This is a genomic window from Leuconostoc sp. XM4, assembly GCF_055698815.1.
On sequence record NZ_CP134507.1, the window covers coordinates 1732672 to 1790342 of the forward strand.

Below are 57671 nucleotides of genomic sequence, written 5' to 3' on the forward strand. Positions count from 1 at the left end.
CCAGACAAATCTTGCGTAATGGCACTTCCAGCTTTATAACCAAATTCTTGTGTATACCACAAGAATGCCATACGAATAATGTTCCAAAGAACAAAGAATAAAATTGGTCCCAGAATATTACCACTAATTGCCAATGATGCACCCAGTGCACCCAGAATTGGTCGAATTGTGAACCAAAAGACCGGATCACCAATACCTGCCAAAGGACCCATCATACCAATCTTAACACCCTGAATAGCAGTATCATCAATTGGCGCACCATTGGCACGTTCTTCTTCCAAAGCTAATGTCACACCAAGAATAGGTGAAGCAACATAAGGATGCGTATTGAAGAATTCCAAATGGCGCTGCAAGGCTAGCGCACGATCTTCTTTTGACTTATACAATTTTTTGATCGCAGGAATCATGGAATAAGCCCATCCAACGTTTTGCATACGTTCGTAGTTCCAAGAACCTTGGAGGAATTGTGAACGCCATGCAACTGACATACGATCTCTTTTAGTTAATTCAATTTTTCTTTCAGCCATCATCTTGCCCCTTTCTAGTACTTGTTCAAAATGTCGCCGACTGGATCACTACCACCGCCGCTATTTGAACCGTTACTGTTACCACCCATTTTTGACAAGTTGATGTAGATCAAAGCAAGTGCAACACCAATTGCTCCTAACGCGATCAACGTTAGTTCACTAACAGCTGCTAACGCAAAACCAATAGCGAAGAATGGCCATACTTCACGAGTTGCCATCATGTTAATAACTAATGCATAACCAACGGCGACAACCATACCACCACCTATAGCCATGCCACCAGTTAACCATTCTGGCATAGATGTCAAAGCTGCTCTCACTGCCGCAGCAGGTACAGCAATTAAAATAGCAGCAGGTACAGCTATACGTAGACCTTGTAGTACAAGTGCAAATAGATGCAAGCGTTCAATAGTACCAATTTTTCCTTCTTTAGCAGCAGCATCAGCTCCGTGAGTCAATCCAACCGCAACAGTACGAACAAGCATTGTCAGGAACAAACCAGCAACAGCCAAAGGAATAGCTGAAGCTACGGCTACTGAGATTCCTGTACTAGAGAAATCGCCACCTTTAACCATAATGATTGAGGAAGCTACTGAGGCCAAGGCCACATCAGGGGCAACAGCCGCACCAATATTAGCCCAACCTAAGGCGATCATTTGCAATGTACCACCTAAAATTATACCCGCTGTCAGATGACCAGTTACTAAACCAATTAGCGTGGCTGAAACTAGCGGTTGATGAATTTGAAATTCATCCAGAATACCTTCCATACCTGCAAAGAAGGCAATGATTACGACTAAAACTATCGCAATAACAGACATATTAGACACCTTTCTTAATTAAACATTTTACATGTCAAATTATTTAACATTTGCTTTCTTGATTAAATCAAACAAGTTAGCCTTACTATCATTAGGCACTTTTCGAACATCAAATTCAACGCCTAAGTCGCGTAACTTTTCAAAAGCGGCAACATCATTTTTATCCATAGACAAAACTTTGTTGACCATTGTTTTTCCTTCTGAATGTGCCATTGAACCAACATTCAATGACTTAATCGGTACGCCACCTTCTACAGCAGTTAACACATCTTCAACCGTTTCAAACAGCAGGAATGCGTCAACACCACCAAAGCGATCGTCCTTAGCCACCTCAATCATTTTACTGATTGGTACAATATTTGCGCGCACATTGTTAGGCGCAGCTTGTTGGATCAAGCTCTTACGCAGCTCATCCTTGGCCACCGCATCTGAAACAACAATAATACGATTTGCTTTTGAATCAGGTGTCCAAGCCGTGGCCACTTGCCCATGAAGTAAACGTGTGTCCAAACGGGCTAACTTAATATTGATGTGTCCTTCCTTTAAGCCAACAATTTTTTCGGAGGTTTTAGCTTCCGTTTCTTCTTTGGCTTCTGGAACTGACTTCACACCATCCTTAGCAACAGGAACCAAATACGTAGCCAATCCAGCGGCTGTATCTTGGCTCAAACGGCCAGCATAGGCTTCAATTAACATTGGTAAATTCAACCCTGCAATGATAGCCATTTTTTCTGGATTTTGCTTCTGAATTAAACTAGCGCGGTTAAATGGTGATCCTCCCCACAAATCAACTAAAAATAGGATTTGATCATCATTATTAAACTTCGCCAATGCCTCCTGGTAATGCTTATCTAAATCGTCTGGCCCTTCGTTAGGCAAAAATGTAACAACTTCAACATTTTCTTGTTCACCGAAAATCATTGAACCTGACATCAGTATGCCTTTAGCAAAGTCTCCATGACTGGCAATAATTAGATTAACCATCCGGTTATCTCCTTCTCATTAAAATACTTACTATATGATTATAACGGAACAAAACAGTTTTGTAAACGCTTTCAAGTAAGTTTTTTGTTACCGTTTACATATTTAATTATAATCCTAGTTTACCAAAAAGTACAAGCTTTCACTTTTTCTTACATACCTTGTATTTTCTTTTCATAAAATAGTTTTTCAAAAGGTAAATTGTGATGAAAACTAATGAAATAATAACTTACAATCTAGCGACATTTTCTAAATTCATCTCACAAATACGTCTTTATTTGTTGTTGTAGGTGTGACAAAACTGCGTATGAGTGTCATATCACCATTTAATCGGTAGTTTTTTGCATCACTCAAAACTATAAAACTATCACCTTTTTTGATTTGATCGGCATCAATAAAACCGGACCCTTCGATCACCGTAAACAGTTCATAATGGTGAGTTAGTTCAAACAATGATGGACCGCGAACCAACAACTTATCTATGGTAAATTTTGTTGCTACTACTAAACGTTCAATGACAGTTTGGTCAACAATCGTGGTATCTTGAATTAAGGTAGGATCTACATGAGGTACAGTAGTGACTGCTAAGGCCTCTTCAATTTGAAGCGGACGCTTTTCTTTTGTGGCGGCATCAATTCGATCAAAGTCGTAGAATCGATAAGTTGTATCAGAACTCTGTTGTATCTCAAGAGCAATAATACCAGCCCCTAAAGCGTGAAATGTACCAGAAGCGACATAAAAGAAATCTCCCTTCTGCACTGGAATTGTGCGTAATAACTTGTCCCATTCTTTTTGATCAACCATCTTTTTAAGTTCATCTCGTGTTTTCGCATGATGACCATAATATATTTTAGAACCTGGCTTTGCATCTAAAATATACCAACTTTCTGTTTTGCCAAATTTTTCGTGAGACTGTTTATCATTCGGATGAACCTGAATTGATAGATTTTCATGGGCATCCAAAATTTTCACTAATAGTGGAAATGCTTCATCACGTCCATGACCACCAAACAATTCTGGATGATCTTGCCAAACTCGACTCAATCCTTGACCTGCTAATTTCCCGTTAATTACAGTAGATTGTCCATTGCTATGGGCAGCAATTGTCCAAGCCTCCCCAGTGTGATCACTCGGGATTTTATAATTAAAGTCTTCCAAGGCGTTTCCACCCCACATCTTTTCATGTAACTCTGCTTGTAAATGTAATATTGTCATAATGTAATCGCTTTCATTTTTATTCAAAAAAATTTTATTTTAGGTTAAATCCTTTATCTTTAGCATACTGCGTCAATAATGGTGTTGTTTTTCGTTCACGAGTTAACATTCGGGCATTGTTTTCTGTCCAAGAACGTTCAATACCTCGATTCGCATAGTATTCAACCATCACTTTATTATACGCGGAAACTGCCTCTTCTAGCTGTACTTGATTATAGCGATCTTTCATCAAAAATCCGCTTTCACCAAGTTTTGGCTTAATACCAGGATTATCCGCCGGATGACCAATTGAAAAGCCCATCACTGCTTTCACATAGCGTGGCAAGTTGAGATGCTCTTCGTAAATTTCAAAGGCCCCTAATGCACCAGCCATGGTCACACTACCTAATCCCAGCGATTCAGCAGCGACTTGAGCCCGTCCAAGAGCAATGCCGGCACTCACAATACCACCTTCAAGTAATGCATAGCTCTGTATGTTCTCTTCTGCCTGGCGGCGCTGCTCATTGTTTAAGCCTATTAAATCTTTATTGTAGTCAACTGTTACAACAAAGTATCTTGCCGCAGTTTCAATATATTTCATGCCTACCTTAGTGGTAATATCAGCTTTTATATCTTGTGATGTAATTTCTATAAAAGTTACTGGTTGGTAATTATTCATATTAGGCCCAGCAGTTGCCGCACGAATAATTTCTGAAACCTGTTGATCAGAGACCATTTCATCTGTAAAGGAACGTATGGACATATGTTGATTAAGCACATCTAAGGTTGGGTTAGACATAGTAAAATCCTTTCATGAAACCAAATAATATTCATAACTAGATAGTACCATAAAATTATGATAAAATAATAAAATATTAATTGGAGAAATTTATGCAATTCGGGAAGTTTCGATTAGGATTACGTACATTAAAGACTGCTCTAGCCGTTATGCTAATCATCACGTCATTTTATTTTTTTAATCGTCCGCCTTTTGTTGCGTGTTTAGCGGCAGTTTTTGCACTGCGAGAAAGTTGGGATAAAACGCTCAACTTTGCCAAAGTGCGGTTGATTTCTAACACAGTCGGTGGTGCTTTTGCGCTATTTTATTTCATTGTTCACCAACAAACACATCAAGCTGCCTGGGTTTCCATGATTCTTTTACCTCTACTTGTTATTGTTGTAATTGTTTTATTAGATGGCTTCAACTACAATAGTGGTGTTATTGGGGCAATGGCTGCCCTATTAATGATTTCATTAAACATTCCAGCTGGTGCAACCATAGTTTATGTCATTGATCGTATCATTGATACTTTCATCGGCGTGGTCATAGCAATCGCGATTAACCGATTCTGGTCACCAAAAAAAGCGACGTGAGCCGCTTTTTTAAATACCTAAATATTGCTCAATTGTCTTCAAAACGCCATCGTTTGTGTTCACATCGACGGCTTTTTTAGTTACTCTTTGTTGCATAAACGGCTCCGCATTAGGCATCACGAACCCATTTTCGTATTTAGTCAGCATCTCTAAATCATTGCCATTATCGCCAAACACCATTACTTCACTATCTAAAACATTGTAGTAATCTTGCAAAACTTGTAGTCCGGCTGCCTTATCCACACCTTTTCCTAAAACATCAACAGAGCCAAATCCTGACCCAGTTGCATGCAATTCATTGCCAAAAATATTTCTCAGCGCAGACACATGTTGATGCACTTCATTATTTGGCCACACAAAAGTAATACCCAAAATGTGATCATCAACTTGCATTAATTTTTCAACTTGCTTGACGTTGGGATAAAATTGAAAAACCATTTCCGCGACTTGACCTGTCGCATGGTTAGACACATATGTTCCTTTATCACCTGTCATGATAATAATGTTTTCCGCTGACTCCGGATTTTTAGCATTCCAGTCAATGACCTTTTCTAATTGATTAGCTGACAAATGTACTGAATACAATTGTTGTTCAAATGTTGATACAACTGCACCATTGGAACCAACAAAATCCATTTCAAAGCCATTATTAATTGTTGGGGCAAACAATTGTTGTAGATTTTTAACTTGACGCCCTGAAGCCGCAACAAAACGCATATCGCGTGTCTCCATAACTGATAAAACGCGTTCAAATCTAGCTTGACTATATTCATCATTTGCCGTTAAAAACGTGCCATCCATGTCCGACGCAATTAATTTAATTGACATTACTTGTCTCCTACTCGTAAATACTATCTTTCAATTGTACCAAAAAAGCGCCGTTAAGCGCTAATTTCATTCAAATTGTTTAAGATATTCTTGATAACCAGATTCATCAATTACCCAATCTAGTTCACCAATGTACTCAGCATGGGGATCATGGTAAGCAAATTCATGCTTAAATTTGTATAATCCATCTGAATTATCAAATTCACCAATGCCACCAAAATCGTACTCAACTTTGCCTAATTCAAGTCCCCATTTGAGCATTTCGTATTGGATAGCAGCAGGCGCATTATGCTTTCCAAATTCACGATATGAACCAGCGTACATGTACCAAATCTCATCGCCATAAGAGAATCCAAGGCCACTGGCAATAACTTGATCTTCATAATGCGCTAGATAAACACGGAATAATCCCGTACCAGCCCATAATTTTTGCATTCGTAAGAAATAGTCAATTGGTCGATGGGTAATGCCATGGCTCTTCGCCATCGACACATATGTATCAAACAATGCGCGAATGTCTTCTTCACTATCACCACTTGTAACAGTAACCCCGTCACGAAAAGCACGACGAATATCATTTCTGACTTTCGGCTTAAAATGAAGCATTAACTCATCTTCATTTGTAATGGGCTTAGCCCCTTCACCGCGACCATCATAGTACAAAACAACATTCTTACGTGGTTGAATGTTCCCATGCATATGCTTAACTTGTTTATTTCTTGTTTTAAATCCAGCATCAAGATACTTTTGATTTAATGCATCAGAATATGACACCTCAGGATCCATACGTACCAAAAATACATTATCTGGCAAAGCCGTCAATGCTTCATTAATCATTGACTTAATCAAGTCAATGTCCTCAACATCAGCTACTGGCCCTCGGCCAACATAAGCTAATAGTTTTCCTGGTACTGCTTCGACGGTTAAAATAGACATAGCGGCATCAATTTTTCCGTCAGTTTCGTGGTAAACATAAATGTGTCCCCAGTTAGATTTCAACTCTCCCCACAATGGATCTTGTGTTACTTGTCCACGGGGATTTTCACGAACGAATTGCTGATAATCAGTTACTTTTTTGGAATCATCTAAATTTAAAATAGTCATGTGAAATTATAGTCCTGTCGTAATTGAGCCGTAGTTTTCGATGAAATAAACTAACGTCTGTAATTCATTTGTTAAGTCAACGTTTTGCACACGAACACCAGTTGGAACAGTCACACGTACTGGTGTAAAGTTCAAAATACCTTTGACACCCGTTTCGACTAACTGGTTGGTAATTTCTTGTGCAACACCTTGTGGAACCGTTAGAATGGCAATATTGATACGTTGTGCTGTTATTTGCTCTTGTAACTCTTCCATTGAATAAATTGGTACACCTGACAAAATTGTGCCTGTACGCTTTTCGTCTGCATCAAATGCTGCTGCAATACGCATATTTGATGATTGATGGAAATTAAAGTTTAATAAAGCTTGTCCAAGATTACCAGCACCGATTAAAGCCACATTAATTAAGCTGTCTTGGTCCAATACATTGGCGAAAAAATCTAAAAGCGCTTTGACATCATAACCGTAGCCACGCTTACCTAGCGCACCAAAATATGAAAAATCTCGACGAATTGTTGCCGCATCGAACTTAATAGCTTCACTCAACTCTGAGGAAGAAATTCGTTCCTTGCCAGCATCATGTAAAAATGTTAGATAACGAAAATATATAGGTAGCCGCTTAGCAGTTGCACGCGGTATTTTAGGTTGTTGAGTCATAATTATCTCCATTAATTAAACTTGTGAACTTTTGCATAACTAGTATACCATATATAAAAAAGGTTTTACCAAAAGATAGTGATGTTTTCACAATGATGTCAGGATTGTAACAATTCAAAATCCAATCCCGGATCCGTGTTTAAATCTAAATCAGCAAAAATATTTTTCTTGTAATTCCAATAACCCGCAGCACCAATCATTGCTGCATTATCCCCTGTATACTGCATCGGAACAGGGATAAATTCTGTCTTTGGAAAATCGTTTAATAGCATAGTCAATTCTTCACGTAATTGAGAATTTGCGGCGACACCACCAGCTAATACAAAACTTTTAACAGGAAAATTTTCTAATGCTCGTTTTGTCCGACCAATTAATGCATCAACAACAGCATTTTGAAAGCTAGTCGCCAAATCATTCTGATTGATTGTTTCCTCTTTTTGATTGGCGTGATGTACATAATTAATTACCGCACTCTTCAAACCAGAAAAACTAAAATCATAGTTATCTTCATGTGCCATGGCAGTTGGAAATTTAATGGTTGGTTGGCCTCTATGAGCCATCTCATCAATTGTCTTCCCAGCAGGATACGGCAAATTTAATAGCCGCCCAACTTTATCAAAGCTTTCCCCAGCTGCATCATCACGTGTTTCGCCAATGACTTCAAATTGGTTTTCTTCACGCATCAATACAAGTTCAGTATGTCCACCAGAAACCATTAATGCCATCGCTGGATATTTAATTGGCTTGTTAAAATTTGCCGCCGCAATATGACCTGCTAAGTGATTAACTGGAATAACTGGCAAACCATGCGCCAGAGCAAATGTTTTCGCCCCCATTAAACCAACTAATAAAGAGCCGACTAGTCCCGGCCCATATGTCACAGCAACCGCATCAAGCGCTTTGGGTTCTACATGAGCCGTGTTTAAAGCATCATTTAGTACCCGAGTAATCCATTCAATATGATGTCTACTGGCCACTTCAGGAACAATACCACCAAAGCGTTGATGTGAATTAATTTGGGTAGCCACACTGTTGCTTAGCACAATGTGACCGTCTTCAACAATGGCGACACTTGTTTCATCCGCACTTGATTCAAAGGAAATTATTTTAGTCAATTTTTTTCTCCATCATAATTGCATCATCACCATTTCTATAATATTTTTCACGACGATAATACTCTGTAAATCCCAGCTTTCTATATAATGCTTGGGCGCCACCATTTTGTGCAGATACTTCAAGCAAAAATCGAGTAACTTGCTTCATATTAAAAATATGTTTAAAAATGTTCTGTGCCACACCTTGTTTTTGATAATCAGGATGTACTGCAACACTAACAATTTCAGCTTCATCAAGTATTGTTGTGACACCAACAAAGCCACCATCCCCGATAAAATAAGCTGTCCTGGGACTAGCTAAATCATGTTCAAAAACGCTTTTGGGCCAAGGGGATGATCCAAAAGCAGCATCGGCTATATGCCATATCAAGTCAATATCTTCAGTTGTTGCTCGTCGAATCATCAAAGTGTAATGCCATTGATACCGCATCTTCGCGATTATCGAGGTAATATCCTTTCTTAATACCTGTTTGCTTATAGCCCAGTCGTTCATACAATGCCAGTGCGCCCAGGTTGGACACTCTGGCCTCCAGAGTCATTGATGACACACCTGTTTTTTTAGTAAACAATTTTAACTCTTGCATGAGTATCGTGCCTAAGCCGCTATTTTGCCATACCGGTAGGACAGCTATATTAGTAATGTGCATGTCATGAATGTCAGTGCGCAAAGCAGCACCAGCAAAACCAACAATTTGACCACGCCGTTCAATGACTAAATACAGTCGGACATGCGGACGTGACAGTTCACTCACAAAATCACGTAAAAGCCATGGTGCTGAACCATTATAAACTGCTTCTTCAATTTTTATTAGCATATCGATGTCTGACATCGTAGCTCGCCTTAATAAAAATGTTGTCCCTTGGACATCAACGACTTTTTCGGTATATTTTGGCAAACTATTTAATAAATGCTTTGATTTTCTAAATTTCAAAAACATAGTTTTCTGGTTTATCCTCACCAGGATGAGCAGCAATCCAGTTCAGCTCTGCTTGCGTTTTGCGTAGATAATTTGGATTAAAATCCTGAATATTCTCTGTAGGTGTTTCTTGCAATCCAAGTGTTACAAGACCCACCCCATCCGGTAAACTCTCTTCTGGTGACAAAATTTTTGCGCGCTCACCAAAAAGCGTTTGCATTTCATCGCTAAATTCTGAGGTGTCACCCAGAAAAGTAATTGGTTCGTCCTTTGCTTCCAAAAAAGCAAATAAATTTGTAATTGGCTGATGAGATTCAGTAAATATACTCACACCATTTTGATATACACCAGCAAAAACGTTTCTATTGCGGGCGTTAAATAATGGTACCACTAGCCCGTCAGCTTTAACTTGTTCCGCTAAAATTGCTAAGCTAGATACACCACATAATTCAGCACCCAAGGTATCGGCTAAAACTTTTGCCACTGTGACACCAATTCTTAATCCCGTAAACGATCCTGGCCCTTGAGCCACAACAACACGATCAATATCTTGTAGTGTCCAATTTTCAGCAGCCACAATATCTCGAATGGCTGGTAGCAACTGAATGGAATGGTTACGTGCTACATTGGTAGTGAAAACGTTTTTTACGCTATTATGTTCTGCCAAACTCACTGTTAGTGGTTGGTTACTTGTATCAAATGCTAAAATCTTCATAAGTTTAATTTTATCACAAATAATAAAACTTGAATGAGAATTGTTATATTTATTCGTAATCATAAAAACCGTTATAGAGCACAAAAAAAAACGCCAATGGCGCTTTTTCTAAATATTACTTTGTTGCTTCCTTAACTAACTCAATCACTTCGTCATTCGTTTCAACGTCCAATGCTTTTTCAGCCAACACTTTCATGTCAGCTGTATTGAGCTTTTTCATCAAGGAACGAGTTTGCAAAACAGATGGTGCACTCATTGAAAACTCATCTAATCCCATACCCACTAATAGTGGTACTGCCACAGGATCACCAGCCATCTCACCACACATTGCGACAAACTTGCCCTCTTTGTGTGCAGCTGAAATCACAGTATTAATTAATCGTAAGATAGACGGATTATATGGTTGATACAAATACGCCACACGATCATTTCCACGATCCGCAGCCATTGTATAGGCAATCAAATCATTCGTACCAATGGAGAAGAAATCAACTTCTTTGGCAAATTTATCGGCTAAAATTGCTGCAGCTGGAATTTCTATCATAATGCCCAACTTAACTTCACCCGTAGCCACACCCGCTTTTTCAAGCTTTTCACGTTCTTCAAGGTAAATTTTTTTAGCAGCACGGAATTCGCTTAATGTTGCAATCATTGGGAACATAATCCATAAGTTGCCAAACGCAGATGCCCGTATCAATGCACGTAATTGCGTGCGAAAAATATCAGTCTGATCCAATGAAATACGAATGGCACGATAACCTAAGAACGGATTCTCTTCTTCAGGTAATTTCCAATAATCAAGATGCTTATCGCCACCAATGTCCATCGTACGAACTGTAACGGGCTTGTCACCCATTTGTTCGACAACAGATTTGTAAGCCTCAAACTGTTCATCTTCGGTTGGTAAATGATCAGATTCCATATACAAGAATTCTGTTCGATACAAACCAACGCCTTCAGAACCATTGTCTAAAACAGCTTGCATATCTTTTGGTGCGCCAATGTTAGCACCAACGATAAATTCTTTACCATCAGCAGACACTGATTTCTCATCTTTTAACTTAGCCCATTCCGCACGTTGTGCGAAATAATCGGCTGCCTTTTTTTGATAAGTAGCAAGTGTATCGGCATCAGGATTAACAATTACATCACCTGTCAAGCCATCAACAATGACCAAATCACCACTAGAAACTTCAACTGTTGCTTTTTCAGAACCAACCACCGCTGGAATTTCCAACGTACGTGCCATAATTGATGCATGAGCTGTTCGACCACCAAGGTCAGTTAGAATACCTTTTACGAACTGACGATCTAGTTGCGCTGTATCAGAAGGAGTTAAATCCTTTGATACAAGAACTACTTCTTCATCAATTAGTGCTGGATTAGGCAAAGAAATGTTCAATAAATGTGACAAAATGCGCTTCGTTACGTCGCGAATATCTGCTGCACGTTCTTGCATATATTCATTATCCGTCATCGCATCAAACATACTGATGTACATATCTGTGACTTCTTTGACAGCTTGTTCAGCGTTAACTTTGTCATCTTCTATTTTTTGTTTAATTGCACCAGACATTTCTGGATCAGCCAAAACCATTAGGTGTGCTTCGAATACTTCAGCCTCTGCAGCACCTAAACTTTCGGTTGCCTTTGCCTTTATCAATTTAACATCATCACTAGAAGCCTTCAAAGCATCGTCGACACGTGCTTGTTCAGCCGCCACATTTGTTACTGTTGTCTTCTCAAAAGACAAATCTGGATCAACTAACAAGTAGGCTTTAGCAATTGCTACGCCGTTACTTGCCGCGATTCCTTTGAAGTTTTTCGTCATTTTATTCTGCTAGTCCTTCTGTAGCCATTGCTTCAGCAATTGTTGTCATTGCTGCTTCTTCATCAGCACCCTCAGTCTTAATAGTAACATCGGCTCCTTGACCAACACCCAATGACATTACACCCATGATTGACTTCAAGTTAACATCCTTACCTTGATATGACAAAGTAACATCTGAAGCAAACTTTGAAGCTGCTTGTACTAACAAAGTTGCTGGACGTGCGTGAATACCTGTTTCTGCGATGATATGAAAGTCTTTTGATTGTGCCATGTTTAAAATTCTCCTTTGTGCTGTTAATCAGCTTCTGAATATAGTTTATCAAAGCGCTTACAAAATATCAAGTAGAATATTGCACAAATCATTGTTATATCAAGCACTAAAGCTAGAAATGCCTATTTACCGGCTTTTTCAATGAAAACGTTTACATTGATTTTGCGTCCTCTTTTCTGAAAAATAGATTGTTCATACTTGAAACAACTTATATCCACAATAAAAAAGCGTTAAACATCATCAGTTCAACGCTTTTTTCTCACTTAAAATTTTCATACAGGCCATTAACAAAGTCTAGCCAGTACTGTGGATTTAGAGGTTCTCCCGTAGCATCTTCCAATACTTTATTAGGGTCTACAGCTCCACCATATTGCCAAACATTCTCCTTACGCCATTCAAAAATTGGTGAATAATCTCCCGATTCAAAGATAGCTTTAAAATCTAACGTCTTTGTCATGGTTGCTCTAAATTGAGCTGCATATAAATGACCGAGTGCATAACTTGGAAAGTACCCAAATGATCCGCCCGCCCAGTGAATGTCCTGTAAAATACCAGTCAAATCATCTGGCACTTCTAAACCAAGATATTCTTTATATTTCTTATTCCAGAGTGCTGGCAAATCACTTATATCAACGTTATCGTTAAAAATTGCTTTTTCAATTTCATAACGAATAATGATGTGCAGTGGATAAGTTAGCGGGTCCGCTTCAGTACGAATCAGTGTGGCTTCAGTTTTTAACCACGCTTGATAAAATTGATCAAAATTAATATCATCAAATGTTGGTGCCACAATTGCTTGTAACTTTGGATATTCAACTGCCCAAAATTCTTTTGATCTTCCAACCATAACTTCATTAAACAACGATTGTGATTCATGAATACTCATGCTGATTGGCAAAACTGAACGTACATCATCATACTTAGAATCAACATTTTGTTCAAAGAGTCCATGGCCTGCCTCGTGGAGAATGCCTAGAACTGCCATTTGAAAATTATTTTCGTCCCAGCGTGTGGTGATACGAGCATCATCACGATTCAGAGCTTCCATAAATGGGTGGATCGTATCGTCTAGCCGGCCCTTATTTAGGTTGTAACCCAATCTTTGTGCAGCCGCCATAGCATACTTACTTTGTTGTACCTTAGTGACCTTACGACTTAAAAATTCATCGTTAGGTATCGAATCATTGGCTGACAATTTGTGACGCAATGTTGTGATACCATTCTTAACTTGGTCGAATACTGCATCCAATTTTTCGACAGTTAATCCTGGTTCATATTGATTTAATAAAACATCGTATGGTGTTTTTTCATTTTTTTGCCATAGCGGAATGAATTGCTTCAAATAGCTAATAATTCGTTCCAAATATGGCTGATAAACTTTATAATCATTAGCCTCACGCGCTCTTGCCCAAAAATCTTGTGCTTCCGAAAGTGTTTTCTGAAAAGCAATAAAATCTTGTTCAGGAATATTCTCTGTCATACCAAAATCTTTACGTGCCTTTTGAAGCACAAGATGACCTAGACTATCTAATGATGAATCGTCAGCTTCCAAATCTTCTAATATCTTTTTTCGAGCACTTCCAGTTGAAACTTGAAATAACTTTTCAGCTAAATATGCGTCCATCTCTGCACGAAAATGTCCCGCATCCTTTGGCATCCCCGTCAAAGCATCCCAACCTGAAAGTGCAGCTATTTGTGTCAAAATAGTCTGCTCTTTAACTGAATCAAATAAATCATGTTGTGTCGTCATACATAGCTCCTATTAGAATATTTTTAGTTAATAATCATTTTATCATTTCATTTGAAGAAATGTGTCATCATTGATCATTATTTAGAAAACTGTCTTAATTAAAAATAAAAAAGAAACTAGACCTATTAGCAGATTTAGTTCCTTTTATTTTTAGTTTTGAAATTCCTGATTTCCCGCTGCTTTACCTAAACGATTATTAAAGGCTTTACCAATACCAATCGGCGGCATCTTTTGAACGTAAATCGTGGTTATCTGACTATCATCATCGTAAAAACGTAACCCAGCAAATAACTGTTCAGTAGCCGTTTCTAAGGTATTTCCTAATGACCACGCCTGATGATTCGTTAATGCCATTTTTTCAATCATATCATCTTGGGCCATTACAACATCATTTGGTGCAAGTACTTGCTTTAATTCTAAGGCATCTAATTCGTCAAACATTACGACATTTTTGTCTGGGGCATAGTGGCGATATTTCATGCCCGGTGCCTTAGGTGTTACATTACTCGCAACAGATTCTGTACTAGTTGCATCAATGACCTTCATTTGTAAGACTTCTTCAAGTTGTGGTTGGGTCACTGCGCCTGGTCGTAAAATAATCGGTGTCGATATTGACATATCGACAACCGTTGACTCAACACCTACTTGTGTTGGTCCATCATCAACAATTCCGGCAATTTTATTTTGCATATCATGCCACACATGCTGTGCTGTTGTTGGGGATGGCTTTCCTGATGTATTTGCACTTGGTCCCACAATTGGTACACCAGCAGCACGAATTAACGTACGTGCCGCGTCGTTAGCAGGTAAGCGAAAAGCAACCGTCTGTAATCCACCGGTCACCAACATGGACACCTTTCCTGGTTTGATAGGTAGGATAATAGTTAATGAACCCGGCCAAAAATGGTTCATCAATTTCCTAGCTTGGTCAGAAATAGTTACAAATTCATCCAATTGTGCAGCGTCTGCTACGGTCATAATCAAAGGATTGTCAGCAGGTCGTCCCTTAGCGACAAATACCTTTTTAATTGCTGATTCATTCGTTGCATCGGCTCCCAGTCCGTAAACTGTTTCTGTTGGAAAAGCAACTATTTCGCCGTTTTGGATAAGTCGGCTAGCTTCTTCAATATCATTTTTTGTGGTTTCAAAAATTTTTGTTTTCATTTTTCTACTCGAATCATGCGATCAAGACCTGAAAAATCTTGTCGCAAAGTTATCTTAGCTTTAGGCAATGCCGCTTGTAATAATTGCTGTACTGCCTTTCCTTGCTTATAACCAATTTCAAAATACGCACGGCCATGTTCAGTTAAATGTGCATCTAATCCACGCGCAATTTTTTTGTAAATTGCTAACCCATCGTTTTCAGCAAATAAGGCTGTATGCGGTTCGAATGTTAACACACTGTCATCCATCTCATTCTCATCACTATTAGAAATATATGGTGGATTACTAACAATAAGATCAAATATCAATCCGCTTAATGCGCTAAAAACATCGCTTTCAACGAAATGTAGATGTGATAAATTAAAACGTTGCGCATTCATTTCAGCTACCGTCAAAGCATCTTGAGAAATATCTGCCGCAAACCCTTTTACTCGGTCATTCTCAAGCATTAATGTTTCGATAATAGCCCCACTACCAGTACCAATATCTAACACAGAAACCGGATGTTTAGTATTACCAGCATCTTTCAAAATCCATTCAACCAGTTGCTCGGTTTCTGGCCGTGGAATCAACACACGTTCATCTACCATAAATTCACGTCCATAAAATGGTGCATGACCTAAAATATATTGTGGCGGCTTATTTTTAACTAATTCTGATACCCAACTAGGCCAAAGTGCGGCTAAAGCTGCCGGCATTTGTCGTGACATATTTGCTCGCAGCATACCATAATTAACATTCAGTGCCCCACTGAGAAGAAAATCAATATTATCCTTAGCATCGTCTGCTGGCATACCAACACTGGTTAGCTCTGAGATGGCCCATTTTTTAGCCTCAAGCAATGAAATTTTCACTGTGGCTGGATTAACTGGCTTTTTGATGTCGTCCCATTCAAACCATTTTGGTGTATTTAATTTGCTCGAAAGTACTTTTGGATCTGGTTTGGATTTTTTAAACTGATCTGGCGTTTCAAAATGCTTTTCAGTCATTTGTTTAGTTCCGCCAACTTTGCTGTTTGATCAGCAATAACCAACGCATCAATAACTTCGCCAAGTTCACCGTTCATAATACGATCCAACTTATTAAGTGTTAGACCAATACGGTGATCTGTTACACGATTTTGCGGATAGTTGTAGGTTCTGATTCGTTCCGAACGATCACCAGTTCCAACTGCTGATTTCCGCTGTGCTGCATATTCAGATTCATTTTGTTGTGCATAAAAATCATAAACACGACTGGCTAACAGCTTACGTGCTTTATCACGGTTTTTAATTTGCGTTCGCTCTTCTTGCATCTTAACCATAATACCAGTTGGCTTGTGAATTAAACGAACCGCTGTTGACACCTTATTGACGTTTTGTCCGCCAGCACCACCTGAACGGAAAAATTCCTCTTCCAAATCTGATTCATTTAGTTCAAAATCAATTTCTTCAAACTCTGGCATGACACCCACTGTAGCTGTTGATGTATGGACACGCCCTTGCGTTTCGGTAGCCGGAACGCGTTGCACACGATGAGCACCAGACTCGAATTTGAGTTTAGAATAAACATTGTCCCCAGTAATCATGACAGCTACTTCTTTGTAGCCCCCCACCTCGGTAGTGCTTTCATCAATAATGCTCATTGACCAATTTTGACGTTCAGCATAACGTCGATACATATCCAACAAGTCCGCAGCAAACAGTGATGACTCATCTCCACCAGCTGCCCCACGTATTTCCATAATAATGTTTTTATCATCATTTGGATCCTTAGGTAGCATCAATATTTTTAACTGTTCTTCCAGTTGTTCTTTTTCAGGTTTTAAGGCACTAAGGTCTTCCTTAGCCAAAGGCGCCATTTCAGCATCGACCAGCAGTTCCTCTGCATCCTGAATATCTTGAATAACTTGTTTATAGCGTGTGTAAACTTCAACAGTTTGACGTATTTCGCCCGCTTCCTTTGAAAGCTTCATGTAATGTTGACCATTATTCATGACTTCCGGATCAGCCAGTTGTTCATTGAGCTCATCATAGTGATCTATAACGGTTTGTAGTGATTGAAATATAGGATCCATTTTACTCTCCAATAATTGTTTTTAGTGGTATTCAGCCCAAAACATCTTGTTTCTTATGTACAAGACCAAAGGTCTTTTGATGAATTGAATTATTTAACCGGAAACATCTCAGTTATTTTATCTAAATCAGGCTTAAACCAATGATGACGACATGTAGGAATATAGGCTTCATCCCCGCCAATAAAAACTTGCGCACCTTCCCGTTGTGGCTTCCCATCAACAATACGCAATTGCGTTGTCGCTTTTTTACCGCAAAATGAGCAAATGGTTTTCATTTCCTCTAACTTGTCAGCCAGCTCTATTAAACGTTTTGATCCTTCGAATAAATGATTGAAGGCATCTTGCTTCAACCCAAAAGTCATTACCGGAATGTTCAAGTGGTCAACCACATAAGCTAGCTGATCAACTTGTTTAGCAGCGAGAAACTGTGCTTCATCAATCAAAACTACTGCTAAATGATCATCTTTCATGCCCTTGATCAAATGGTATAGATCATCTTCTGGTTGGACTGCCACAGCCTCTCTAGAAAGACCGATGCGACTAGCAACGACGCCAACACCAGCTCTTGTATCCATAATTGGTGTCATCAGCAACACCTTGCGCCCTTGTGATTCATAATTATGCGCAACCTTAAGAATTTCAATAGACTTTCCGGAACTCATTGCGCCATATTCAAAGAATAATTGTGCCATATTTTTACTGTGCTTACGAGCAATCGAAAACACGATTCTCCTTTTGATTAACTTAAAAAAGTCCGTGTATATCATAAAAATGATAATATTTATAATCAACATTATTTGTCTAAACGAAAATGTAGACAATACTAGTAATATTATAGCAATATTTACGACAACAAAAAAGCCACGATTATGTGACTTGAGCAGACAAATCTATTATTGATAAAAATCATTCGCTTGTTTCACGACGAACCGTCCCTGGCTTCAACAAATCGGCCCATGTCAGTGTTTTAGACGTTTTATAATTGACCAACTCATTTAAACGGCTAATGGCCACACCATTAGTGGGCGATGAATCATGCAGAATAAAACCATTACCAAGGTAAATTGCAGCATGGAGACGGTCTTCAGTATAGGTATTTGGCGTCACCAGCACATCACCACGCTGCATATTAGACCATTCAACTTCTGTACCAGTTTGTGCTAATAAAGTTGTTGACGCTGCTGATTGCACAACTAACGGCAAACCAGCCTTTCGATAAAACCAAGCAATGAAGGAAGAACAATCAAATTCATTTTTAGCTACAGAACTATCAGTACGACCGCCACCATAAGAATAGGGGCTTTTGCCAACTAAAGTCATACCACCTGAAATAACTTTTTCAATGGTTTCATTGTCACTTTTAACAGACGCGGCAATTTTTTTGTATGCTGTGACAGAATTATTCACGCCATTTTTATCAAAATAATAATAATAGCCATCAATTTTTTTCAAACCATATACCATTTCACCAGTTTGAGGTGAAAAGTAGTATTCTTTTTTGCCAATGGTTTGTAGTCCAGTCAATTTCTTTTTAGTTGTATCTGAAATCAAAAATGTTTTCCCTAAGGTAGTCGTCTTTAAAGTAACTTTTTCACCACTAATTGTTGTGAATTTTTGTGATGTGCTCTTCAATGGCGTTGCTTTCAACACTTTTTGTGGTAATGCTTTTATATTATCCGGTAGGTTGATAACGTTTGTTCTGACCGCATACGTTCCGGCTAAACTAATAATGACAATAGGTACTGCCACAGTCCACCAATGCTTACGCCGTGCATGCTTTTTTGATCTTGATACTTTCTTTCTTGATTTCATTTATCTTAGTTTCCTTCATAAATAAGCAGCTTAAACTTCGTCTTCAGTTTAACAAACGGATCTTATAATAAGATTAAATAATTTTTGAATCCTAGAAAGTTACTGATTACTTATGAACCAAACTTGACAATTCACTAGGTTTTAATTGTGCCAATAACTTTTTTGCAGCACGCCCACGATGTGAATAAGATACGCGAACGTCGATTGGCATTTCCGCAAAAGTCTGACCATTTTCAGCTTCAAACAAGGTATCAAATCCTACCGAAAACTGACCTCGTTCTGCCAAAGCTAACTTAGTTCCGCCTCGTCCGATTGCGCGCTTCACTTGATCATCCGGTGTTAATAAGACAAATAAAGCCTCTAAATAAGCACTTCGATCCATCTCTGATGCATACAACCCTAATAAATATTCATCTTCTTCCTGGATAGATTTAAGTCCCAAACTTTTAAATTCGCGAGCAATAGTTAATCCAAATCTGGCTGGGAAAGCAGCAAAATACGCACCTGTATCATCAGCTAAAATCCATTCTTTTGGCAAAAATTGCTTAATAAAACGTGCCTTGGCTAAAGCATTTTCATATTGATCATCAGTAGTTTCTTCTGGAAAAGTTTTTTCACTCATTATCGAGCGATAATTGACCACTTGGACGCCAAACTCAGCAAATACTTGTTGAATCTCCCGTGTTTTAGCTGAATTGTTAGATGCGATTACTATTTTTTTCATTATGACACCTTTCCAAAATAAATCCACGCTACTATATTATTGTAGTCAGCAGATTATGGCTGATTTTCCGTCTGTTATCTCGTTTTCATTTTACCATGACTAGGGAAGAATGTTTTAGTTAGGCTGTTACCCTACTGTAAAACATCCTTCAAAATTAAACTTTACAAGTATCTATGCAAACATTGTATGAAATTCCCCACCGCGCACTTGTTCATGGTAAAATTAGAATCATGAAAGTGGGGATATTATGACAGTTAAAAGTTCAATTGCACGCGTCACAGCAAAAACTTCGTACTGGTTTTTACGAAATATTTTACATCGTGGTGGAACCAGTTTACCCGGTAAACTAGCTGTTTCGATTGATCCTGACATTTTAAAAACAATTCAACAAGATTTTGATTTGATCATTGTCACTGGAACCAACGGAAAAACACTCACGACCGCCTTGATTACTCGTGTCTTACAAGCTGGTGGCTATCAAGTCATCACTAACCCTTCTGGGTCAAACATGATTCAAGGTATTACCGGAACTTTAGTGACAACCAAAGTAAAAAAATCACCTAACGGTAAAAAGCCACTAGCCGTACTCGAAGTTGATGAAGCCAATGTTGAAAAAATCACGGCAGCAATCCAACCAAAAATGTTTGTACTAACCAATATTTTCCGTGATCAGATGGATCGCTATGGTGAAATTTACACAACTTACGAAAAAATTGTTACTGGAATTAAGAATGCACCTGAAGCGCTTGTCCTAGCCAATGGCGATTCACCTATATTTACTCGCGGTAATTTCACCAACACACGTCGCTATTTTGGTTTTGATCACGTTGTGCCAGCAGATTATAATCCTGATGTTGCACCAATTAACACTGATGGTATTTTGTCACCAACCGATAATTCTGTACTCCACTATGATTTTATTACTTATGCTAATTTGGGAAAATATTTTAGTACAACAGACAAGTTTTCGCGCCCCAAGTTAAATTATCGCATCACTGGTGTGGATCATTTAACACCACGATACTCAACTTTTAGCATTGACAACACACCATTGCGCATTGAAATTGGTGGCTTATATAATATCTACAACGCCCTAGCAGCTTTCTCAGTCGGACGAGAATTTGGTGTGACTCCTGAACAAATCAAAAAGGCATTTGAATCAAATGCTCAAATTTTTGGGCGTCAAGAAGCCATTGATGTTGACGGTAAAGATGTGATCATCGTTTTGATTAAGAACCCCGTCGGCACCAATTCAGTAATCGATATGATGCTCACCGAAAAAGATGAATTCTCTCTTTTGGCGCTGTTAAATGCAAATTACGCAGATGGCATTGATACTAGTTGGATTTGGGATGCTGAATTTGAGAAATTGCATGATACAAAAATACAAGCCGTAGCCACTGGTGGCGAACGTTATAAAGATTTACGCGTGCGTTTAAAGATGGCTGGTTTTACAGACCAAGCCGTTTATGAAGATCTCTCAGAAGTCGTGACGGCTATCAAGTCACTGCCAACTAAAAAAGTTTATATTGCTGCTACTTATACGGCAATGCTGCAATTGCGCGAACAATTAAGCGCTAAGGGCTACATCAAAGGAGGTTTCTAATGGCTGATTATGATATTTCTGTGGCTCATTTATATGGCAACCTAATGAACACCTATGGTGATTATGGTAACATAATCGCCTTAACCTATTATGCTAAGCAAATTGGTGTTGCCGTTGATTACCATTTGGTATCTCTTGGGGATGAATTTAATGCTACCGCATATGATTTTGTCTTATTTGGTGGAGGACAAGATTATGAAGAGACTATTGTCGCCCATGATCTGAAATCTAAAGCGCAACCAATCCAAGATTATATTGAAAATGATGGTGCATTGTTAGCCGTCTGTGGTGGTTTTCAATTGTTAGGTAAATATATGCTCATGGCTGATGGAACAAAAGTCGATGGTATCGGTGTAATGGATCACTACACCACCAATATGCATGATGAAAAATTGACAACGCTAAAAGACGAGCGATTAACCGGTAATATTGTGATCAAAAACAACGAAACTGGTGAAACCTACCATGGATTTGAGAATCACCAAGGACGTACTTTCCTAGGTGAAAGCGAACGTGCATTAGGTACTGTTGTTTCCGGTAATGGTAATAATGGTATGGATACCACCGAAGGTGTTATTTACCGCAACGTCTACGGCTCATATTTCCATGGACCGATTTTCACACGCAACGGTAATTTAGCTAAGCGTGTCTTAACAACAGTCTTAAATAAAAAGTATCCGACTATTGATTGGCAAGCAAAGTTAAATGTGATTGAAACAGAGACATTTTAATAACCATAAAAAAGCAACAGCTGTCCGAACAGTTGTTGCTTTTTAAATATTTTTGTCCTGATTATTTAGTTTCTGATGTTCTTCGGCTTGTTGCTTCTTAACCTTAGTAACTTCTCTATGATACCAACGCATAATCATGACCAGACCCACTGTTGAAATCAACATGGCAATGACTACCCAAATAAAAAATAGAATTAATTTTGTATCTTGTGACATTATTATAACTAACACAGATTACCATACAACCTGCATTTTTCCTTTCAAATTGCTATATGTACACAACCCGATGGGTTGTATTTAATTTACTCTGACAAATGATAATAATATGTTGATACAGAAATATCCTCACGGGCTGCAAACGCTGCACGCAGGCGCAGCGAATTTTGGTTATGCAAAATATTTTGCCATGGTTGTTTTGGTACAAATTGTGGAATTAATACTGTCACTGAATGATTGCGCTTTTTTGCTTGTTTAACTACAGCATCCACAAAGCTCAAAGAGGGCTTAACAATCGATCGATAAGAAGAATGGATATCAACATAACGCACATCAGGAAAATCTAATTTAAATTGGGTTGATGTTTTCAACTCTTTTTTGGGGTTAACATCAAAACTAACATGCATAGCCACTACGTAATCACCAATAGATTGCGCGTAATCAACGGCCTCCATAGTTACCTTCGTAATATTTGAAACTAAAACAATAACTGTTGCGCCGTCGTAATGGTGACGCTCAGCATTATCATTTTTAAGATATTGTAAACGTAATTGTTTACCAATACTCATATAATGATGTTTAATTTTCAAGAACATAAACAAAATCATTGGCATAATGAAAAGGTATGGCCAAACATGTTCAATTCTCGTTGCAAAAAGTGTGATAACTAAAACGGCAGAAATAAAGGCACCAATAAAATTGATAATCGCCTTAACCACCCAATTTTGTGGTTTATTACGCCACCAGTGAATAATCATACCAGATTGCGATAATGTAAACGGTACGAAGACACCAACAGCATATAGTGGAATCAAAGCATCTGTTGACCCATGAAAAATCATGATAAGCACAATTGCACCAAAGGCCAACGATAGAATACCATTAGAATATCCCAACCGATCACCCCTATCCATATAAAGATGTGGGAGATATTTATCACGAGCTAAATTTAATGCAAGCATTGGAAAGGCAGAAAAGCCGGTGTTGGCAGCAACAGCTAAAATCATTGCTGTTGCAAATTGTACAATATAAAAACCAACGTGATAACCACCAAATGTTATCGCAGCAATCTGTGATAATACGGTCGACTTACTATTTGGCGTAATACCTAACCAGTAACTCAAAAATGTGATACCACCAAAGAAAGTCGCCAAAATAACAGCCATTGTTGCTAATGTTGCGGCCGCATGCTTTTCTTTTGGTTTCTTAAAATTAGGTACAGCGTTAGAAATTGCCTCAACACCTGTCAAAGATGATGATCCGCTTGAAAATGCACGCATGAACAAAACCAACGATAAACCACTAAAACTTGTGCCAATTTTTGCGGCTGCATGATATGGCAATTGCCCAGTCAACGCCTGGAACACACCCCAAGCAATCATACTTACCATCACTACAATGAAGAAATAAACCGGTACCATCAAAAAATTAGCGCTTTCACGTAACCCACGTAAATTCATACCTGTTAGCAATAAAACAATAATAATTGACAATGGCACCGTAAAAGGTAGCGTAGCCGGAAAAGCGGCTGTGATCGCATCGGCAGCAGCTGAGGCGGAAACAGCAACAGTCAACATATAATCAACAAGCAATGAGCCACCAGCAATTAACCCCGCTTTTGCGCCCCAATTCTCACTGGCTACTGCATAAGCGCCACCACCTGACGGATAAGCATGGATAATCTGCCGATAACTCATGACAATAGCAGCTAATAATACTAAAACAAGCAATGCAATTGGAATTTGTAACCATAACGCCACTGCACCGGCAGCCAATAAAGCAGTTGTAATTGACTCAGTACCATAGGCTACTGATGACAAAGCGTCAGATGATAAAAGTGCCAGTGCTTTGGTTTTAGATAATGATTGACCACCCTCATCAAGTGTCTTCAACGGTTTCCCAATCAATGTTCGCTTAATATTTTCAAACATATCATTTCTCTCAATACAATTATTTATTACTCAACATATTCTACGCTATTTTGTGTAGTAAAAAAAGCCGTCTATGTGACGACTCGATGACATTTGCATTGATTGTCTGTTTCTAAACTTTAGTTATATTTATACCACATCAAGATGCAAATCGTTCTTCTTGGTTTTACCAAGCTTTTTCAAGACATAGTAGAATACTAGTCCTGCAACAGTTGGTACAACAGCTCCGAAGACGATCATTAGGACAAAACCACGTGGATCTGATGTTGCCAAAGCAATTGGGGCGATGAAACCATTCAAGCCCAACCCAGCGATTGCATAAGGGACCTTGAAGTTGAAGATTCCAACGGCAAATATGGCTGAGACACCTGCAATTAATGCTGGTCCAAATAACAATAAGGGACTTTTTAATAGATTAGGGAATTGCACTTTGGGCGTAACGATGATTTGCGCCAGGTTAGCACCCAAATCGTTTTGCTTCCAACCCATTGCTGTGTACATTACAAATCCTGCCGTTGTACCAACTAATGCGGCACCACCTGATAAGGGATCTAACATAACCGCAATGGCCAAGGCGGCTGATGAAGCCGGTGTCATCAAGAATAGGAACCACACAACAGCAACCACGAATGCCCCTAAGAATGGATTAATCTTCATCGTCGAAGCTAATTCTTCAGATACCCAGTTTAAGAATGGTGTCGTGACAGACGCTGTTGCTAAGCCAAAGAAAGTTCCCGCTAATACGGCACCCAATGGTACTAACATCATATCTAATGGTGTTTTACCTGTTAACCAGTTACCAACAAGTACGGCCAATAGCGCTGCAAGAACAGCGGAAACTGGTTGACCAGATGTCATCACTAGGGAACCTGCAGCTTGATCAGCAACCCAGCCAGTAGCAGTATGTGTTGCTGGTGAAACAGCTGATGTAAAGTAAACAGCGTTTGATCCAACTGTTGCAGCGATTAATGCAGCACCTGTTGTCAGGATATTTGCACGCATCATCATAGCAATACCGACGCCTAGAGCTGGTGCCAACATTTTTTGGCCCATCAACCCAGCCTGGATTAGCGGTGTGTAATGAAAGATATTTCCTATTGATGCCATTAAGAGTCCCATACCAAGGACAGCTAAAATAGCGTTTGAAATTCCTTGTGAAACATCAAAGACAACTTCACTTACTTTACGTGGTTGTTCTTTCATATCACTTACTGTTTTGGCCTCTTCTTTGGCCGGTGTTGTAGACAATGGTGCATCCATGGTCTTATCCTCCTGTATTATCAACAATAATTGCTCTCCCCATAATTATTTGTACAATTATGGTAAAACTATAAGAAAAAAGGAAGCGCTAGATAAACTAGCGCTTCCTAAAGTATGTCGAAAAAATTCAACAACTCCACGCCAGCCTTTCTTCAAGGCTGGCATCAAAAAGTAGACCAACCTCGAAGTCAAATAATAATGACGACGTTGATCTTAATGACTTGTGTGAAGTTAGTTGAACTTAAACTTTTCATAAGAGTTTTTTCCTTTTAGTTAATAAAATTATTATGACATGACAAATGTAAAATGTCAATAGTCTAATTAAATTAATTTAAAACACATTTATAGAAAATGTTTTATTTTTATAAACGTAAACCATTTCCTCTAATTTTAGATATAATAGGTAATACAATTACTTAGGGGGAAGTTACATGAATCTACTAGAAACTATTCAGAAAAGAATACCTTATCGTTATGGTGTTTTGTTAGCGATCATTCTTCTGATTTTTGCTTTAAAACAGTTTATGTCTTTACTGTTATTAACAATTATATTTTCTTACCTAGCTATGAGTGTTGCTAAGCCATTAGCTCATTTTTTGAAAATATCTCGGGCTGTATCAATTGCGTTAGTTTACATTATTTTTATCAGTGTCGTGTCATTAGCCATCCAACACGGTGCTGCTACGCTAATTGAGCAAATCAAGAGTATGATTACTTTGGCCATGAATTGGAATTGGCAAGACAATGCACTGTTGCAAGATGTATACAAAAACGTTAATCAATATACTTCTATGTTTAATAGTAAAGATTTAATTTCTGAGAGTTTATCACAATTAAATCATATTGGACACGTGATTTATCAATTAGTGTTAGCTTTACTATTTAGTTTTATATTTAGTATGACTTATCCAAAATTACGTTTATGGAGCATGAATTTTTTACATAGTCCATTCAAAAAATTTTTTGGTGAGTTTTATATTATCGTCCACCGTTTTATTATTATTTTAGGTAAATTGTTTGAGATCCAACTCATCATTTGTACCATCAATACAGCACTGATGTTCTTAGTGCTATTGTCATTGCATTTCCCCTATTTATTAGGATTTACTATTTTAATTTTCGTGTTGGGATTGATTCCTGTATTTGGGGTCGTTATTTCATTGGTACCTTTGACTATCACTGCTTTTATTATTGGTGATTGGGATACCGTGATCATCATTGTAGTTGCTGTTGCTTTAATACATCTGTTCGAGTCTTACTTCCTACATCCTCACCTAATGTCTCAGAAAACACACATGCCAATTTTAATTATCTTATTAAACTTAATTATCATGGAACATTTTTTTGGTGTCTGGGGGCTAATTATTGGATTGCCCATTTTGACTTTCTTACTTGATTTTTTCCAAATACAAAAATTCAATCATTAAAAAAGATGAATCGCAAGATTCATCTTTTTTGTTCATTAAATATTAGCAGTCCTATTCTTTAATTGTTGAACCGCCTTATTGATTTCATAAATATCATCTGGGCTAGTACGGCAACAACCACCTATTAAACAAGCACCTGCTTCATACCAAGTGGGTACTAGTTCGGACCAGTTTATCGGACCATGATCGGTAACCCATCTCTTACTTATTGGATCATATGTGTCACCCGCGTTTGGATAAACGATTATTTTCTTTTTTGTGTATGGTACTATATTATGAAGTGCTTTTATAATATTTTCAGGAGCCGTACAATTCACACCTATCGCTCGAATTTGTTCATTCTGATTAAAATAAGAAATCACTTCTTTTAAAGATGTTCCATCCCACAAATGTTCTCCCAATTCCGTTGAAAATGACAAAAAAATAGGTATTTTTGAAAACTCAGTACTTATTAGGTTGACGACTGCTTTGGCCTCTTCAAAATTAGGCATTGTTTCTAATAATAAAACATCTACACTATCCTTAACTAGACGACTAACACGCTCCCGATGAAAATCTTTATATTCTGACTGAGAAAGCTGGTAGTCCCCCGTGTATTCCGCGCCATTCGACAAGTATGCACCATACGGTCCTACGGAACCTGCAATCAATCCACTCTCATGTTTTTGGTTTGAATCAATTAAGGCTTCCTTGGCCAAATCAACGGCTAAATCAATTAGTTCATACCCTCTTAATTGATCACCGTTTGGAGATGGTATGTGTACTTGATAAGTATCAGTAATCGCCAATTGCGCACCAGCATTAAAATAACTTTTATGAATATCACGCACAATTCCTGGATTCTGAATCAATGCTGAGGCTGACCATAAGTTGTTATTAACTTCAACATGCTTTTTTTCTAATTCACTTCCCAAACCACCATCTAATGTTACAATATTATTTTCAATAATATTATCTACTTTTGTCATTTATCAACAACCTGCCTTATTTTAGAATTTGCTGTTTTAACTAATTGGTGTTTCGGCCACCATTTAAAACGAATATAGTAATAAACATAGACACCCAACACAAATGGTATTGACCAGATTAGTGCATCTCTTTGGTTAGGATCAAAAATTACTAAAATGACAGAAAGTGATGAACCAATAAAACCAGCTAATGGTAATGCTGGGTACGCCCATTTAGGATACCGCAGTTCATTGATACGGTCTTCCTTTTTTAAAAGCCGATAGTACTTGAAATGTGACCACGCAATAGCAATCCAGACAAACACGACAGCCAAACCGGAAATCGAAACTAAAATTAAATATAACGAACCTGCAGCTACAAAACTTGAAAAGAGTGCCAACAATCCACCTGCCAAACTTGCTATTAGCGCCGCAACAGGAATACCATTTCTATTGGTTCTTTCAAAAACTGGACTGATTAAGTTTTCATGACTCAAAGACCACAACATACGAGTTGATGCATATAAGCCCGAATTAGCCATAGACAATATACCCGTCAAGATAACAAAATTCATAATATCGGCAGCGTACGGTACTCCTACCATACTGAATACCGTAACGAATGGGCTCTCCGTCAGACCAGCTTTTTCATAAGGAATAATCGCCGCTAGAATAGTAATACTGCCAATAAAGAATACTACTTGTCGCCACCAAACAGCTTTTATGGCTTTTGGAATGGCTTTTTCCGGGTTAACGGCCTCCCCTGCTGTGATACCCATTAATTCTGTACCACTAAAAGCAAAATTAACAGCTAACATGGTTGTAAATACTGCACCGATCCCATTAGGAAATGCACCATGACTAAAAATATTCTGAAAACCGACTGGTGTTTTCGTATTTGTGTGCACAATACCTGTTAAAATCGACACGCCAATAAATAAGAAAACAATAATAGCTACAACTTTGATAGCTGCTAACCAGTACTCACTTTCACCAAATATTTTTACTGAGAAAACATTACTGAGTAAAATAATAAGAATAAATAAACCTGAAAATGCCCATACTGGGACATGCGGAAACCAACGTTGCATAATTATTCCAGAAGCCGTAAATTCAGACCCCAATGCAATGGTCCATGTTAACCAATATGAGATGGCCACTAAAAATCCAGTTGCTGGACCAATTAACTTTTGAGCATGGTAGTGAAAGGCGCCTGTTTGTGGCATAGCTATAGATAGTTCAGCAACACTTAACATAATCAAATAAACTAGAGCAGCGCCGATAGTATAAGCTAAAATTGTACCCAATGCTCCGGCAGTATGAATTGTGTAAGCTGAGGATAAAAATAGCCCAGTTCCAATACCACTGGCTAAACCTATCATTTGTATTTGTCTTGCACTCATAGCACGTTTTAATGTTGTCTTCGTCATGAATATTTTCCTTATTATAAATAAAAGCTTCTGTAATGTAATTTTATTGTTAAACCATAAGGCGTTCATCAAGATTAGTTCATTGCTGTTTTACCGATTTTTTTAATCATCACTTAACTACTAGATATCTCAGAAAAGACTAAATTACGCGCATCTTCCAGATTTTGCAATGCTTCAATGGTTTGCTTTTCATTACGTGTTTTCAAACCGCAATCTGGATTGACCCAGAACTGATTATGATCAATAACTTTCAAGCCACGGCGGATATTGTCCGCAATTTCTGCAACTGAAGGAATACGAGGTGAATGAATGTCATAAACACCTAACCCAATTTGCTTATCATAATGTGCATCTTCAAAAGCTGAAATAATTTCACCATGTGAACGTGAAGTTTCAATGGAAATCACATCAGCGTCTAATCCAGAAATAGTGCTGATAATATCCTCAAAATCTGAATAGCACATGTGTGTGTGAATCTGCGTCTCATCACGCACACCGGTTGTGGTGATTTTAAATGAATAAATTGCTTCGTCCAAATAATCTTGCCAATTACGTTGTTTCAATGGTAGCCCTTCACGCAAAGCTGGTTCATCTACTTGAATAATCTTAATACCAGCCTTTTCCAAATTAATAACTTCTTGACGCAAAGATAAGGCAATCTGATTCTGAACTGTAGCCCGTGGGATATCATCACGCACAAATGACCAATTAATGATTGTTAATGGCGCAGTTAACATCCCCTTCACGGGTTTATTAGTTTGTGCTTGTGCAAAAGCTGACTCCTTCACAGTAATGGGCTCAACATAATCAACATCTCCAAAAATAACTGGTGGGCGAACACCACGTGAGCCATAAGATTGAACCCAGCCATTTTGTGTGGCAAAGAAACCAGCCAGTTTTTGTCCAAAGTATTCCACCATATCCGTACGCTCAAATTCGCCATGGACCAGAACATCTAGATCAATATCTTCTTGTAGCTGTATCCAACGCTTGGTTTCTGATTCAATGAAATCATTGTATTGTTCATCAGACAGTTCACCCTTACGCCAGGCTGCACGCTTAGCTCGTACATCGGCTGATTGCGGGAATGATCCAATTGTAGTTGTTGGCAACAATGGCAGGTGCAAACTGGCTTGTTGCTTCTTAGAACGTTCTGCATACTTTGAATCGCGCTCGAACCGTTCTTGTGATAAATGTTGTATGGCTTCTTGCACTACTTTGTTATTCCGAGCTTGTGAACTATTCAATGCCTCCAGAGCAGCGGCATTCTGTTCAAATATTGCCGTCACGTCATCGCCATTCAACTTTTTAGTTAAAGCAACTAACTCTTGCACTTTCTCGTCAGCAAATGCTAACCCACCAAACAGTTCAGGACTTGCCTTAGTTTCATACTTTTTAGTAATGGGTACATGAAGCAACGTATTGGAAGGCTGTAACCATAGTTTTGGTGCTAGCGTACGTAGTTCTTCAGCAAAATTAGCTTTTTCTTGCAGATTAGCCGTCCAAACGTTGTGCCCATCAATTATTCCTGCTGCTAATATTTTGTCTTCTGGAAATCCAAACTTGCGAATATTATCGAAATTTTCACCGTGACCATGAACGAAATCTAATCCGATTGCTTGGACGGGTAATTTAGTGACTGCCTGATAAGGATCAATTGAATCAAAATACGTTTGCAATTCAATGTTTAATTGCGGTGCCACCTCATTCAAATACTCAGTAGCACGGCGATATGGCTCCACGTCAGCTTCATCCGCTACTTTGACTAGCGTGGGTTCGTCTAGTTGGACCCATGTCACACCAGCTGCTTGTAGTTCCTTAAATACTTGTCCATAGAGTGGTAAAATTTGTTCTAATAATTGATTAATGTCAGATGAAGCAGATACATATTCGCCTCTCAACTTACCAAGCTTAATCAATGTCACAGGACCAACAATGACAGGCTTACCATTGACATCTAATTCATCTTTAGCTTCCTGCCAATACTTTAGCCAGCGATTTTCTAACAAACGTGGGGTTGTATTATCAAATTCAGGAACCGTGTAGTGATAATTGATATTAAACCACTTTGTCATATCTGCAGCCACATTGTCTTTGTTCCCACGAGCCACTGCAAAATATTCATCTAACGTTAAGGGACGATCATAACTACCAAACCGAGTGGGAATTAAGTTAAAAGCAGCTATCGTATCTAATACATGGTCGTAGTTTGAATTGTCCGCGACAGGAACAATATCCAAACCAAATTCAATTTGTTTTTTTAAATTAATTAAACGTAGTTTCTTAGCAGTTTCATTAAACTGCGCTTCACCTATTTTACCTTGCCAATAAGATTCAAGTAGTTTTTTCCACTCACGGTGTTCGCCTAGTCGTGGATAACCTAAGTTTGATGATTTTACTGTATTTGTCATGTTTTTCTCCTCGTTTTAAATAAGCTGGTAATTGACAAATAACTTCATTTAAACCGATCAACAGAACCACTACCGGTAAGAAAAACAGCCGTTAGAATTTTATTAGCATGCAAGTAATAGACTTTTCGACATGTTACTTTCATGAGCTTCTTCTTTCGTTTATTGCATCAAAGCGTTAATATTTTTGATTGAATGTGCCTATTAATTTCTGGCAACATTATCTTCAAAACATTTGGTTGATTCATCGCATACAAATGAATACCGTCAACCCCATGATCTAACAAATCATGGATTTGCTCCAATGCATATTCAATTCCAGCCTGTTGCAAGGCTTCTGGTTGATCTTCATATTTATGAACAATCTTTGCCAAGCGTGCCGGTAAAGATGAACCAATCATATAAGTGATACGTTCGACTTGCGCACGACTAATGATAGGTAAAATACCAGCAGAAACTGGTACCTTAATATAATTTTCCTTCAGTGCCTCTTGCATGTTATAGAAAACGCCATTATCGAAAAATAGCTGAGAAATTAGAAATTCTGTACCACTAATTACTTTTTCTTTAACCCCAGTTACACTAATTCCTGTCGTTGGATTATCAACATGTCCTTCTGGATAAATTGCTGCACCAATATCAAACCGTCCGTCTTTTTTAATCTCTTTAATTAGATCTTTTGCAAACGGATAATATTCATTCACATAATCTTTTGTCGGTGTGTCACCGCGAAGTGCAAATATGTTTTCAACGCCCGCTACGCTTATCTTTTCAAGATTTCCCTTTAAACTACTCGGTGTTTGGTTAATACCAGTGAGATTGTGTAAAGCTGTTATACCGCAATTCCTTTCGATATATTCCGCAATCTCTTTGGTCCTTTTATGATTACTACCGCCGCCTGCACCGTATGTCACACTAATATAATCAACGCCAGTTTCTTTTGGATTTACTTCTTGTAACGTTTTATACAAAGCGTGTAGTCCATCTTCTGTTTTTGGCGGAAATATTTCAAAAGACAGCACTGGAGCTGACTTCTTTTTATAAATGTCCGTAATTCTAGTCATAGATATCCTCTCAATTTTTACTACCAAATCAGTGAAAATTGAGTTAATATAACCGCATCAACGGCCCCACTGCCATTTAAATAAACTGCCGTCGTCATTTTATCAGTGTGTAAATAATAAATTGTTTGATTATTTACGCGCACAATCTTCTCTCCTTGCTAATTAAACTCACCTTAGCAAACTCTCTACTCTTAAAACATAAAAAATCCCGCAATCCGAAAAAATTCAAGATTGCGGGACGATTCCTCGTGTTACCACCCGTTATTCGTATGCTTTGTTGCACACCTTAACTTCAGTCTTCCAATACAGGATTAGAAAACCAAAACAGCTATAACGGGCTTTCCCGGCCATAGTTTACGTCGCTTTGATTTCAAAAATCATACCACGCTCACTAAAGCGAAACTCCAAGACCATCTTCATGATATGACATTACCTGTTTTCACCAAACACAGGCTCTCTATAAATGCATCAATCACTACTTATCTTTTCTTCGTATAAAACTATTCAATCTTTGCCACAAATGAATCAAACAATTCTTGAGCATCTGGATTGTCCATCAATAACATTTCTGGATGCCACTGTACTGCATAAATACGTCGTGAGTCATCAGAAAATGCCTCTACAACGTTATCTGAACTCGTGGCGTCCAGCTTCAACCCATCTGCCAATCTTTTCACTGCTTGATGATGAAAAGAATTAACAAGTGATTTTTCATCAAAAATATCACTCAACCAACTTTGACGTTGCAATACTAAATGGTGTGTTGGTACATACCATTTTGTCGGATATTGATTATGCTTTACTGACAAACCGTCATACTGACTACCTAAATCTTGGTACAAGGTGCCACCCAGTGTAACATTAATAATTTGCAATCCACGACAAATACCGAGAATTGGTTTTTCTTGTTTAAGCGCTTCGATTACCAGCGCCACTTCAAAAGCATCACGTCGAGCATCAGTTTCATGTAAATTAATATGTGGATCTTCACCAAAATACACTGGTGAAACATCTTGACCGCCTGCTAATAACAAAGCATCAACTGAATCGATGTATGCCTTAGCCAACTTTATATCACCAATTGGAAACACGATAGGTAGCGCATTCGCACCGCTAATACCATCAATATAATTTTTTTGGATATAATCGACATAATTGGTGCCAAAATGAGCATTCGCATGAACAAGATTATTACTTGGTATACCTATTTTTTTCATCTTTGCACTCACTTTGCATACTTATAGTTCTGATAACCAATTAAAGGATAATCTAAGTTTTTAACCGATGAGCGTAATAAATGAACATTGGATACTTGATACAATGGCGTAACACCATTTAAATCATTATTCAACTTGGCTGCTTGTTGTTCCAACTTATAACGGGCGTCATTGGCCTCATGTTGCTCAGAAACCTTGTTGATAATCTTCTCATATTCCGAATTAGTCCAATTTGTAAAATTAATTGCCCCCTTCGAATAAGCTATATCCAAGAAATCAATGGGATCATTATAATCTGTTGACCATGTTAAAGTTCCAGCCTGAAAATCATGACTCTCAAAGGCGGAAATTTCAGCATTTAATGGCAATTGCTTTAGGTTAATTGTAACATCAGGCAACGTTGCTTCAATACTCTGTTTCAAGTAAACACCTAATGCCTTATAAGCATCGGTATCAGCTGTATTAAGCGTAATTGTAATTTTTTGTTGATTTAATTCTGATTGCGCTTGTTTCAAATACTTTTGAGCCAATGCCTTGTTATAAGGTAGTGACAAGTTCGCATTGAAATCTTTACCGTCTACTTTTACTTCACCACTTGGCACAATTGATTTGGCAGGTGTTGAACCATCAGCCAACGCTGATTTTGTTAACTCCTTGCGGTTTATTGCTAAACTCAAAGCTCGCTTGAGATTTGTATTGCTGACTGTCTTATCATCAGCATTCCAAACAATAAACGCCACACGTCCCTTTTGTGTTGATTTAATATCAGTAGCATGGCTCTTCTTCAAATCCGTTAAAATACCACCAGATATTTCTGCTTCGTCGACCTTCTTTGCTAGATATTGTTTAGAAGCTAGCGTTGCATCAGTGACTTGAGTAGCCTTAATGGTATCATAATGAACATTTTTAGCGTCAGCATAATACTTATTTTTGACAAATTCCCAAGTCGTCGATGATTGATTCCATTTTTTTATCGTATAAGCACCATTTGAGACACTCGTCTCAGCTGTTTGGCCATACTTGCTACCATACTCTTTTAGTTTATCTGAATTAATTGGATACAGTTGGTTAGCCAATATAAAATTAAAATAAGGGACTGGATGAGATAGTTCGATTTTCACCGTGTATTTGTCTGGTGCACTAATACCAAGCTTATTAACGTTTTCTTTATTATTATATACAGAATCATAACCAGCAATATCTTTAAAATGGTTAGCACGAGTAGATTTTGTAACTGGATTTACTTGACGTTTAACTGAATTAACAAAATCAGATGCCGTTACTTGTGAGCCATCAGACCACTTTTGGTTCTTCTTGAGCTTAATTGTATAAACCTTATTACCTTGGGTTGGTTGAACTATTTTTTGAGCGACCCCCGGAATAATTTTGCCATTAGCAGATGTTGTATAAAGCCCCTCAAGTGTTTGCACTTCTGCCCAATTCGCACCAACTTGATCAGCTAGATTGGGATCCAATGTTGAGATGTTGTTTTGAACAGCAACTCTTAACGTATGACCTTTCGCTGATTTTGACGGACGTGTTGCAGCATAAATGCCAGCAACTGCGATAACAGCTACTGCACCAATGACTATTTTTTTATTCATATTCTCTCGCTCCCAAATACATTAATAGTGTCATTTTAACATGCCTATGACTTAATAAAAGCAATAATCACTATCAAATGCTGTTAAATCTCTCCCATAGTAGTAAACACTACTTATTTAACATATGATAACGCTTCATCTAAAGCGTTAATTAAATCATCTACATTTTCAATACCAATTGAAATACGTATCAAATCCGGTGTAATACCTGCTGCTTGCAGCTGCTCATCATTTAACTGGGCGTGTGTTGTTGATTTTGGATGAATAATCAAAGACTTAGCATCCCCAACATTAGCCAATAACGAGAAGATATCTAAGTTATTTATCAATGTTTCTGCACCAGCTTCGCCAGCTTTTAAGCCAAATGTGAAAATCGATCCAACACCGTTCTTAAAGTATTTGTCAGCGAGTGGCTTGTATGGAGAATCATCTAATTCTGGATAACTGACCCAAGCCACTTTGTCATTATTATTCAAGTAAGAAACAATTTTACGTGTGTTTTCTACATGGCGCTCAACACGCAAGGATAGTGTCTCTAATCCTTGCAGCAGATAAAACGCTGATTGTGGTGATAATGTTGCCCCTGTATCACGTAAATGTTCTGCACGGATTTTAGTTACAAATGCGCCACCTTTTAGATCAGACCAAACAATACCGTTGTACGATGGTGTTGGCGTGGTGAAATCAGGATAGCGTCCTGAGGCCTCGTAATCGAAATCTCCTTTTTCAATCACTACCCCACCCAATGTTGTACCATGTCCACCAATAAACTTAGTGGCTGAATGAACAACTACATCAATGCCGTATTCCAGCGGACGAGTCAAAAATGGTGTCGCAAAAGTAGAATCCACAATAGAAATAATACCATGTTTTTTCGCAATTGCTGCAACGGCTTCAAAATCAATAATATTTATTTTTGGATTTCCTAAGCTTTCGAAGAAAATAACTTTTGTATTATCTTGAATGGCCTTTTCAAAATTTTCAGGATCATCTGGGTCAACAAATGTTGTATCAATAGATAATTTCTTCAATGTTTCTGAAAACAACTCGACCGTGCCACCATATAGCGTTGATGCGGCAACAATATGATCGCCAGCTCCAGCAACATTCAATATTGCAGCGGTAATTGCCGCTGCACCAGAAGCTAACGATATAGCCGCTGTACCACCTTCGAGCGCTGCAACTCTTGCTTCAAAAGCTGAATTTGTTGGATTGGTTAACCGCCCATAAATATTGCCAGCATCTGTTAAAGCAAATCGCCCAGCAGCTTGTTTAGCATCCTTAAAGACAAAAGAAGTTGTCTGATAAATTGGTACAGCACGCGCACCTGTCGCTGAATCTGGCTCTTCTTGGCCAGCATGAAGTTGTAGTGTTTCAAATGCGTATTTTTTTTCTGGATTAGTCATAGAATATTTTCCTCATGTAAGTTATTTTTATGCAACATTTAATACAATTATTACTGATACCACATTCGTGTTTGCACTAAACCACAACCAAGAAGTGTACTTAATGCTCGTGTTGTCTCAAAAAATCGATTAGGCGTTGTTGCTTGCATTTTTCTACTCCTTACAAATATCACATCATATATGATGTATTCATCTATCCCCAAACTTCATCGAGGATTTCTTTAACAAGTGCTAACTTAGCCCATTGTTGTTCTTCTGTTAAAATATTACCTTCTTCAGTAGAAGCAAATCCGCATTGTGTTGACAACCATAAACGATCCAATGGCAAATATTTTTCCGCTTCATGGATTCGCTTAATAATGTCTTCCTTCTTTTCTAACTCACCCGTTTTAGTTGTAATCAAGCCGAGAACAACTTTTTTATCCCCTGATACTTTAGCCAAAGGTTCAAAGCCACCTGCTCGTTCTGAATCATATTCTAGGAAGTAACTTGATACATTTTCTTGACCAAATAATTCATCAGCAACCGCATCATAACCACCAGAAGCTGCCCAATCTGAATGATAGTTTCCGCGACAAATATGTGTATTAATGGTTAAATCTTCTGGTAAGTTAGCAATTGCACCATTGTTCAAGTCTAAATACAGCGCCTTTAGTTGTTTAACATCAAAGCCGGATCCAGCCATTTTTTCCCAGAAATCAGCATCTACTAACATGCCCCATGTACAGTCATCTAATTGAACTGTTTTAGCACCTGCTTCATACAATGCAAGAATCTCTTCATGGTAAACACGCTTAATATCTGCAAAAAACTCTTCATCAGAATCATAGAAGTTCGATACAACATCAGCATTTGTACCACGAACTAGTTCTGCATAAAATTGAGATGGCGCCGGAATTGTAATTTTGGCTTCTACGCCCACTTCATCAGCAAGTGCTTTGAGAAACTTAAAATGCTTAATAAATGGGTGTACATTGGCGTCAAAGCTCAATTTACCATTTAAACGTGCTGAATCATCACGTGTTTCCTCATGAGCGAAGAAGTAGCCTTCGCCGTAGCTTAATCTTTCAACGCCACCAAATCCCCAGAAATTATCCAGATGCCAATATGAACGACGGAATTCACCATCTGTTACTACTGCTATTCCAGCAGCCACTTGTTGATCAACCAAATGTGCAATCGTTGAATTTTCAACACCTTCAAGTTCTTCTTGTGTCAATTTACCAGCTTCAAAATCTTGCCGTGCTTGTTTTAATTCAGCTGGTCGTAGAAATGAACCAACATGCTGAAATCCTAGTGCCTTTAGTGTCTGTGTTGTCATAATTTTTCCCCTTGTACTTTTTGAATTTTAGTAGTGGTTACAAAACAACAAAAAAGTCCCGCAGTCTAATTAATTTAGACTGCGGGACGACTCGTCGTGTTACCACCCGGTGTTTATGTGTCGACAAAAAGCCTACACACCTCAATATCAATCATCTTTATCATGCTTCGAGAACATCTGTACATGATATTGAGAATTGATGTCGCTATATCGGGCTCTCCCGGCCATTGCTTGCGTCGTTTCAACAAATGAATCAGCGTGCGTTCGCAATAACAGTAACTCCAAGACCATTTTCATGTGTTCGCGTTGTCTACTTTCACCAAATGTAAACTCTCTTTTTAACGCTACAACACTACTTATCTTTTCTTTGTTAAAACAATCATACTATATTATAATAATTTGTCAATACTTTTTTCATTAAACGTTAAACAATTTTACGTTCAAACGCATCACTGGAAATACCTTGTGCCAAGATGATTTTTGCCCATTCCTTAGCTGAATGTAGACTATGATCTTTATAGTTACCACAACTTTCGATTTCTGCTGCGGGCACTTCGGTTACTTCATCACTAACAATTTTTTCCAATACTTTTTTGAAAACTTTAGCTAATGTTTCCGAATCGTAATTTACCCATGAGATAACATGAAATCCAGTACGGCATCCAAATGGTGACATATCAATAATGCCATCAATTTCATCACGAACAAGGCCTGCAAATAAATGTTCTAGTGTATGCAATCCACCCGTTTCAATCGATGTTTCATTAGGTTGTGTTAACCGCAAATCATAATTAGTAATGTTGCCGCCATTAGGACCAGCTTGTGTTTCAATCACACGCACATACGGTGCCTTAACCTTTGTATGATCCAAAGTAAAACTTTCAACAACTGTTTCTGACATTATTTTTCTCCTTCAAGATAAGATAATGGCTTAATGACTTTCGTCTTTGTGCCATACTACTTCTTAGTGACATGCTGTTGGAACGTTTTTGCGCGGTACAACGTTGCCAACATTTTATCTGTCTTATGATCTTTATTGTTAGCCGCGGTTACTATTATATTAACATTTTACAGGTGTGATTGTTAACACATGTGTTCATTCTCAAGCAAGTTGCTCATCAGCAATATGTTTGATCAACGCTAATTTTTTCCATTGATCAGGAATCGTTAAGATATTTCCCTCTTCCGTTGAAGAAAATCCACATTGTGTTGATAGAGCCAAGTTAGACTTAGGCACATAGTTTGCTGCCTCGTCAATTCTGGCAACGACTTCATCAACATCTTCCAAATCTGCTGACTTAGAAGTTAACAATCCTAATACAATTTCAACATTTTGACGATTATTGTATATTTCTTTCAAAGGCTCAAATCCACCCGAACGATCATTATCATATTCTAAGAAAAAGGCATCGTAGTTTAGTTGACCTAGATACTTTGCAATTGGCTCATAACCGCCTTCAAACAAATAAGTCGACTTAAAGTTACCACGACAAATGTGTGTTGCTAATTTCAAGTCCTCTGGTAAGCCAGCCAATGCCTTATTAATTACATAAACATCATCGGCTGCTGTTTTTTCAAACTTTGCACGCTCCTCGGGATTGTCAGCATGACCGTTTAACTGCGCTATCAAGTATGCCCAAGTTGTATCATCAATTTGTACATAACGCGCGCCTAGATCATAGAACTTCTGCAGTGTATCATGATAAGCTTGAGCTAAATCGTCTAAAAAGTCTGACCATGAATCATAATATTTTGACCATAAATCAGAACGGTGATCGCGATTAATAATCAAACTCGGCGATGGAATTGTTTGTTTTGGCTCCACCCCTTCAGGCGTCACTGACTTCAAATATTCAAAATCCTTAAAGAATGGGTGGTCTAAATTAGCATGAACTTTCCCATTTAAACGAACATTAGTTGATCGCGTTTTTTGACCGTGAAACTTGTACGAGTCATTTTGATCATAAAATTCAAATCCACCTAGTTGACCTAAAAAGTCTAAATGCCACCATGAACGATTGAATTCCCCATCAGTGACAGCTGATAGACCAACCTTGACTTGTTCATCAACTAGATTTTTAATTTCATCATGTTGAACTTTTAGTAAATCATCGTGCGAAATTTCGCCTTGTGCGTATTGCTCACGCGCTTTTTTCAGGTTTTCTGGACGTAAGTAAGATCCCACTTGATCAAAATGATAATTTAATTTTTTTGTTTCTGTAGTTGTCATGTTTTTCTCCTTAAACACCGGTATTTTAATACCTACACGTAATCTATCAAGCTAAATTAAGGCTAATGCACTATCCAAATCTGCAATCAAATCATCTGCATCCTCTAATCCAACCGAGAAGCGTAACAAACCAGGAGTAATACCGCATTTGGCCAACTCATCAACGTTTAACTCTGCGTGGCTCATTTTTGGCGGGTAACTAATAATTGTTTCCACTGCTCCTAAACTAACCGAAAATACTGGGATATGTAAGGACTCCACTACTTTCTTAGCATTTTCTTGACTGCCTACATCAAAGCTCAACACCGCCCCACCATTTTTAGCTTGTGAAGCATGAATTTCATAGCCTTTATGTGTTTTTAACCCTGGGTATAGGACATTTGATACTTTTTCATGAGCTTCTAAATGCTCAGCTATTTTATGCGCTGATTCACTTGAATGCGTCATACGAACACCAAGTGTCTTTATACCACGCAACAACAGCCACGTATCAAAAACGCTAAGTGTTGCCCCGACCGCATTTTGAATAAAATAAACTTGGTCTGCTAATTTTTTATCATTAACTACGACAGCACCAGCAAGAATATCAGAATGTCCTGCCAAAAACTTTGTTGCCGAATGAACCACAATATCAACACCTAGATCCAAAGGCTTCTGCAAGAATGGTGATAAAAATGTGTTATCAGCAATTGTAAACAACTGATGTTTCTTTGCGATACCAACTACCGCACGAATATCAGTAATGTTCAAAACTGGGTTTGAGGGTGTTTCAATATACAATGCTTTGGTCTCTGGTTTGATAGCCTGCTCGATTGCTGCCAAATCGCTAAAGTCAACAAAGTCGTGTGTGATACCCCAGCGTGGCAAAACATCTTCTAAAACTCGAAATGTGCCGCCATAAACATGTTTACTAACAACAATATGATCCCCAGCTGATAAGGTAAACAGCACACTACTAATTGCTGCCATTCCAGTACTAAAAAGGTACCCGTACTTTCCATGTTCAAGCTGCGCTAATGCTTTTTCACCCGCGTCACGAGTGGGATTTCCAGAGCGAGCGTAGTCATATTCTCCAAATTCATCAAAAGATTTTTGACTAAAGGTTGAACTTAGTTGAATCGGTGTATTAATTGCACCTGACAGTGGATCATTTGTTGTTGCTGCATCAATAATATTTGTCCAATCACTCATCGCTTTGCTCCTTCAACTGCTTGCCTTAAATCTGCCAATAGGTCCTCTTTATCTTCTAATCCGGCACTCACACGCACCAATTGATTGGTAATACCCAAGTGATCACGCTGCTCTTGACTCATATCGTGATGTGTTTGCACCGCAGGAATCGTAATTAGCGTTTCTGGACCACCCAAGCTTTCCGCAAAAGACCCGATTTGTAATCCTTTCAAAAAAGCATCTACATCATAATCGTTTGACAAATAAAAACTCAACATTCCACCAACACCAGCATATAAGACTTTATCTATACCGGGCATACACGGTAATTTTTTGGCTAAATATTGACCATTTTCATTGTGGCGTTGCATCCGAAGATGCAACGTTTTCAAGCTACGTAACAATAACCAAGAGCTAAACGAATCTAAAACCTGTCCGCGTGTCGTCAGTGATATTTCTAATTTTTCAGCTAAATCATCACTATTAACAATTACTGCTCCAGCCAAAATATCATTATGTCCACCAAGATACTTTGTGGCGGAATGAACGACAATATCCGCGCCAAGTGTCAATGGCTGTTGAAAAATAGGTGTTAAGAAAGTGTTATCAACAGCAATTAAAATATCAGGATTGATGTCTTTTACTTTTGCACTTAACTTCTGAATATCGATTACTTTCATCGTTGGATTAGATGGTGTTTCCAACCAAACAAGTCGCGTGGTTTCGTTAATTAAGGTCGAAATGTCATCCACCCCATTCCAAACATCATAGCTCACGCCACTCTGTTCAACAATGGCATCGAAATAGCGATATGTGCCGCCATATAGATCATCCGAGGTAACAAAATGGTCACCATTTTTAATCAATGACGCAAACAAAAGATCAATCGCTGCCATACCAGAGCTGGTAGCAAATGCCTGCACGCCCTGTTCCAAATCCGCTAACTGCTCTTCCAATATTTGACGTGTGGGTGTTTGTAAACGTGCATAGTCAAAGCCAGATGATTCACCCAAATTGGGATGTCGATAGGCCGTTGAAAAATACAATGGACTAACTACTGCCCCTGTTTTAATGTCATCACTGCCGTTACCGCCCTGTGCTAATAATGTATCAATTTTAATGCTCATAAGTATTTACATCGCGAGGTCCCTAGACCCAGCTTGTTCCTCTCTTGATTTAATGTTGGTATTGTTGATCTTGATGAAGTCATCTTTTCCATCAACAGTTCCCCCCAATTTACAAAAAATTTTTCAGCATAAGTCTGCCATGTATTGGTTGGTTTATTATTATAAAAATAGTTCTTAGGCTTAATTGTGTTTGGGTCAATTGCTATATCACGAAGATATTCGTTCTCTAAAGTCTCAGTGTCGTATTCGAAATGTCCAGTAATGTAGGTTGAGTTTACATGTTCATCCCTCAAAATGAATGCGCCCAAAATATCGTCACCAGCAACTTTCAAGCGTCTAGCCACACCAAAATTTGGTATCGTAAAGTAACGAGATTGTGGCATACTAATGTTTTCCAAATCTTTTAATAATGAATGACGTTTAAAAATTTGGCTAGCTTGAAAGACACCCGAAATTTTTTCTGACAAGGCTTTAACAGGAAAGTTTCTCTCTGCATAGCCAGCGCCATACGCTGCCCAACATGCAAATAGACTTTCAGTTACATGTGTTTTTCGCCATTCTAGTAAATGACGAAATTCATCCCAATAGTCGATTTGTTCAAATTTCATGCGATCCACTGGCGCACCTGTAACGATCATGCCATCGAATTTTTTGTGCCAAATATCGTTGAGTGTGACATAGTTAGTCATAATTGCATCCGTATCGTGGCGAATTTCATGCTCACTTGGTACTGCAAATGTTACTCGCACATTGATAGGCAAATGACTCAACAATCTTGTGAACTGCTTTTCAGTCTGTAATCGATTGGGCATTAAGTTGACCAAGAGTATATTGATAGTCGGTTCTAATACTTCAAAACGACCGATTACAAAGCTTTCACGCTTCAACAAACCGTTATTTAATATAACACTCATACGTTCCCTCCAAATTCTTAAAAAATAAAAAACGTCCCGTAGTATCTAAAGATACTACGGGACGTTAATTGACGTGTTACCACCCGGTATTTATGTAAACATTGCCAGTTTACACCTCCAAACGTACGCCAAAAAATTTCGTCGAGAACATCTGTGAAAGCTTTGGTTTATACGTTGTCCAGTAACGGGGACGCCCGATTTCAACTTACCGCGTAACACATATGAGTGTTCGCTTGCTCGTATCCGTAAAAAACTCCAAGACCATTTTCCAACTAATTATCTTACCCGCTTTCACCAAACACGAGCTCTCTAGCTAAGATTCAAAGATGTACTTATCTTTTCAACGTTTATATTGATTATTACTATAACTTTTAATTTGATATATGTCAATAGTTTTTAATATTTCTCATGGTATTTTTTTATATCTTCTTTCATCTCGGTTTTATATTCAGCATTAGAAACTACTTTATGGTACAATTCTACTAGAATTTAGTGAGGTAAATAAATTATGTACGAACCAACACATAACTCAAATGAAGCTGTTGAGGAACATATAAACAAGCCCGGTCGTCATGTCATGTTTCTTTCTGCAGATTGGTGTGGTGATTGTAAAGCCATAAAGCCTTTTATTCAAACTATCAAAGATGAAGTTACACAAACTGCTGAATGGTTTGATGCTGATAGAGACGAAAATATTGATGTCGCAACAAAACATAACATGCGTGGTATTCCATCTTTTGTTTTGTTTGAAAATGGACAAGAAATTTCACGTATCGGACACGGCGAACGCCTAACACCAAAAGAAATCGTAGATTGGTATCATTCAACACTTTAGTTTTAATGCCAAAAATAGCCCATAAATATCGCAAGAAATTACTAAACTTGTGATATTATGGGCTATTTCTATGTTGCGTTAATATGTTAGTTACTACTTTTCGGTATTCTTAATAAATGTCTGAACAATATCTGCTGGAATAGCAAATCCCATGCCTTCAACACTCGTACCGTCCGTAGAAGAAGCTATTTTTGACGAGTTAATACCAACTACTTGACCTTTTAGGTTAATCAATGGTCCACCAGAATTACCAGGATTGATAGCGGCATCTGTCTGAATAGCAGTAGTTGCTGAAGAACCCGTTTCTTCAGCAGAAAGTGTGCGGCGTGGGGCTGAAACAATACCACTAGTCAAAGAAGTAGCATAATCAGAACCCAAAGGAGAGCCGATTGCTAAGACCTGTTGACCAGACTGCAGTTTTTTGGCATTATCAAAGGATGCTGATGTTTTGATATCTGTGGTTTTTGCCTTTAACAGAGCCAAATCTTTGCTTGAATCTGTGCCAACGATAGTTGCTTGGATTTTTTTACCGCTAGCGGTAATTAATTGTAATTCATCAGAATCAGCTACCACGTGATTATTGGTAATAATATACGCATAGCCACCAGAAATTTTATAAACAACACCTGAACCCTCTGATGCTGTTTCCAATTCAGAACTACTATCTTGCTGATTTTGCTGGAAATATGATGACCAACTACTGCTTGACGATGTTTTCTGTAAATTCTGAACGGTAACCACAGCGTTTTTCACTTTGTTATAAGCCGTTGTTGCCGTATCACTACTTGTGTAAGCTGTTTTGGCAATAGTTGTTGTACCAGCTGAGTTGCTTGTTTTTGTTGTATTTGTACGTTGCTGGAACCAAGAATCTGGTTGCAATCCAGAATAGACAACAAAACTTGCTACCAATGCCGAAACTATAGCAACGATAATTAAAGAATGCTTTTTCATAACTCGCCCTTTCATATGTGTACATTATTGCTTTTCTGACAAAATCCACACCCTATTATATCCATAATAATGACATAAAGTAAATTAAACATTAAAGGGGTAAAATGACTTTAAAAACAGTACCTTGCGGCTGATTATCTGCTACTGTTATTTTACCACCGTGAGCATGAACTACCCATTCAGCAATCGATAATCCAAGTCCGGTACCACCAGTTTGACGATTACCAGTTTTGTCTTCACGATAGAAACGATCGAAGACATGTTTTTTAGCCTCATCACTAATTCCTCGACCGCTATCAGCAATGGTGAGGACAAACTTTTTCTTTTCAATACCTGCTTTCACAGCAATTGTCGCACCAGCATCTGAGTACTTCAATGCGTTATCAAGTAACAAAACTAGTAACTGATGAATTCGTTTCTGATCTATAAAGATCGCTTGATTTACATCAACCTCAAGTGTCACAGCTTTCTCTTCAAACTCTGCCATTTCTTGATATGGTGTAATAATGTTTTCTAAGAATTGCTTGACATCCGTTGATTCTTTTTCAATGGTGGTCATATTAGACCCTGTTTTTGCTAACATTAACATATTATTTGTTAAAGAATTTAACCGTCGCACTTCAGAAAGCGATAAAATAATAGCATTTGACTGATCACGAACCGTTGATTCCGGTTTTGTCAGCATTGTCTCTAGCTTACCTTGAATAACGGCCATAGGTGTCCGTAATTCATGAGCCGCATTATTAACGAAGTCTTGTTGTTGTTGCCAGGATTTTAATATTGGTTTCATATTTCGCCGAGCAATTAAATATGATACTATCACTAACAAAATACCAAAAAGACCAAAGGACCAGAACAATACTTTCTTAAAATTATTCAAGTTATCCATGGTGTCTGTAACATTAACCGTTACCATACCATGGACTGCAATTTGATTATAGCCCTTAGCAGCATTTTTCTTGAACTGAAAACCAATGATTCGGTAATAATTACCATAAAATTTATAGGTATTAGGTTTAACCGTCATTGTTGCTTTATCAAATTTGATAGCTTGTTGCAGCGCTTTTTGCAAAGCTGCTTGACGTGTATCCTCCGTATTGCTATCAATTATCAACTTACCATTTTTGTCAAATAACCATGTTTCTGTTCGCGTGCTGGTATTATTATACAAAGGTTGTGGCTTCTTGACATCCTTGTCAGAAGTTGAAAGTAAACCATTACTATCATACATCGAAAGCGTCTGATTGATTGCAGAATCCGCACTGTTAAAGACCGTTCGAGTGTATGATACGAAAATGACACTAGCTAAAATTGAAAATATAACAAAAAAGCTGGCGAGTAACCAGATAAATCCACGTACTTGCTGCTTTTTATTGATTGCGTTCGGCATCCTCTACCTCTAGAATAAACCCTATATTACGTAGGGTCTTAATTAAATTATTTTGTCCAACGGCTTCTAATTTTCGACGTAAGTTATTCAAATAAATATTAACAACGTTGATTGTCGTATCTGAATCAATACCCCATACGCGATCAAAAATTTGATCACGAGTGACAATAATATTTTTGTTTTGTGCAAGATAAGTTAAGATATCAAATTCCTTACCGACCAATTTAACCGGTTGACCATGCACTTGCACACCGCGATTTTCTAGGTTAATCATCACATCCCCAACCGCTAGCGTATTATCCTCAGAATAGACCCCTGAACGGCGCAAAAGTGCCTTTACACGAACAAGTAATTCCTCTCGATGAAAGGGCTTCGTTAAATAATCATCAGCACCAACATTGAAACCTTCTATTTTATCATCCAGTGAAGTTTTTGCTGTTAAAATCAAAACTGGCGTTTCAACATCATTTGCGCGCAAATTTTTGATCAACTCTAAGCCAGTTTCGCCAGGTAACATGAGGTCAGAAATAATCAGGTCATATGGTGCTTCTTGCGCCTCAAATTCACCATCAAGTCCATCTGTAACAGCATTGATATCTGCAAAGTCCTGCAAAAAACCAACAACATTATCTGCTAGATTGACATCGTCTTCGATTAATAATATTTTAATTGCTTTTGACATTTTCATATTCCTGTTTACCTGTTTTATTACATTTATTATACAAATCGTAGGTTAAAAATAAGTTAAATATAGTGACAACTTTACTTCAATCCCACACTAATCCGCAAAGCATGTGCCACAAGTTGCATTTCATTTGAAGAAGCATTTATATGTGCAATTTTGTCACGTAAGCGGCGCTTATCTATTGTTCGCACTTGCTCTGCCAAAATGACTGAATCTCTTTTCATACCGCTCATATGTTCAGGTAATAATACATGTGTTGGCAATTTCGGTTTAGAAATTTGGGACGTTATCGCAGCGACAATAGTTGTAGGGGAATTGGCATTTCCTACATCATTTTGAATGATCAAAACGGGCCGCACCCCAGCCTGCTCAGAGCCTATTCCTTGCTTTAGATCGGCGTAAAATACGTCACCACGCATAACTGCTTGATGTTCTTCTGTCATAATATTCTCACTTCTATGTACGCGTCGTGAGACGCTTTTTAATAAATTCTAGGCAACCGAGCACCAAAATTTGTTAGTATTTCATGCGGAATCGTCTGAGCATATTCCGCAATCTCTTCTACCGATATTTGATTCTCACCTTCAAGGCCAACCAAAGTTACAGTTTTTCCAACAGGGTATTTCTGCTTTAATGTTATCACAATCTGGTCCATTGTGACACGTCCAATTACATGTTCAATATGTCCATCGACCAAGACCTTCATACCACTCATGCGACGCAGATAGCCATCTGCGTAACCTATAGGCAAAGTAGCTATCCATTGTGGTTTCTCTGCCGTATATGTTGCACCATAACTTACTGACTCGCCAGTTGTCAATTGATGTACTGACCCCAACTTTGATTTCAATTGTAGGGCTGGTTTCAAGGGTAAGGACATCTTTTTTTCAGGGGCACCAGGATTATACCCATAAAGCACAGAACCGACCCGGATCGTATCCGTATAAATTTCATCATGATGCCAAATCGCAGACCCTGAATTTGCTAAATGCCAGTACTGTTTAGGAATACCAGCTGATTGTACCCACTGATAAAAACGCTGGACTTGTTCATCATAATAGTTTTGATTATTATCATCAGCTGTGGCAAAATGAGTAAACACACCAGCCAATTGAAACTTTTCAGTACCTTGAATCAGATGATACATGTCTTCAACAGCACTTGCTGAATGAGCACCCATTCGACCCATACCAGTATCAACAGCTAATTGAACATCTAGTTTCTGCCCATCTTTGATGTAATTTACTGCCTCATCAAGCCATTCAGTTGTTCCAACAGCTGGTGATAAACGATTTTCCACCATAACTTCTGTTTGGGTAACATCTTGGACACCAAGTAGAAAAATATTTATTTCTGCTTGGGGATAATATTTACGCAGGTCAACACCTTCACCAATCGTCGCTACCGCAAAATCATAGACACCCACCTCAAATAAAGCCCCCACAACTTGTTTTGCACCGTGTCCGTAAGCATTGGCTTTAACCACAGCAATCAATCTTTGTGCGCCCGCATGCCTCATAATTAATTTAGCATTGGTCTGAATTGCCTTTAAATCAATATCTAGCCATGTCGGCCGTAAACATAATATATCATTGTCTGTCATGATAATACTCCTCGTTTAGGAAACAGCTTTATACTCATTTTTTCCAGCAGTGTCAAACGTTCAATAACAACAACCGTATTCACTTGATCACCGCTATGTGTGATTGCAACATAGGTATGATAGGGGAAGTTTTTCACTTTCATTACAGGTCGACCATTTGGCTCATTCAAAATTTCAATATCTTGCCACTGAACTTTCTCACCGATTCCATAGCCGGTGGCTTTTGAAAAAGCCTCTTTGGCAGAGAAACGTCCGGCAATATATTCGTTTTGGTGCTTACCTTTTCGCTCGGCCGCTGCAGCACGTTCTGCCGGCGTCAAAATGAGTGTTATAAAACTCTTCTGACGCTCGACTATTTCTGCAACTCGACTGATCGCTTCTGTGTCATTTCCAATTCCTATAATCATGGTTCTATTGTAACAAAAGGTCAAGTGTTGACAAAGTTTTTTTGCCTACACTTAACCCTTTTGACCCCTATTATTTAAAGTTTTTAAGATTTTTGTCTGTTGGTATCAAATTTTGCCATTTTTTGGATAGATAATTATCATTGATATGATATGTTGGTTCTTGATAACCTCGTGCAAAAAAGGGCTTTATTTTCGTATCAGCAGCTACCCATCCTCGCCATCCCATATGGATGGTGTCCTGCATAAAGTACTTATGTCCACCATCATGAGAAAAGTCAGCAATTTGGTTAAAGCCTTGTGACTTTAACTGTTTTTTTACTTTATCCACACTCTGATAATATCTTTTTGTACTCAGCCCAGTATACTTTGACCACCTTTTATTAACAGGCTGAATAATGAACAAAACGTCAGTATGCTCTTTTGCAAACTCTTGTAATACAGCCTGAAAGTCGGAATACTCATCAGACTGTCGGTAATCAAAATGACTTTGAGAGTTTTCCAGCTTCTTCAAACTTGGTTTGACTCGCATTCTGAAAAACGAGTTTTTTATGCCAAATTTATTATTACCAGTTTGCTTCTTCGCAACTCTCATCGCTTCCCGCTCTAACAACGATACATTATCAGTTTTGGGTAACGACTTTAGTGCTGGTTCAACTTGCTTATCCCAATTATTAGATACTGCAAAATTTGAGAATAGTTGGTCTTCGCGCAATAACATTCTATTTCGTAACATTAACAAGCTCTGATCAGTTTCTGACAAAGGCTCATTATTTTTAATCTTTGTAATGAGACGAGCATAAAAGCTATTGTCACTAATTTGTTTTTGTTCCAATAATCGTTTCGCAATAAATCGATCAGTTGCACTAATTGTCTTAATGTTTCGTAACCAGTTAACGGTCTGCAACGGTGAGTAAAACTGTGGAAATGCCCACTTACTATCACGTTTGGTAAACCACTGTTGCGAAATAATAAATACTGCCTGCTTTTTATGCAAAGCCGGTGTCATTTCTTGCATCCCCAAGTAATGCGAAAGAGATTCTGTTCCAGCCTGACCAAGCAAAAATGGCTGATAATTACGCTTATACTTTGCTGCCAACACCGATGGATGCATTGTATCCAGACGGAGGAGTTCGCTTGACCCAAAGAAAGGCACATAATTTGTCTTTGAATTACTAAAGGCCGCCATTTTGACGCTTTCGCCTTTAAAAACATTTTTAGAAAATGACACAGACGCTTTTTGAATATCTTTATTTGATAAATAATTTAATGAAAATGGTGCCAAAAATAGTGCAGTAACCATGACGAATGCCAAGATTACTGGACCAAATATCCACCATAGCCCCCGTTTTTTCAGCATTTTTTTATCCAATCAATGATTCAACTTTAGCAACTACCTTGTTTGGTGTGTTCCATTCATCACGATTAAATTCAGAGACAGGTGCTTGAATATTGAACTTACTTTCTAAATCAAGCAATAATTCTACCGTTGCCATTGAATCTAGCAACCCATTCTCAAAAAAATCATCGTCCATTTGGTCAGAAATGTCTTCACCAATAATTGTGTTTAAGATTTCTACTATTTGTTCTTTCAAGTCCATTATTTTTTCCCTCGATTTCTAATACTATCATTTATATAATAGCTATTATTTTCTATTTGTTTTCTTTACACTAACGTTGGAACCAGATTTTGTCTAACAAACCACTGAATAGTAAGAAACTAATCATTATTACGTTGAATGTTATCACAATCGCTAACGCATTCGTAAATTTATTATGCGGTACGTGATGCTTTTTCTTATAGCGTAACCACATATCATTGACAACAAGACCAACACCATGAAACAAGCCATAAGCGATATAGTACCATTTCAATCCGTGCCAAAATCCCATAATCAACATATTAATGATATAAGCCACGTTTGACGTTGTGACTCGACTTTTAAACCATTTTTTCTTCATCATCAGAAACACAAGTCTCATAAAGACAAAGTCACGGAACCAAAATGATAAAGTCATATGCCAACGATTCCAAAACTCTTTTAAGTTTCTGGACAAAAATGGTAAATTAAAGTTCATTGGCACTTCAATTCCCATCACATACCCAGTTGCTACAGCGAACATTGAATATCCAGCAAAGTCAAAAAATAAATTCAAACCGTAAATATACATATACGCTATTATCCACCACGACCATCCGCCTTGAGCATGTGCAGAAATAATCGCCATACGCTCAACATTTGGCATTAATACCGTTCCCAAAGCATGAGACACGATGAATTTATACAAAAAACCAATGAAAAGGTATTTGACAGCTTTGCCAAGCATTTCTAGATACTTATCGTGTGTCGGTGCTTTCTCAACATCTTTCACGAAACGACGGTACCGATCAATAGGACCTGACGAAATTGTTGGCATAAACAGCATGAACCGCAAGAAAAGCCAAGGATTAAATTCTTGAATCGAACCATCACGTATTTCCATCACCATACCAACTGAACGGAATGTCAAATACGAAATACCCATAAATCCGAGTAAGGTTGTCACTTGCAACCAATTAGCAACTGGCGCAACCTTAATTAATACTAATGGCAAAATAGCTAAAATAGTTGTGACATAAAACACCCAAGTTTGGTTGTACTTTTTACGATACAAAGTATAGGCCCAAACAAGCAGCCATTGCCAAATCATGTAGATAATTAATGCGATACCTTCATGGTATTTCTCACCATCAAACATCAAGAAAATAAAGACAAGTGAGACCAGCACTTCATACCAAGCTATACGCTTTCCAAAGTATAGACCAATGGCTAGAGGAAGTAGTGCCAACAATAAAATAATGAAGTACTGCGGATCTGCATAGGGTTGTAGATTAAGCATTGCCATTCACCTCAGCAATCAACCCTTTTAAATCAATTTTACCATTTGGTGTTAATGGCATTGACTCGCGATATATAAATCGACTCGGCATCATATAAGGCATCATAACGTCTTTCATGCCATCTTTAATTGCATTTGTTAACAACATAGGTTTAGAAAAGTCATTTTCTTTGGGCACCACAATGGCCAACAGCTGCTTAACTTTACCATCAGCGTCATAACGTGGAACAGCGACTACTTGTTCTATCCATTGACTTTGTTGTAATTGTTGCGCAACTTCTTCCAATTCAATTCGGAACCCATGTAATTTGATTTGAAAATCACTACGTCCTTTATAATGCAACAAACCATTTTCATCAACTGTTGCTAAATCACCGGTTTTATATGCCTGTTCACCGTTAAATTTCGTAAAAGCGTCATTTGTTTTTTCAGGGTTGTTCAAATAACCTTTGGAAACCGAAGGGCCAGAAATCACAATTTCGCCTTTTTCCCCAGAAGAAACTTCTTGGTCATTGCTATCTTGAATACTAATTAACGTATCTTTCTTTACGTACCCAATTGGCATTTTATCGTAGTTTTCGATGATTTTCTTGGTAATGCGTATACTTGAAACAGCAACTGTGGCTTCTGTCGGCCCATACGTATTGTATATTTTCACCTTTGGAAAGCGCGCTAGTAACTTCTCTGCTGTCGTACGTGTTAGTACTTCGCCACAAAACAAAAACACCTTCAAATTTGGATTGTTCGCTTGATTAAATTCTGGATCCAGAAGGGCAACATCAGCAAATGATGGCGTCGACACCCATGTAGTTAAATCTAACTTTGGTAAAGTGGCAAATAATAGTTTAAAGTCCTCAGCTACTGATTTGGGTAATGCTTTCAAAGTCCCACCCGTAACAATTGTGGGAACCCAATCCATCACTGATAAATCAAAAGAATATGGTGGCTGTGATAACACATTACTGCCTTCTTGCCAGTCAAATGTGTCGCCGATCATCCAATTAGTAAAGCTTAGTAAATTATGATGTGAAATTTGAACGCCCTTTGGACGCCCTGTTGTCCCAGAAGTGAAAATAATATAAAAATTATCATTTTCTTGAACAGAATGTGTCAATTCATAAGGTACATTCGTAGAAAATATACGATCCAGATGTTGTTTATCAATCATTAAAATATCTGAAATTGATGTTGGTAACTCATCAATAGCTAAGATCACTGCAGGCTTAGCAATTTCAATAATATCTGTCAATCTTTCCTCTGATGAATTAACATCAACTGGAATGTAGGCATGCCCTGATTTAGCACTGCCTAAGAAACTGGCAATCATTTCAAATTGCTGCCCACCATACACCATAACTGGCGCTTTTTCCGGCAAATTTAGTTCATCTAAAGCATGAGCTAAACTATCAGATGCTTTTTTCAGTTGCTCATAAGTATGCTTTTCCCCCAGTTCATCATACGCAACTTTTTTAGGCTGCGTTGTCGCGATGAGATCAACCTGTTTTAACACATTATCAATCATGTGTGCTCCCCCATTTAAAATTCATTGTAAAGAAAATGTCCTTCCCCAACGCCAGAATAGCCGTATAAGTACAAAAGTGATAAAATGATTAAGAAATAAAAAACAGTACGCCCAACAAAATTAATAACTGGATGTTGGAAAAAATGCTTTAACATTCGCAGTAACCCCCGTATAAATTGTCTCTTTAAAAGCTATTTATTTTAACTTTAAAGTATCGTCAATAATATAATGAACCTTATTATAACATACATATTTCAGAATGTTAAATTTATATATCAAAGAATGGAACGATAGATTACTATGATTAAAAAATGTTTCTCGCTTATTGTTAAACTAGACAATATTGTATTAAAAAACCATGTTTTCCAAGCAATATTCTCAGCAATGCGACAAACACTCCCCGTTCTGGCAATCGACGTTTACTTGCGTCTGTTGTTCGTATTATTTTTAGCACCGAATGCTTTATTCCCTGTCATTTTTAATATCAATTTAAAAATAACAGGCCTGCAAATAATTCTTTCTATTTTGGACGTCGTTATTCTCATGATTTTTGCCGCTGCCTTGACAAATAAATACCTAATCTACCGCGGCATAAAAAATAACATATTACCAATATTAACCAATTTTTTGGCCACCTACCTCCTTTTCACTGTCAATACACAGGATTTTTCACATAATGTTTCACAATATTTAGTGGTCACCGTATTAACTTTGCTCAGTAGTGAATCCTATTATCAATACCAAAGACTCTTTCGTAAAACCCTACAACCTTATTCGGCAAGATTTTTAGTTTGGTCCGCTTTTATCCTTGGCCTCTATTTTTTGGTTCAACCGTATGTTCAACAAACGACGTTACAGTTACTAATCAGTAGTATTTTGTCATCTAATTTCTTCACAACATTCGTTGGTCTCCTACTAGTAGGAGCATGTGCACCAGTTCTGTATTGGTTAGGCATTGCATTGCCTAACGAACTAACTTCCAATCAAACAACAATTAACGCTGTCGTCAAAAATTTAGATGTTATTTTGAAAAATACTCACGCGACATTGCCATACCCTGAAAATCTCTATAGTGTGTATGGTACGTTTTCATTACTTGGTGGCATTGGCAATACACTAGCAATTAGTTTTTTGCTTTTATTTATGTCATCAAAAAGAAAGCAAAATTTAGGACTGTTATCCGTATTCCCTAGCTTATTCAATAATAATCAATTGCTTTATTTTGGATTACCATTATTCTTAAGACCTCTAATGTTGGTTCCTATGATTTTGTCTAGCGTGGCAGGCACCTTGGTTGGCTATGTAGCAATTGCCACACATTTAATAAAGCCAGCTTCCTTAGTGATACCAAATAATGCTCCTAATTTATTAACTGCATTCTTAGGAAGCGGTAAATTATCTTCCTTAATTGTGGTAGCAATAGTCTTTGGGTTGACGGTATTGATTTACAAGCCATTTATCGAACTTGATAACGCTGAGGTACAAAATGAGAAATAAACTAATCATCTTATCCAGTTTCATATTATTAATAGTAATTGGTATTTTTAGTCATAGTTGGGTTGTCCACACTCGTACCACACAATCGAAAATACAAACATCACATATGTCACCAATTATTCTAATTCCGGGTTCAAGTGCTTCAGTCAATCGATTTGATAGTCTATTAACTAAGCTCAACACTAAGAGCCAGCGACACGATGTTTTAAAAGTTTGGGTCACTAAAGATGGTAAATTGGTATACAGTGGCAAAATTCGATCTAGTGATGAGCAACCATTTATTGTCGTTGGCTTTCAAAACAATGCTGATGGTTACGACAATATTAAAAAGCAGGCTAAGTGGCTAAATACTGCTCTTATTGATTTACAAGATCGTTATCATTTCCATAATTTCCAAGGAATTGGCCACTCAAACGGCGGGCTCATTTGGACTAGATATTTAGAAAATTACTACAGTTCTGATAGTTTCAATATGGCAACTTTAATGACGCTAGGTACCCCCTTTAACTTCTCTGAGTCCTCATCACAACGTCGCACAGTCATGTTAAAAGACTTTATTGAAAAAAATACCAAATTACCCTCTAATTTGGTTATGTATTCGATAGCTGGTACTGAAGATTATACAGATGACGGAATCGTTCCAGTTCAAAGTGTTTTAGCCGGAAAGTATATTTTTCAAAAACATGTCAAATCCTATACTCAAATTACTGTTTCTGGAGATGATGCGCAACATTCAAGTCTCCCAGAAAATACAGAAGTTGTGAAATTAATACAAGAACATATACTTAAGGAAAACACTAATAATAACTTTCGAAAACCACAATAAAAGCAGCCCATCTGGGCTGCTTTTATTTTATAGCAATCTCTTGTATGATCTTTTTTAAACGATATTGCATTTGCTCAAATCGTCTTTTTTCACTATCTTCAATATCATATTTAAGTACCCCTATGATTTGTAATAGTGCTTCTTTGAAAGCAACGGATTCAGCCATATTTATTTTTGAAAGTGATTCACGCAATGCAAAAATATGCTCTGGATTATATGTGTCAGTTCCCACATTAATAGTCGTTAAATCGTCATCCATAGCCAGCATTTTATAGTTAAATTGCGCTTTTTCAGTGTAGTGATGACGAACTAAATCAGTAGCCCTATTTGATAACGCCGTAATAAAATAAGTCGAAAATTTAGCCCGTGGTCGATTACAATCATACTTTTGTACACACTTCATCAGGATTTCTAATCCCTCTGAATACCAATCATCCTGTTTCATTCGACCGCTAATCTTTCGCGAATGCACATCAAATATAGCCGCTTTCAAATGTTTAATCAATACATTATACGCAAATTCGTGCCCCCTTTGCGCAGCGATAACTGCTCCAATTAATCTATCTGTCCCCAATTATATACTCCCGCCATATTAGTAGTTTAATCAACTACTTATAACGGATTTCGTGAATTATATCCTTGATAAATCAACAAACTAGCAGCAACACTAGCATTCAAACTCTGAACATGCCCCACCATTGGAATCGTGACCATACCATCAACTTTTTTCTTTAATAATGGCGAAATGCCTCTCCCTTCATTACCAATAATCAACGCTACCGCGCCATTTGCATCCCAACGGCGATAATCATCACCAGCCATGTCTGTTCCAAAAACCCAAACATTACGCTTCTTAAGCTCTTCCACTATATTTACTAAGTTCGTCACTCGAGCAACAGGAACATGTTCAATGGCTCCAGTAGATGTCTTAGCAACGGTTGCCGTCAGTTGAACTGCCCGACGTTTTGGAATAATAATACCGTGAACTCCAGCTGCATCAGCAGTACGCAAAATAGACCCTAAGTTGTGTGGATCTTCAATGCCATCTAAAATGACAAAAAATGGTGCTTCGCCTTTTTTTTCAGCCTGTTCAAATAAATCATCAATTGACGCGTACTCAAAGGCCGCCACACTTAAAACAACACCTTGATGATTACCACCATCGGTTAGCTCATCTAGTTTTGACTTTGGTGCCTGCTGAATAACCAACTTCTTCTTCTTAGCCAAT

Annotated in this window: 59 protein-coding genes and 2 other annotated features (2 of these 61 only partly in view); of the genes, 7 read left to right on the plus strand and 52 right to left on the minus strand. The window is 38.0% G+C overall.

What is annotated here, in order from left to right:
- The 5 genes from RHP64_RS08770 to RHP64_RS08790 form a co-directional block, all read right to left on the minus strand.
- Positions 1–527: the 5' portion of a PTS system mannose/fructose/sorbose family transporter subunit IID gene (locus tag RHP64_RS08770; RefSeq protein ID WP_011680364.1), read on the minus strand. It extends 388 nt beyond the left edge of the window; the window shows 527 of its 915 coding nt (coding positions 1–527); its start codon is at positions 525–527; the stop codon falls past the left edge of the window.
- A gap of 14 nt (positions 528–541) precedes the next feature.
- Complete coding sequence (locus RHP64_RS08775; protein WP_025268467.1) at positions 542–1348, minus strand: PTS mannose/fructose/sorbose transporter subunit IIC; 807 nt, start codon at positions 1346–1348, stop codon at positions 542–544.
- A gap of 39 nt (positions 1349–1387) precedes the next feature.
- Positions 1388–2332 (minus strand): mannose/fructose/sorbose PTS transporter subunit IIA, encoded by a 945-nt coding sequence (locus RHP64_RS08780; RefSeq protein WP_025268468.1) that lies wholly within the window; start codon positions 2330–2332, stop codon positions 1388–1390.
- A gap of 252 nt (positions 2333–2584) precedes the next feature.
- The gene (locus tag RHP64_RS08785; protein WP_011680367.1) at positions 2585–3544 is read right to left on the minus strand and encodes a type I phosphomannose isomerase catalytic subunit; all 960 of its coding nucleotides are present in this window, start codon (positions 3542–3544) and stop codon (positions 2585–2587) included.
- 34 nt (positions 3545–3578) lie between these two features.
- Positions 3579–4322, minus strand: a complete 744-nt coding sequence (locus RHP64_RS08790; protein WP_014325098.1) for a nitroreductase family protein — start codon at positions 4320–4322, stop codon at positions 3579–3581.
- Between the two features lie 92 nt (positions 4323–4414).
- On the opposite strand from RHP64_RS08790, the gene RHP64_RS08795 reads away from it, so the two are divergent.
- On the plus strand, positions 4415–4897 hold the full coding sequence (locus tag RHP64_RS08795; RefSeq protein WP_011680369.1) for an FUSC family protein: 483 nt from the start codon (positions 4415–4417) through the stop codon (positions 4895–4897).
- 9 nt (positions 4898–4906) lie between these two features.
- On the opposite strand, the gene RHP64_RS08800 is transcribed toward RHP64_RS08795, so the two are convergent.
- The 16 genes from RHP64_RS08800 to RHP64_RS08875 all read right to left on the minus strand — a co-directional run bounded on the left by RHP64_RS08800 (position 4907) and on the right by RHP64_RS08875 (position 19841).
- Positions 4907–5725 (minus strand): HAD-IIB family hydrolase, encoded by an 819-nt coding sequence (locus RHP64_RS08800; protein WP_025268469.1) that lies wholly within the window; start codon positions 5723–5725, stop codon positions 4907–4909.
- A 66-nt stretch (positions 5726–5791) separates the two neighbouring features.
- Positions 5792–6829: a lipid II:glycine glycyltransferase FemX gene (locus RHP64_RS08805; RefSeq protein WP_025268470.1), complete on the minus strand. Its 1038-nt coding sequence runs from the start codon at positions 6827–6829 to the stop codon at positions 5792–5794.
- Between the two features lie 6 nt (positions 6830–6835).
- On the minus strand, positions 6836–7486 hold the full coding sequence (locus RHP64_RS08810; protein ID WP_011680372.1) for a redox-sensing transcriptional repressor Rex: 651 nt from the start codon (positions 7484–7486) through the stop codon (positions 6836–6838).
- Positions 7487–7584: 98 nt separating this feature from the next.
- A complete protein-coding gene (gene tsaD / locus RHP64_RS08815) occupies positions 7585–8601 on the minus strand; it encodes a tRNA (adenosine(37)-N6)-threonylcarbamoyltransferase complex transferase subunit TsaD (protein ID WP_011680373.1) in 1017 nt (338 codons plus the stop codon).
- Positions 8594–9004 carry a ribosomal protein S18-alanine N-acetyltransferase gene (gene rimI, locus RHP64_RS08820; protein WP_011680374.1) on the minus strand — a complete coding sequence of 137 codons (411 nt, stop codon included), beginning with the start codon at positions 9002–9004 and terminating at the stop codon, positions 8594–8596. Before rimI (RHP64_RS08820) ends, tsaD begins: the two co-directional genes overlap by 8 nt.
- A complete protein-coding gene (rimI, locus tag RHP64_RS08825) occupies positions 8982–9539 on the minus strand; it encodes a ribosomal protein S18-alanine N-acetyltransferase (protein ID WP_014325103.1) in 558 nt (185 codons plus the stop codon). Before rimI (RHP64_RS08825) ends, rimI (RHP64_RS08820) begins: the two co-directional genes overlap by 23 nt.
- Positions 9523–10233: a tRNA (adenosine(37)-N6)-threonylcarbamoyltransferase complex dimerization subunit type 1 TsaB gene (tsaB, locus tag RHP64_RS08830; RefSeq protein WP_462785045.1), complete on the minus strand. Its 711-nt coding sequence runs from the start codon at positions 10231–10233 to the stop codon at positions 9523–9525. The genes rimI (RHP64_RS08825) and tsaB overlap by 17 nt, the downstream gene beginning before the upstream one ends.
- Before the next feature lie 115 nt (positions 10234–10348).
- On the minus strand, positions 10349–12064 hold the full coding sequence (ptsP, locus tag RHP64_RS08835) for a phosphoenolpyruvate--protein phosphotransferase (RefSeq protein WP_011680377.1): 1716 nt from the start codon (positions 12062–12064) through the stop codon (positions 10349–10351).
- Between the two features lies 1 nt (position 12065).
- Positions 12066–12335, minus strand: coding sequence for a phosphocarrier protein HPr (locus RHP64_RS08840; protein ID WP_002815800.1), 270 nt, complete (start codon positions 12333–12335; stop codon positions 12066–12068).
- 259 nt (positions 12336–12594) lie between these two features.
- Complete coding sequence (locus tag RHP64_RS08845; RefSeq protein ID WP_071952325.1) at positions 12595–14085, minus strand: carboxypeptidase M32; 1491 nt, start codon at positions 14083–14085, stop codon at positions 12595–12597.
- A gap of 150 nt (positions 14086–14235) precedes the next feature.
- A complete protein-coding gene (locus RHP64_RS08850) occupies positions 14236–15249 on the minus strand; it encodes an L-threonylcarbamoyladenylate synthase (protein ID WP_025268473.1) in 1014 nt (337 codons plus the stop codon).
- Positions 15246–16238 carry a peptide chain release factor N(5)-glutamine methyltransferase gene (gene prmC / locus RHP64_RS08855; protein ID WP_025268474.1) on the minus strand — a complete coding sequence of 331 codons (993 nt, stop codon included), beginning with the start codon at positions 16236–16238 and terminating at the stop codon, positions 15246–15248. The genes RHP64_RS08850 and prmC overlap by 4 nt, the downstream gene beginning before the upstream one ends.
- Positions 16235–17305 (minus strand): peptide chain release factor 1, encoded by a 1071-nt coding sequence (gene prfA, locus RHP64_RS08860; protein ID WP_025268475.1) that lies wholly within the window; start codon positions 17303–17305, stop codon positions 16235–16237. Before prfA ends, prmC begins: the two co-directional genes overlap by 4 nt.
- An 89-nt stretch (positions 17306–17394) precedes the next feature.
- Complete coding sequence (locus RHP64_RS08865) at positions 17395–17997, minus strand: thymidine kinase (protein ID WP_025268476.1); 603 nt, start codon at positions 17995–17997, stop codon at positions 17395–17397.
- A 214-nt stretch (positions 17998–18211) separates the two neighbouring features.
- Entirely contained in the window at positions 18212–19117 is a 906-nt protein-coding gene (locus RHP64_RS08870) for an NlpC/P60 family protein (protein ID WP_014325107.1), read from the minus strand.
- A 106-nt stretch (positions 19118–19223) separates the two neighbouring features.
- Positions 19224–19841 carry a non-canonical purine NTP pyrophosphatase gene (locus RHP64_RS08875; protein WP_011680384.1) on the minus strand — a complete coding sequence of 206 codons (618 nt, stop codon included), beginning with the start codon at positions 19839–19841 and terminating at the stop codon, positions 19224–19226.
- A gap of 247 nt (positions 19842–20088) precedes the next feature.
- Between RHP64_RS08875 and RHP64_RS08880 the strand changes: the two genes are divergently transcribed.
- Both RHP64_RS08880 and RHP64_RS08885 read left to right on the plus strand, forming a co-directional pair.
- A complete protein-coding gene (locus RHP64_RS08880; protein WP_002815811.1) occupies positions 20089–21447 on the plus strand; it encodes a Mur ligase family protein in 1359 nt (452 codons plus the stop codon).
- Positions 21447–22178 (plus strand): type 1 glutamine amidotransferase, encoded by a 732-nt coding sequence (locus tag RHP64_RS08885; protein ID WP_150288646.1) that lies wholly within the window; start codon positions 21447–21449, stop codon positions 22176–22178. The genes RHP64_RS08880 and RHP64_RS08885 overlap by 1 nt, the downstream gene beginning before the upstream one ends.
- A 42-nt stretch (positions 22179–22220) precedes the next feature.
- On the opposite strand, the gene RHP64_RS08890 is transcribed toward RHP64_RS08885, so the two are convergent.
- From RHP64_RS08890 to RHP64_RS08900, 3 genes are all read right to left on the minus strand, one after another.
- Entirely contained in the window at positions 22221–22394 is a 174-nt protein-coding gene (locus RHP64_RS08890) for a hypothetical protein (protein WP_002815813.1), read from the minus strand.
- Between the two features lie 86 nt (positions 22395–22480).
- Positions 22481–24325, minus strand: a complete 1845-nt coding sequence (locus RHP64_RS08895) for an APC family permease (protein ID WP_025268478.1) — start codon at positions 24323–24325, stop codon at positions 22481–22483.
- 129 nt (positions 24326–24454) lie between these two features.
- On the minus strand, positions 24455–25585 hold the full coding sequence (locus tag RHP64_RS08900) for a PTS sugar transporter subunit IIC (protein ID WP_011680387.1): 1131 nt from the start codon (positions 25583–25585) through the stop codon (positions 24455–24457).
- 431 nt (positions 25586–26016) lie between these two features.
- Between RHP64_RS08900 and RHP64_RS08905 the strand changes: the two genes are divergently transcribed.
- Positions 26017–27012, plus strand: a complete 996-nt coding sequence (locus RHP64_RS08905; RefSeq protein WP_061515081.1) for an AI-2E family transporter — start codon at positions 26017–26019, stop codon at positions 27010–27012.
- Between the two features lie 35 nt (positions 27013–27047).
- On the opposite strand, the gene mmuM is transcribed toward RHP64_RS08905, so the two are convergent.
- The 15 genes from mmuM to RHP64_RS08980 all read right to left on the minus strand — a co-directional run bounded on the left by mmuM (position 27048) and on the right by RHP64_RS08980 (position 43850).
- Positions 27048–27980 (minus strand): homocysteine S-methyltransferase, encoded by a 933-nt coding sequence (mmuM, locus tag RHP64_RS08910; protein ID WP_061515082.1) that lies wholly within the window; start codon positions 27978–27980, stop codon positions 27048–27050.
- Positions 27977–29389 carry an amino acid permease gene (locus tag RHP64_RS08915; RefSeq protein WP_025268480.1) on the minus strand — a complete coding sequence of 471 codons (1413 nt, stop codon included), beginning with the start codon at positions 29387–29389 and terminating at the stop codon, positions 27977–27979. Before RHP64_RS08915 ends, mmuM begins: the two co-directional genes overlap by 4 nt.
- A gap of 113 nt (positions 29390–29502) precedes the next feature.
- The gene (gene metE, locus RHP64_RS08920; RefSeq protein ID WP_025268481.1) at positions 29503–31800 is read right to left on the minus strand and encodes a 5-methyltetrahydropteroyltriglutamate--homocysteine S-methyltransferase; all 2298 of its coding nucleotides are present in this window, start codon (positions 31798–31800) and stop codon (positions 29503–29505) included.
- Positions 31801–31967: 167 nt separating this feature from the next.
- Positions 31968–32861, minus strand: a complete 894-nt coding sequence (locus RHP64_RS08925; RefSeq protein ID WP_002815819.1) for a methylenetetrahydrofolate reductase — start codon at positions 32859–32861, stop codon at positions 31968–31970.
- A gap of 20 nt (positions 32862–32881) precedes the next feature.
- Positions 32882–33004 carry a hypothetical protein gene (locus tag RHP64_RS08930; RefSeq protein WP_002815820.1) on the minus strand — a complete coding sequence of 41 codons (123 nt, stop codon included), beginning with the start codon at positions 33002–33004 and terminating at the stop codon, positions 32882–32884.
- A gap of 88 nt (positions 33005–33092) precedes the next feature.
- Positions 33093–33361 (minus strand) — a binding site (T-box leader).
- Positions 33362–34078, minus strand: a complete 717-nt coding sequence (locus RHP64_RS08935) for a gamma-glutamyl-gamma-aminobutyrate hydrolase family protein (RefSeq protein ID WP_014325112.1) — start codon at positions 34076–34078, stop codon at positions 33362–33364.
- Between the two features lie 8 nt (positions 34079–34086).
- A complete protein-coding gene (locus tag RHP64_RS08940) occupies positions 34087–35682 on the minus strand; it encodes a peptide ABC transporter substrate-binding protein (protein ID WP_025268482.1) in 1596 nt (531 codons plus the stop codon).
- A gap of 113 nt (positions 35683–35795) precedes the next feature.
- Complete coding sequence (locus RHP64_RS08945) at positions 35796–37088, minus strand: O-acetylhomoserine aminocarboxypropyltransferase/cysteine synthase family protein (protein ID WP_014325114.1); 1293 nt, start codon at positions 37086–37088, stop codon at positions 35796–35798.
- Positions 37089–37281: 193 nt separating this feature from the next.
- Entirely contained in the window at positions 37282–38409 is a 1128-nt protein-coding gene (locus RHP64_RS08950; RefSeq protein ID WP_025268483.1) for a 5-methyltetrahydropteroyltriglutamate--homocysteine S-methyltransferase, read from the minus strand.
- Between the two features lie 147 nt (positions 38410–38556).
- Positions 38557–38706, minus strand: coding sequence for a hypothetical protein (locus RHP64_RS08955; RefSeq protein ID WP_002815827.1), 150 nt, complete (start codon positions 38704–38706; stop codon positions 38557–38559).
- A 127-nt stretch (positions 38707–38833) separates the two neighbouring features.
- Complete coding sequence (locus RHP64_RS08960; RefSeq protein WP_025268484.1) at positions 38834–39310, minus strand: S-ribosylhomocysteine lyase; 477 nt, start codon at positions 39308–39310, stop codon at positions 38834–38836.
- 201 nt (positions 39311–39511) lie between these two features.
- Positions 39512–40639, minus strand: coding sequence for a vitamin B12 independent methionine synthase (locus RHP64_RS08965; protein ID WP_025268485.1), 1128 nt, complete (start codon positions 40637–40639; stop codon positions 39512–39514).
- A 51-nt stretch (positions 40640–40690) separates the two neighbouring features.
- Positions 40691–41830 carry a trans-sulfuration enzyme family protein gene (locus RHP64_RS08970; protein WP_011680396.1) on the minus strand — a complete coding sequence of 380 codons (1140 nt, stop codon included), beginning with the start codon at positions 41828–41830 and terminating at the stop codon, positions 40691–40693.
- Positions 41827–42936, minus strand: coding sequence for a trans-sulfuration enzyme family protein (locus RHP64_RS08975; protein WP_025268486.1), 1110 nt, complete (start codon positions 42934–42936; stop codon positions 41827–41829). Before RHP64_RS08975 ends, RHP64_RS08970 begins: the two co-directional genes overlap by 4 nt.
- Positions 42933–43850: a homoserine O-succinyltransferase gene (locus RHP64_RS08980; RefSeq protein WP_025268487.1), complete on the minus strand. Its 918-nt coding sequence runs from the start codon at positions 43848–43850 to the stop codon at positions 42933–42935. Before RHP64_RS08980 ends, RHP64_RS08975 begins: the two co-directional genes overlap by 4 nt.
- 54 nt (positions 43851–43904) lie before the next feature.
- Positions 43905–44203, minus strand: a binding site (T-box leader).
- 155 nt (positions 44204–44358) lie between these two features.
- Between RHP64_RS08980 and RHP64_RS08985 the strand changes: the two genes are divergently transcribed.
- Positions 44359–44685 carry a thioredoxin family protein gene (locus RHP64_RS08985; RefSeq protein ID WP_002815833.1) on the plus strand — a complete coding sequence of 109 codons (327 nt, stop codon included), beginning with the start codon at positions 44359–44361 and terminating at the stop codon, positions 44683–44685.
- 93 nt (positions 44686–44778) lie between these two features.
- Here the strand turns inward: RHP64_RS08985 and RHP64_RS08990 are convergent, their stop codons facing one another.
- The 11 genes from RHP64_RS08990 to RHP64_RS09040 all read right to left on the minus strand — a co-directional run bounded on the left by RHP64_RS08990 (position 44779) and on the right by RHP64_RS09040 (position 54275).
- Positions 44779–45636, minus strand: a complete 858-nt coding sequence (locus RHP64_RS08990) for a S1C family serine protease (RefSeq protein ID WP_025268488.1) — start codon at positions 45634–45636, stop codon at positions 44779–44781.
- A 91-nt stretch (positions 45637–45727) separates the two neighbouring features.
- Complete coding sequence (locus tag RHP64_RS08995; protein WP_025268489.1) at positions 45728–47026, minus strand: sensor histidine kinase; 1299 nt, start codon at positions 47024–47026, stop codon at positions 45728–45730.
- A complete protein-coding gene (locus tag RHP64_RS09000; protein ID WP_011680398.1) occupies positions 47007–47708 on the minus strand; it encodes a response regulator transcription factor in 702 nt (233 codons plus the stop codon). Before RHP64_RS09000 ends, RHP64_RS08995 begins: the two co-directional genes overlap by 20 nt.
- 80 nt (positions 47709–47788) lie before the next feature.
- Positions 47789–48154 (minus strand): type II toxin-antitoxin system PemK/MazF family toxin, encoded by a 366-nt coding sequence (locus RHP64_RS09005; RefSeq protein WP_002815839.1) that lies wholly within the window; start codon positions 48152–48154, stop codon positions 47789–47791.
- A 38-nt stretch (positions 48155–48192) separates the two neighbouring features.
- Positions 48193–49314, minus strand: a complete 1122-nt coding sequence (alr, locus tag RHP64_RS09010) for an alanine racemase (RefSeq protein ID WP_014325120.1) — start codon at positions 49312–49314, stop codon at positions 48193–48195.
- Complete coding sequence (gene acpS, locus RHP64_RS09015; RefSeq protein WP_002815841.1) at positions 49311–49721, minus strand: holo-ACP synthase; 411 nt, start codon at positions 49719–49721, stop codon at positions 49311–49313. The genes alr and acpS overlap by 4 nt, the downstream gene beginning before the upstream one ends.
- A gap of 70 nt (positions 49722–49791) precedes the next feature.
- Positions 49792–51078: a D-alanyl-lipoteichoic acid biosynthesis protein DltD gene (gene dltD, locus RHP64_RS09020; protein WP_011680400.1), complete on the minus strand. Its 1287-nt coding sequence runs from the start codon at positions 51076–51078 to the stop codon at positions 49792–49794.
- Positions 51079–51082: 4 nt separating this feature from the next.
- Complete coding sequence (gene dltC / locus RHP64_RS09025) at positions 51083–51319, minus strand: D-alanine--poly(phosphoribitol) ligase subunit DltC (RefSeq protein ID WP_010292689.1); 237 nt, start codon at positions 51317–51319, stop codon at positions 51083–51085.
- A 70-nt stretch (positions 51320–51389) separates the two neighbouring features.
- Positions 51390–52598, minus strand: coding sequence for a D-alanyl-lipoteichoic acid biosynthesis protein DltB (gene dltB / locus RHP64_RS09030; RefSeq protein ID WP_025268491.1), 1209 nt, complete (start codon positions 52596–52598; stop codon positions 51390–51392).
- The gene (dltA, locus tag RHP64_RS09035) at positions 52591–54120 is read right to left on the minus strand and encodes a D-alanine--poly(phosphoribitol) ligase subunit DltA (protein WP_025268492.1); all 1530 of its coding nucleotides are present in this window, start codon (positions 54118–54120) and stop codon (positions 52591–52593) included. The genes dltB and dltA overlap by 8 nt, the downstream gene beginning before the upstream one ends.
- Before the next feature lie 14 nt (positions 54121–54134).
- Positions 54135–54275 (minus strand): teichoic acid D-Ala incorporation-associated protein DltX, encoded by a 141-nt coding sequence (locus RHP64_RS09040; protein ID WP_002815850.1) that lies wholly within the window; start codon positions 54273–54275, stop codon positions 54135–54137.
- Between the two features lie 145 nt (positions 54276–54420).
- Between RHP64_RS09040 and RHP64_RS09045 the strand changes: the two genes are divergently transcribed.
- Both RHP64_RS09045 and RHP64_RS09050 read left to right on the plus strand, forming a co-directional pair.
- A complete protein-coding gene (locus RHP64_RS09045) occupies positions 54421–55617 on the plus strand; it encodes a PTS transporter subunit EIIC (RefSeq protein ID WP_025268493.1) in 1197 nt (398 codons plus the stop codon).
- Positions 55607–56443, plus strand: coding sequence for an alpha/beta hydrolase (locus RHP64_RS09050; protein WP_014325125.1), 837 nt, complete (start codon positions 55607–55609; stop codon positions 56441–56443). Before RHP64_RS09045 ends, RHP64_RS09050 begins: the two co-directional genes overlap by 11 nt.
- A 22-nt stretch (positions 56444–56465) precedes the next feature.
- Here the strand turns inward: RHP64_RS09050 and RHP64_RS09055 are convergent, their stop codons facing one another.
- Both RHP64_RS09055 and rlmB read right to left on the minus strand, forming a co-directional pair.
- Positions 56466–57017, minus strand: a complete 552-nt coding sequence (locus RHP64_RS09055) for a sigma-70 RNA polymerase sigma factor region 4 domain-containing protein (RefSeq protein WP_011680405.1) — start codon at positions 57015–57017, stop codon at positions 56466–56468.
- 38 nt (positions 57018–57055) lie between these two features.
- Positions 57056–57671, minus strand: the 3' portion of a protein-coding gene (rlmB, locus tag RHP64_RS09060) for a 23S rRNA (guanosine(2251)-2'-O)-methyltransferase RlmB (RefSeq protein ID WP_025268494.1). It continues 134 nt past the right edge of the window; the window shows 616 of its 750 coding nt (coding positions 135–750); the start codon falls outside the window, past its right edge; it ends in the stop codon at positions 57056–57058.

Coding starts and splice junctions, on each gene's coding strand:
- dltD (WP_011680400.1), bottom strand. CDS start 51,078: ATGCTGAAAAAACGGGGGCTATGGTGGATATTTGGTCCAGTAATCTTG.
- RHP64_RS08940 (WP_025268482.1), bottom strand. CDS start 35,682: ATGAATAAAAAAATAGTCATTGGTGCAGTAGCTGTTATCGCAGTTGCT.
- RHP64_RS08785 (WP_011680367.1), bottom strand. CDS start 3,544: ATGACAATATTACATTTACAAGCAGAGTTACATGAAAAGATGTGGGGT.
- RHP64_RS08845 (WP_071952325.1), bottom strand. CDS start 14,085: ATGACGACACAACATGATTTATTTGATTCAGTTAAAGAGCAGACTATT.
- rimI (WP_011680374.1), bottom strand. CDS start 9,004: ATGATTCGACGAGCAACAACTGAAGATATTGACTTGATATGGCATATA.
- RHP64_RS08865 (WP_025268476.1), bottom strand. CDS start 17,997: ATGGCACAATTATTCTTTGAATATGGCGCAATGAGTTCCGGAAAGTCT.
- RHP64_RS08870 (WP_014325107.1), bottom strand. CDS start 19,117: ATGAAATCAAGAAAGAAAGTATCAAGATCAAAAAAGCATGCACGGCGT.
- RHP64_RS08985 (WP_002815833.1), top strand. CDS start 44,359: ATGTACGAACCAACACATAACTCAAATGAAGCTGTTGAGGAACATATA.
- rimI (WP_014325103.1), bottom strand. CDS start 9,539: ATGTTTTTGAAATTTAGAAAATCAAAGCATTTATTAAATAGTTTGCCA.
- RHP64_RS08960 (WP_025268484.1), bottom strand. CDS start 39,310: ATGTCAGAAACAGTTGTTGAAAGTTTTACTTTGGATCATACAAAGGTT.
- RHP64_RS08995 (WP_025268489.1), bottom strand. CDS start 47,026: ATGCCGAACGCAATCAATAAAAAGCAGCAAGTACGTGGATTTATCTGG.
- RHP64_RS08780 (WP_025268468.1), bottom strand. CDS start 2,332: ATGGTTAATCTAATTATTGCCAGTCATGGAGACTTTGCTAAAGGCATA.
- RHP64_RS09045 (WP_025268493.1), top strand. CDS start 54,421: ATGATTAAAAAATGTTTCTCGCTTATTGTTAAACTAGACAATATTGTA.
- RHP64_RS08980 (WP_025268487.1), bottom strand. CDS start 43,850: ATGAGTGTTATATTAAATAACGGTTTGTTGAAGCGTGAAAGCTTTGTA.
- tsaB (WP_462785045.1), bottom strand. CDS start 10,233: ATGAAGATTTTAGCATTTGATACAAGTAACCAACCACTAACAGTGAGT.
- RHP64_RS08810 (WP_011680372.1), bottom strand. CDS start 7,486: ATGACTCAACAACCTAAAATACCGCGTGCAACTGCTAAGCGGCTACCT.
- RHP64_RS08885 (WP_150288646.1), top strand. CDS start 21,447: ATGGCTGATTATGATATTTCTGTGGCTCATTTATATGGCAACCTAATG.
- RHP64_RS08925 (WP_002815819.1), bottom strand. CDS start 32,861: ATGACTAGAATTACGGACATTTATAAAAAGAAGTCAGCTCCAGTGCTG.
- RHP64_RS08895 (WP_025268478.1), bottom strand. CDS start 24,325: ATGTTTGAAAATATTAAGCGAACATTGATTGGGAAACCGTTGAAGACA.
- RHP64_RS09000 (WP_011680398.1), bottom strand. CDS start 47,708: ATGTCAAAAGCAATTAAAATATTATTAATCGAAGACGATGTCAATCTA.
- mmuM (WP_061515082.1), bottom strand. CDS start 27,980: ATGACAAAAGTAGATAATATTATTGAAAATAATATTGTAACATTAGAT.
- RHP64_RS08905 (WP_061515081.1), top strand. CDS start 26,017: ATGAATCTACTAGAAACTATTCAGAAAAGAATACCTTATCGTTATGGT.
- prfA (WP_025268475.1), bottom strand. CDS start 17,305: ATGGATCCTATATTTCAATCACTACAAACCGTTATAGATCACTATGAT.
- dltA (WP_025268492.1), bottom strand. CDS start 54,120: ATGATTGATAATGTGTTAAAACAGGTTGATCTCATCGCGACAACGCAG.
- RHP64_RS08965 (WP_025268485.1), bottom strand. CDS start 40,639: ATGACAACTACAGAAACAAAAAAATTAAATTATCATTTTGATCAAGTG.
- RHP64_RS09040 (WP_002815850.1), bottom strand. CDS start 54,275: ATGTTAAAGCATTTTTTCCAACATCCAGTTATTAATTTTGTTGGGCGT.
- RHP64_RS08800 (WP_025268469.1), bottom strand. CDS start 5,725: ATGTCAATTAAATTAATTGCGTCGGACATGGATGGCACGTTTTTAACG.
- RHP64_RS08935 (WP_014325112.1), bottom strand. CDS start 34,078: ATGAAAAAAATAGGTATACCAAGTAATAATCTTGTTCATGCGAATGCT.
- acpS (WP_002815841.1), bottom strand. CDS start 49,721: ATGATTATAGGAATTGGAAATGACACAGAAGCGATCAGTCGAGTTGCA.
- RHP64_RS08900 (WP_011680387.1), bottom strand. CDS start 25,585: ATGGATGCACCATTGTCTACAACACCGGCCAAAGAAGAGGCCAAAACA.
- RHP64_RS08840 (WP_002815800.1), bottom strand. CDS start 12,335: ATGGCACAATCAAAAGACTTTCATATCATCGCAGAAACAGGTATTCAC.
- RHP64_RS09005 (WP_002815839.1), bottom strand. CDS start 48,154: ATGACAGAAGAACATCAAGCAGTTATGCGTGGTGACGTATTTTACGCC.
- RHP64_RS08890 (WP_002815813.1), bottom strand. CDS start 22,394: ATGTCACAAGATACAAAATTAATTCTATTTTTTATTTGGGTAGTCATT.
- RHP64_RS08795 (WP_011680369.1), top strand. CDS start 4,415: ATGCAATTCGGGAAGTTTCGATTAGGATTACGTACATTAAAGACTGCT.
- RHP64_RS08805 (WP_025268470.1), bottom strand. CDS start 6,829: ATGACTATTTTAAATTTAGATGATTCCAAAAAAGTAACTGATTATCAG.
- RHP64_RS08915 (WP_025268480.1), bottom strand. CDS start 29,389: ATGACGAAGACAACATTAAAACGTGCTATGAGTGCAAGACAAATACAA.
- alr (WP_014325120.1), bottom strand. CDS start 49,314: ATGACAGACAATGATATATTATGTTTACGGCCGACATGGCTAGATATT.
- metE (WP_025268481.1), bottom strand. CDS start 31,800: ATGACAAATACAGTAAAATCATCAAACTTAGGTTATCCACGACTAGGC.
- RHP64_RS09050 (WP_014325125.1), top strand. CDS start 55,607: ATGAGAAATAAACTAATCATCTTATCCAGTTTCATATTATTAATAGTA.
- RHP64_RS08970 (WP_011680396.1), bottom strand. CDS start 41,830: ATGAGTGATTGGACAAATATTATTGATGCAGCAACAACAAATGATCCA.
- prmC (WP_025268474.1), bottom strand. CDS start 16,238: ATGACTGAAAAGCATTTTGAAACGCCAGATCAGTTTAAAAAATCCAAA.
- dltC (WP_010292689.1), bottom strand. CDS start 51,319: ATGGACTTGAAAGAACAAATAGTAGAAATCTTAAACACAATTATTGGT.
- ptsP (WP_011680377.1), bottom strand. CDS start 12,064: ATGACGAAAAACTTCAAAGGAATCGCGGCAAGTAACGGCGTAGCAATT.
- RHP64_RS08880 (WP_002815811.1), top strand. CDS start 20,089: ATGACAGTTAAAAGTTCAATTGCACGCGTCACAGCAAAAACTTCGTAC.
- RHP64_RS08775 (WP_025268467.1), bottom strand. CDS start 1,348: ATGTCTGTTATTGCGATAGTTTTAGTCGTAATCATTGCCTTCTTTGCA.
- RHP64_RS08875 (WP_011680384.1), bottom strand. CDS start 19,841: ATGAAAAAAATAGTAATCGCATCTAACAATTCAGCTAAAACACGGGAG.
- dltB (WP_025268491.1), bottom strand. CDS start 52,598: ATGCTTAATCTACAACCCTATGCAGATCCGCAGTACTTCATTATTTTA.
- RHP64_RS08945 (WP_014325114.1), bottom strand. CDS start 37,088: ATGACTAATCCAGAAAAAAAATACGCATTTGAAACACTACAACTTCAT.
- RHP64_RS08955 (WP_002815827.1), bottom strand. CDS start 38,706: ATGAAAATGGTCTTGGAGTTACTGTTATTGCGAACGCACGCTGATTCA.
- RHP64_RS08790 (WP_014325098.1), bottom strand. CDS start 4,322: ATGTCTAACCCAACCTTAGATGTGCTTAATCAACATATGTCCATACGT.
- RHP64_RS08975 (WP_025268486.1), bottom strand. CDS start 42,936: ATGAGCATTAAAATTGATACATTATTAGCACAGGGCGGTAACGGCAGT.
- RHP64_RS08990 (WP_025268488.1), bottom strand. CDS start 45,636: ATGAAAAAGCATTCTTTAATTATCGTTGCTATAGTTTCGGCATTGGTA.
- RHP64_RS08950 (WP_025268483.1), bottom strand. CDS start 38,409: ATGACAACACAGACACTAAAGGCACTAGGATTTCAGCATGTTGGTTCA.
- RHP64_RS08850 (WP_025268473.1), bottom strand. CDS start 15,249: ATGAAAACAAAAATTTTTGAAACCACAAAAAATGATATTGAAGAAGCT.